The following is a 57,175-nucleotide window of genomic DNA, read 5'->3' on the forward strand; positions in this document are numbered from 1 at the left end:
CGCGGTCGCCGGTCGCGCGCGCGGCCGACGCCTCCTTGGCGGCGTTCGCGCGCAGCTCCTCGGCCTCGCGCTTGGCCTCCTCGAGCGCCTCGGACGCCTGGTCCTGGGCGAGCCGGAGGATCTGCGCGGCGCGGTCGCCGAGCCCGGCGTACGACGGGTTGGCGCTGGCCTCCAGCTGACGCCGGGTCTCCTCGAGCTGCTGCTGCATCGGCGCGACGCTCTGCTGCAGGCTGTCGGCGCGGTTGCGGGCCTCGACCAGCTGCATCTCCAGCGCGCGGACGTAGTCGTCCACGGCCTGCTTGTCGTACCCGCGGCGGCTGACCGGGAAGCCCCCGGCCGCGGTCGCCGTGCGATCGAAGAACGGCAGGCTCGACTCGTCAGGCATTTCCCGAGATTCCCTTCTGGCGGCTTTCAGTGAATCCCCCACCATAAGCCTGTCAGAACCCGGTTCAAACGCCCAATCGCACCGAGGGCATGTCCTCCATTCCCACGCCTACTGCGCGGCACTCGGCACGGCACCTCGCCGCACGGGTGCAAAGGCCACGATGCTCCGCATCGAGACCTTCGCCCCCGCACGCCGATGCACCGCACCGAGCACCTGCTCGCGACGGCGTGGAAATGGAGGACATGCCCTACCTGTTACGGAAGCGATTAATGGCGTCCAGATGCTTGTCGCGCAGTGCGGTGTCGCGGACGCCGAGGCCTTCGGTGGGGGCCAGGGTGAGGACGCCGACCTTGCCCTGGTGCAGGTTGCGGTGCACGTCGTACGCCGCCTGCGCGGTGTCCTCGAGCGGGTAGACCTTGCTGACCGTCGGGTGCACCATGCCCTTGGCGATCAGCCGGTTCGCCTCCCAGGCCTCGCGGTAGTTGGCGAAATGAGAGCCGATGATCCGCTTCAGGTTCATCCACAGGTACCGGTTGTCGTACTCGTGCATGAATCCCGACGTCGACGCACACGTCACGATCGTCCCGCCGCGCCGCGCGACGTACACCGAGGCGCCGAACGTCTCCCGGCCCGGGTGCTCGAACACGATGTCCGGGTCGTCGCCGCCGGTCAGCTCGCGGATCCGCGCGCCGAGCCGCTTCCATTCCTTCGGGTCCTGGGTGGTCTCGTCCTTCCAGAACCGGTATCCCTCGGCCGACCGGTCGATGATCAGCTCGGCGCCCATCGCGCGGCAGATCTCGGCCTTCTCCGGCGACGACACCACGCAGACCGGGATCGCGCCGCCGTTCAGCGCGAACTGCGTCGCGTACGACCCCAGGCCGCCGGACGCGCCCCAGATCAGCACCACGTCGCCCTGCTTCATGTTGGCGCCGTTGGCCGACACCAGCTGGCGGTACGCCGTGCTGTTCACCAGGCCGGGGGACGCCGCCTCCTCCCAGGTCAGGTGCGCGGGCTTCGGCATCAGCTGGTTGGACTTCACCAGCGCCAGCTCCGCGAGGCCGCCGAAGTTCGTCTCGAAGCCCCAGATCCGCTGCTCGGAGTCGAGCATCGTGTCGTTGTGCCCGTCCGGCGACTCCAGTTCGACCGACAGGCAGTGCGCGACCACCTCGTCGCCCGGCTTCCACGCGTTCACGCCCGGGCCGGTCCGCAGGACGACGCCGGCGAGGTCGGAGCCGACCACGTGGTACGGCAGGTCGTGCCGGGCGGTCAGCGGCGACAGCTTCCCGTACCGCTTCAGGAACGAGAACGTCGAGACCGGCTCGAAGATCGACGTCCAGACGGTGTTGTAGTTGATCGCGCTGGCCATCACCGCGACCAGCGCCTCGCCCGGGCCGAGCTCGGGGGTCGGGACGTCGTCGAGGTGCAGGCTCTTGCGCGGGTCCTTCTCCTTCGCGTCCAGGCCCTCGAACATCGTCGCCTCGTCGGCGTGCACGGTGATGCCCCGGTAGTGGTCCGGTACGTCGAGCTCACCGACGGCGGCAGTGTCGCCGGAGAGGATCGCATCGAGGATCTGCTTCACGAAAGTACCTCCTGGAACGGCGGTCTGTGTGAGCGGAACTTACCGTCGAGTATGCACGCGTGGCTGTGCCCTGTAACACAGCGGAGGACGGGTGAGACGACCGTCACTTTTCCAGTCCACCGTTGTCAGTGGTCTTATCGCAGTCGCGTGTGCAGCCGCACCTGCGTGAAGCCGTCGCCCGATCGCAGTTGCGCCAGGTCGCACAGCTGGTTGGCCAGCCAGACGCCCCGGCCGCCGAGCCCGTCCAGCGGCGGCAGCACCCGCCCGATCAGCAGGTTGTCGATCCGCCCACGGTCGAGGACGTCGCAGATCAGCGTGCCGTCGGCGATCCACACCGCCAGCCGGCCGCGCCCACCTCCGAACCGGATGCTGTTCGTGCAGATCTCGTGCAGGGCCAGCGACAGATCCTCGAGCCGGTCGCGCGACACCCCGTGCGACGCCGCCCGCCCGCTCAGCCACTGCCGGATCTCCCCGAGCTCGTCGGGCCCGAACTCCCAGCGCTCGGCGCGGTCCGGGATGTCGTCCAGCGCGGTCCGGAATCCCTTCTCCGCAAGGGCTTCCGCCGCCGAATGCGTCGCCGTCGGATCGATCCCCACGGACGCCTCGTACGCGCAACAGAGCCGGAACGACCGGTCGTGCGCGAAGGCGATGCCGGTCAGCGCCTCGTGCAGCAGCACCTCGTCGTACGCCGCCTGGCTGCGGCCGGGGTACGCCGGCTCGCCGAGCGCGCGGACCGGGCCGGGGTGCTGGTCGAGGATGTCCCGCCAGAACGGGATCAGCCGCGCGGGGTTGCCCCCGGCAACGGTCATGTCGGTGAAGCAGACGTCGTGCCGCAACGGTCCGAGGGCGTCGCGCAGCACGGCGATCCGCTCCGGTGGCAGCACGGCCACGATGGTTTCCCCCGCCGCCAGCCCCTGCCGTACGAACCCGGCCGCGCGCTGCACGAACTCCTCGTCCGACGCGTGGACGAAGGCGTCGTGCTCGAACCCGGCCGGCGCACCATGGGAGGAATCGGTGGCGCTGTCCTTCAGCACCCGCACAGCTTAGGCCCTGTCCGGCAACTCGGGGCGGTGTTTTAGCGAGCCGTCACGCCGGGTGGGAGACCGGTGGCTCCACGAGTTCGACGAGCACGCCGCCGGCCGATTTCGGGTGCACGAAGTTGACCCGCGAGCCGGCCGTACCGCGCTTCGGCTCGTCGTACAGCAGCCGGGCGCCGCGCTCCCGCAACACCTCGGAGACGGCGTCCAGGTCGCGGACCCGGTACGCGAGCTGCTGGATCCCGGGACCGCGCTGGTCGAGGAACCTGGCGATCGGCGAGGCGTCCGACAGCGGCGCCAGCAGCTGGATCGAGGAGCCCGAGTCGCCGACCGACAGCATCGCCTCCCGGACGCCCTGCTCCTCGTTGACCTCCTCGTGCGCCACAGTCATGCCGAACACGTCGGCGTAGTACCGGACGGCCTCGTCGAAGTCGGGCACTGCGATGCCGACGTGGTCGATCGCGTCGAACAACTGATCCATCCCGCCAGCGTGGCCCAGGACGTCTGCGGAGGCCATCGAAAGTGGCCCACCCGACACGATCCGTGTGACCCGTCTGACGTGCTCGACCAGCGGCGTACCAGTGCCTGCGCAGGTATCGTGACGGCATGTCTGACACGCGGAACTCAAGCGTCATCGTCGCCGGTGCACGGACCCCGATCGGGCGGTTGCTGGGTGGCCTCAAGGGCTTCACCGGCGCCGAGCTCGGCGGGTTCGCGATCAAGGGCGCACTGGACAAGGCCGGCGTCGCGCCGGACCAGGTCGAGTACGTCGTCATGGGCCAGGTCCTGCAGGCCGGCGGCGGTCAGATCACCGCCCGTCAGGCCGCGGTCAAGGGCGGCGTCCCGATGGACGTCCCGGCCATCACCATCAACAAGGTCTGCCTGTCCGGGCTGAACGCGATCGCCCTCGCCGACCAGCTGATCCGCGCCGGCGAGTACGAGATCGTCGTGGCCGGCGGCATGGAGTCGATGACCAACGCGCCGCACCTGCTGCCGAAGTCCCGCGAGGGCTTCAAGTACGGCGACACCACGCTGGTCGACTCGATGGCGTACGACGGGCTGTGGGACGCCTTCACCGACCAGGCGATGGGTGCGCTGACGGACCAGCAGAACAACACCGTCGAGAAGCTCAGCCGCGCGGAGCAGGACGAGTTCAGCGCCCGTTCGCACCAGCGCGCCGCCGAGGCCTGGAAGAACGGCCTGTTCGCCGACGAGGTGGTCCCGGTCGAGGTGCCGCAGCGCAAGGGCGACCCGATCGTGGTCGACAGCGACGAAGGCGTCCGCGGCGACACCTCTGTCGAGGCGCTGGCCAAGCTGCGGCCGGCCTTCGGCAAGGACGGCACGATCACCGCCGGTTCGGCCTCGCAGATCTCCGACGGCGGCTGCGCGGTCGTCGTGATGAGCAAGGCGAAGGCCGAGGAGCTCGGGCTCAGCTGGATCGCCGAGATCGGCGCGCACGGCTCGGTCGCCGGACCGGACTCGACGCTGCAGAGTCAGCCGGCCAACGCGATCGTGAAGGCCTGCGCGAAGGAAGGCATCGCGCCGGCCGACCTCGACCTGATCGAGATCAACGAGGCGTTCGCGGCGGTCGGGATCGCGTCCGCGCGGGAGCTGCAGGTCGGCGAGGACAAGGTGAACGTGAACGGCGGCGCGATCGCGCTCGGCCACCCGATCGGGATGTCCGGCGCGCGTCTGGTGCTGCACCTGGCGCTCGAGCTCGGCCGCCGCGGCGGCGGTGTCGGCGCGGCCGCGCTGTGCGGTGGCGGTGGCCAGGGGGACGCACTCATCGTGCGGGTCCCCCAGAGCTGACCCAGAGCTGATGCCACGTCGTACGGCGCCTGTCGGCGAGCTGGTCGAGCGGGCCCGGGAGGGTGACTCCCGGGCCGTGGCCCGGCTGATCTCGCTGGTCGAGGACGAGTCGCCGCTGCTGCGGGACGTGATGGCCGCGCTGGCGCCGTACGCGGGCCATGCGCACATCGTCGGCATCACCGGGTCGCCCGGCGTCGGCAAGTCGACGTCGACCTCGGCCCTGGTGTCGGCGTACCGGGAGACCGGGAAGCGGGTCGGCGTCCTTGCGGTCGACCCGTCGTCACCGTTCTCGGGCGGCGCGCTGCTCGGCGACCGGGTGCGGATGCAGGACCATGCGACCGATCGCGGGGTGTTCATCCGGTCGATGGCGTCGCGCGGGCATCTCGGCGGGCTGTCGTGGTCGACGCCGCAGGCGCTGCGGGTGCTGGACGCGGCCGGGTTCGACGTGGTGCTGGTGGAGACCGTCGGCGTCGGGCAGTCCGAGGTCGAGATCGCCGGGATGGCGGACACCACGCTGGTGCTGCTGGCGCCCGGGATGGGCGACGGCATCCAGGCGGCCAAGGCCGGGATCCTCGAGGTCGGCGACATCTACGTGGTGAACAAGGCCGACCGGGACGGCGTCCAGTCGGTCACCCGGGACCTCCGGGCGATGCTGGCGCTGGCCGAGCGGGCCGACGGGGCCTGGTTGCCGCCGATCCTGAAGACGGTTGCGTCCCGCAACGAGGGTGTCGCGGAGGTGGTGCAGGCGATCGAGGACCGGCTGGAGTGGATGCGCGGGAACGGCGTGCTCACCGACCGCCGGCGCAGCCGCGCCCGGGACGAGATCGAGGCGATCGCGACCACCGCGCTGCGCGCCCGGTTCGCGCACCTGCACGGTGACGCGCGGCTCGACGTCCTCGCGGCGAAGGTCGCCGACGGCGGCACGGACCCGTATTCGGCGGCCGACGAGTTGATCGCCGCGCTGTGACGATTGTCTCGCCGTGCAACAGCCGGCCACGCAGTGTCACATTGTGTCTTTGCTTTTCGTTCACCAGGAGTTGTGCCGAATCCGGGCAAATACCGCGGGATTTACGCTGAGTACGGTGGTCCCCGTCTCAGGGCGGCGCGCCGATGGCTGCCGTGCCCCCCAATCCGTTACAGAATGGACCTTGTAGCTGGTGAGCATTGTGCGGTGGGCTGTGTTCAGTCAGTGACAATTGGTGACGGTCCGTGATACAAACTCAAACACAGTCGACCGAGTGGGTTAGGAACAAGGAGTGGCGACATGCCGAAGAAGCTGTTGATCTGGTCGCTCATCGCCTTTGCCGGCTTCTATCTGTTCACTCAGCCGGCCAACGCCGCCAACGCGGTAGGTGGCGCGTTCTCGGCTGTTGGTGACGCTTTCACCAGCGTCATCGCCTTCCTGACAGCGCTGTTCAGCTGATCTGCCGTTTCGAGTGTCCCGTGACGCGCCGTCGTGCGGGACACTTGGATGTACGGGGTCACACAACAGCGTGACAGGGGAGTGAGCGGATGGCCGGAATAGGCCTGTTCCGGATCTTCGACCCGAAGGTCCGGCGCCATCTGATCTCGGACGAGGGCGAAGTCGTCATCGACGAGGTCCGGCAGCACTGGGTGGTGTACTCGGTGCCGATGCTCGAGGTGGTGCTGGCGGCGGCGCTGCTGGTCACGATGGCCACCACCGCGATCGGCGGGCAGCCGGTGCTGCTGGCGATCGTGCTCGTGCTGTGCGCGCATGCCTTCTGGCAGTTCCTCACCCACCATCGGGACCGGTTCGTGGTCACCAACATGCGGGTGATGCGGATCCGCGGCGTGTTCTCCCAGACCGTCGCGACGACCCCGATCGCGCGGGTCCTCGACATCACCCTGCAGAAGCCGATCATCGGCAGGGTCTTCGGTTACGGCCACTTCGTCTTCGAGTCCGCCGCGCAGGACCAGGGCTTCCGTGAGATCAAGTGGGTCAGCCGGCCCGACGACCGCGACCTGACCATCCAGCGGGTCATCCAGCGCACCGGCCTGCGGGCCTCGGCGAGTGTCGACGTACTCCAGGGGGACGAGGACTCCGACGACGACGGCACCGGTCCGATCGGGATGGACTCGGCGCAGGAGGTCATCGCGAGTACACCGGCGCCGGCCGCCGCGCACCAGTCCCGTCCGGCGTCTCCGCCGTCGTCCGGCTCGAAGTCGATCTTCAACAGCGAGCGCGGCAACTGGACCGACAACGACTGACCCACGCGGGTTCAGTGCTCGAGCGGTTGTCGCTGGGCGAGCCGGCGGAAATGGGCCCGGCGGCGTTCCCGGTGTGAGCGTTCGGGATGGTTGGGCGGGGCGACGGCCAGCGCTTGGTCCAGTTCGTTGACGGCTTCGGCGTACCGCTTGGTGCGGGCGAGCAGCTCGGCCCGGACCGCGTGCCGGCGGGAGCTGGGCGGGATCGCGTCGAGGAGTTCGAGTGCGGTGTCCACCTCGCCGGTTTCGGCGATCGCGACGACGCGGGCGAGGTCGGCGGCCGGGCTGGGGGAGACCTCGACGAGCAGGTCGTACAGCCGGACGATCTCGCGCCAGTCGGTGGCCGGGTAGCTGGGGACGCGCGCGTGCTCGGCCGCGATCGCGGCCTGCAGTTGGTAGGCGTCGGCCTGCCGGGCGGACCGTTCGAGTGAATCGTTGAGCAGCGTCACGCCGCGCGTGATGAGTTCCTGGTTCCACAACGAGCGGTCCTGCAGGTCGAGCGTGACGACGTCGCCGGCGTCGTCGAGGCGGGCCGGTCGACGCGCCTCGGTGAGGAGCAGGAGCGCGAGAACCGCGGTCGGCGTGGGCTGACCGGGAAGCAGCGAGTGCAGCAGCTCGGCCAGCCGGATCGCCTCGCCGCACAGGTCGACGTCGTACGCCGCGTCGCCCTCGGCCGGTGCATGGCCGGCGGTGTAGAGGCTGTGGATGACCGCGCAGACCGCGGGCAGCCGTTCGGGGAGCTCGTCCTCCGTGGGCACCCGGTACGGGATCCGAGCGGCCGCGATCTTCTGCCGCGCCCGCACCAACCGCTTCGTCGTCGCCGCCTCGGTGGTGAGTAGGACGCCGGCGATCTGGGCGGGCGAGAGGCCGCAGAGGGTGCGGAGCGCGAGCGCGACCCGGGTCGGCGGGGACAGCGACGGGTGGCAGCAGGTGAAGATCAGCCGCAGCAGGTCGTCCTGGACGACGTCCTCGGTGTCGACCTCCCGCTTGGACAGCTCGATCAGGTCCGCGCCGTCGCGCTCCTTGGCGCCGCGCGACTGCTCCCGGCGGATGATGTCGATCGCCTTGCGCCGCGCGGTCACCGTGAGCCAGGCGCGCGGTTCCGGCGGTACGCCGGTGACCGGCCACGCGCCGAGCGCCGCCACCGCCGCTTCCTGGACGGCGTCCTCGGCGAGCTGGACGTTGCCGACGGTCCGGATCAGGGTCGCGAGGATCCGCGTTCCCTCGATCCGGATCGTCTCGGCGAGGGCGTCGTGGTTCATCTGGCCAGGATGACCGGCCTGACCTCGACCGCGCCGCCCCAGGCGGCCGGGATCTCGGCGGCGATCCGCACCGCTTCCTCGAGGTCGGCGGCCTCGATCAGGTAGTAGCCGGTCAGCGCTTCCTTGGTCTCGGCGTACGGGCCGTCGGTGGTGACCACCGGTCCGCCGCGGGCGCCCTCGACCCGGACGACGGTCGCCGTCGAGGTCGGGTGCAGCACGGCGCTCGCCTTGACCTGCTCGGCGAACTCGGCCCCGAACCTGCGGTACTCGGCCAGCTCCTCGGCCTGCTCGGGCGCCCACCAGTCGACGTCGGCGGTGTAGGTCAGTGCTAGGTACTGCGCCATGGGAGTCCTCCTTCTCGTCTGTTGTGAAGGGAACGAACGCCAACCCCCACAGAGGACATCATCACTGCGAAGCCTCGGAAATTCTTCCGCGGAAGGCGCGCACCACGGTCGGGTCGCCCACGACCTCGATCGTGTCCTCGCCGGCCCTGCCCCACAACCACAGATAGACCTGCGCCGGATCCCCGGTGACCTCCGCCGCCACATCGCCGTCGGCCCCTTGCCGTACGTCGACCCGCGTCGCGTCGGCGGACACGGTCCAGGAGCGGCCGGCCGCGGTGAGCCGGACCGTCGCGTCGATCGGGTACGCCGTGTCGCCCTCCTCCCACCACGGGCCGCCGAGCGTCGGGTACAGGATCTCGTCGATGCCGTCGAGGGCCAGCTCGGGATCGATCGGGCTGACCGCGTCGTGCGCCTGCTCGACGTCGATCCGGTGCACGACGGTCTCGTGCGCCATCCGCCGGTGCCAGAACGCCGACGTCGGGTCGCGCGGGCTGAACGTCCACGTCGGCGTCCCGGTCCCGGCCGCCGTCAGCGCGTCGACGATCGCCGCCCGAGCGTCGTCGTACCACTCCAGAGAGGTGCGGCCGGAGAAGTCCAGCGGCCACGGGTCGGGGAGGGCGCCGAGCTTGAGCACCTCGACCTTGTGCACGTAGACCGTCGCGACGTGCCGCACCACGTCGTCGACCGTCCACCCCGGGCAGCTGGGCACGGCCGCGTCGAGCCCGGTCCGCGCCACCTCGCCGAGCCGGGCGCTCTCGACCCGCACATGCTCCAGAAAGTCCATGCCCGAACCATCGCAGGGCCCGTGGACAGTTTCAGGCGCGCACCTTCAGACGCTTCGCGCCTTGAGCGCCGCCTCCCAGTCCTCGGTCTCGGTGTGGCTGATCTCGACGACCCGCTCGGCGAGCAGCTTCACCGGGTCGCCGGCCTTGGCGTACCGTCCGGCCTTCTGGGCGTACAGCCAGGCCTCGTTCCGCAACTCCTGCGCGGTCCGGGTGTAGGTCGGGTAGGAGTCCTTGAACCCGAACAAGGTCCGGATCCCCTCGGCCAGCGCGATCACACCGCCCAGCGTCGGAGCGAGCCAGGTGGGCGCCTTGATGGCCACGGAGATCGCGATCACCAGGGCGGCCAGGAGCTGCACGGTGCCGAGCGCGCGGTACCAGATGCGGGCCCGCCGGGACTGCGCGGCGTACCAACGGAACCGGATACTGATCAGCTGCTCGGCGGGCGCGTCGGTCCCCAGCGCGGGGAAGTCCGAATCTCTGAGTCTTCTCGACATGGTGGGACAAGTGTGGGGTTAAGGTTCCGCCCATGGCCAGGAAGAGGGCGTTGCCGTTCGATCCGATCGACGAGGCGTCGCGGCAGTGGGGCCGGCGCTGGGGCGCCGTCGAGCAGATGCGGGCCGTCACGTCGCTGATGCGCGCGCAGCAGATCGTGATCAACGAGCTGGACGAGATCCTCCGCAAGCACGGTCTGACCTTCGCCCGGTTCGAGGCCCTGGTGCTGCTGACGTTCTCGCGCCGCGGGTCGCTGCCGCTCGGCAAGATGGGGGAGCGGCTGCAGGTGCACCCGACCTCGGTGACGTCGATCGTGCGCCGGCTGGAGGCGGCCGGGCTGGTGACCCGGACGCCGCACCCCGACGACGGCCGCGCGGTGCTCTGCGAGATCACCCCCGAGGGCCGCGACCTGGTCGAACGCGCCACCGCCGACCTGGTCGCCGCGGACTTCGCCCTGTCCGGCCTCACCGACGACCAGCTGAAGATGCTCTGGTCCGTCCTCGAACCCCTCCGCCACAACGCCGGCGACTTCGCCTGACGGGCGGACGCCCACCACTCACCAACCGCGCCACGAACCACGCCGGCACGCTCGGGGCCGGGCGACCTGGCGCGCTGCGCTGAGGTTGGTGAGTGCTGGGCGTCCGGCAGTGGAAAATAGTTGGACGTCCTAGTATTTTGGGACCAGTCTCTAGGGAGGTCTGACTGATGGATGCCGAGCAGATCGCGGCCGGCCGGAGCCGGTGGCAGCAGCGGTACGACGCGGCGCGCACGCGGGAGGCGGATTTCACCACGCTGTCCGGCACCGAGGTCCGGCCGGTGTACGGGCCGCCCGAGGGGGTCGACGACCCGCGGATGGAGCGGATCGGCTGGCCGGGCGAGTTCCCGTTCACCCGCGGGCTGTACGCGACCGGCTATCGCGGCCGCACCTGGACGATCCGTCAGTTCGCCGGCTTCGGCAACGCCGAGCAGACCAACGAGCGGTACAAGATGATCCTGAACGGCGGCGGTGGCGGCCTGTCGGTCGCGTTCGACATGCCGACGCTGATGGGCCGCGACTCCGACGAGCCGAAGTCGCTCGGCGAGGTCGGGCACTGTGGTGTCGCGATCGACTCGGCCGCCGACATGGACCGGCTGTTCAAGGACATCCCGCTCCAGGACGTGACCACCTCGATGACGATCTCCGGCCCCGCCGTACCGGCGTTCTGCATGTACCTGGTTGCCGCCGAGCGCCAGGGCGCGGACATCTCGAAGCTGAACGGGACGCTGCAGACCGACATCTTCAAGGAGTACATCGCGCAGAAGGAGTGGCTGTTCCCGCCGGAGCCGCACCTGCGCCTGATCGGCGACCTGATGGAGTACTGCGCGACCACGATCCCGGCGTACAAGCCGCTCAGCGTCTCCGGCTACCACATCCGCGAGGCCGGCTCGACGGCCGCGCAGGAGCTCGCCTACACCCTCGCCGACGGCTTCGGGTACGTCGAGCTCGGGCTGTCCCGCGGCCTGGACGTCGACGTGTTCGCGCCCGGCCTGTCGTTCTTCTTCGACAGCCACCTGGACTTCTTCGAGGAGATCGCCAAGTTCCGGGCTGCCCGCCGGATCTGGGCGCGCTGGCTGCGCGACGTGTACGGGGCGAAGACCGACAAGGCCCAGTGGCTGCGGTTCCACACCCAGACCGCCGGCGTCTCGCTGACGGCCCAGCAGCCGTACAACAACGTCGTACGGACCGCCGTCGAGGCCTTGGCCGCCGTGCTCGGCGGGACGAACTCGTTGCACACCAACGCGCTCGACGAGACCCTCGCGCTGCCGACCGCGGAGTCGGCCGAGATCGCGCTGCGCACCCAGTCGGTGCTGATGGAGGAGGTCGGCGTCACGAACGTGGCCGACCCGCTCGGCGGTTCCTGGTACGTCGAGGCGCTCACCGACGAGATCGAGGCCGAGGCCGAGGAGATCTTCGCGCGGATCAAGGAGATGAGCCCGGACGAGACGATGACCGGCGGAATCCTGCGCGGGATCGAGGACGGCTGGTTCATGGCCGAGATCGCCGACGCCGCGTTCGAGTACCAGCAGAAGCTCGAGAAGGGCGAGAAGAAGATCGTCGGCGTGAACACGCTCACCGACACCGTGTCCGGCGAGCTGGAGATCCTCCGGGTCTCGCACGAGGTCGAGGTCGAGCAGTGCCGGGTGCTGGCGGAGCGCAAGTCCCACCGCGACGAGGACCGGGTACGTCGTACGCTATCGGCTCTGGTGGAGGCGGCCAGCGGCACTGGCAACCTGATCGAGCCCATGCTGGAGGCAGTGCGTGCGGAGGCCACGATGGGGGAAATCTGTCACGTTCTTCGGGAACAGTGGGGAGAGTACCGGGAGCCCGCCCGATTCTGACGAGCCGCCGCCGTCCGGTCAGGACGGCGCCCGCGATCCGGCCGACGGCCGCCGGGTCGTGGTCTGCGGTTCGGACCGGACGATGCTGCGCGTGGTGACCGAGCTGGTCAGTTCCGGCGAGCGGGTGACCGCGATCGTGAACCCGGCGTCCCGGCACTACGACCGGATCGGTGAGCTCGGCGCGACCGTGATGGGCGCGCGGGTGATCAGCGAGGGGCTGCTGCGCCGGGCAGGGGTCGACGCGGACGACGACGGTACGCCGTCGACCGCCCGCGCCCTGGTCCTGCTGGACACCGACGACGTCCACAACGTGCACACCGCCCTGACCGCGCGGGACATGGATCCGGAGCTGCGGATCGTCGTACAGATGGTGAACCCGCGGCTCAGCAAGCAGCTCAACGACCTGCTCGGCGACTGTGTGGTGGTCAACGGGCCGTCGCTGGCCGCGCCCGCGTTCGTGTCGGATGCCCTCGAGGACGACGAGCTGACCTGGATGGAGCTCGGCGGCCAGCGTGTCGTCGTGGGGCCGGCCGACCTGATCCGCGAGCCACACACGACGGTGCTCGCGGACACCACCTCGTCGGCCACACCGCAGCTGCTGCCGGCGTCGAGCGCGGACCCGGACGGCGACATCGTGCTCGGTACCGGCGTACGGCCGATCTGGCGCAGTCGCGACGTCCGCCCCGCAGGCTGGTTCATGGCGGTTCGCGACATCCTGGACAGCCGGGTGCGGAAGATCGCCGCGGTGATGGCGCTCCTGGTCGCGGCCGGTACGGCGATCGTCCACTACTTCGGCGGGATCGAGTGGTGGCGGGCGCTTTATCTCGCGGTCGGCGTGGTGACCTCGGCGGGGATCGACGACGACAAGTTCAACGACGCCCAGCCGTGGGTGAAGGTCAGTGCGGTCATGGTGCAGCTGACCGGGATCGTGCTGATGGCGCTGCTGACCGCGGTCGTGGTCGATTCGCTGATCGGCGCCCGGCTGTCGCGGATCATCGGCGGCGTCCGCGGCCGGCCGCGCAACCACGTCGTGGTGTGCGGCCTCGGGACGGTCGGCGCGCGGGTGCTGGAGATCCTCACCGAGCGGGGCGTCGCGGTCGTCGGCGTCGACCAGGACGAGGACGCGCCCGGTGTCCTGGTCGCGCACCGGCTGCGGATCCCGGTCGTGATCGGGGACAGCAGCAACGAGGAGACGCTGCGGTCGGCCGGCGTCCAGCGCTGTCAGTCGGTGCTCGCGATCACCGACGGCGACATCACCAACCTGGAGTCGGCGATGGTGGCCCGGGACCTGAACCCGGAGGCCCGGATCACGATGCGGATGTTCGACCACGACCTCGCGCAGCGGGTCGAGCGCCGGCTGGGCCTCGGCCACAGCCGGTCGGTGTCGATGCTGGTGGCGCCGGCGGTCGCGGCCGCGGTCGCCAACCGGCGCAAGCAGGTGACGATCCCGGCCGGACGCCGCGTCCTGCTGCTGACCGAGGTGAACGTCGAGTCCGGGTCGGTCGCGGGCGGGCTGCGACTCGGCGAACTGGACGAGGCCGGCGGGCTGCGCGTGCTGGCCCGGCAGGACTTCGACGGCCCGTGGGACTGGGATCCGGAGCCGGACCGGGTGCTGCGGCCGGGGGACCGGCTCGCGGTCGCGGGCACCCGTAGCGGGCTCGCCCGGCTGCTGATGGCGACCCGGGCGCAGCGCGGTTCGGTCGCGTCGTAGAGGATAGACCTGTGAACGGTACGTACGGATTGCGAGGACAGTGGTGAGCCAGTCCAACTTCTCCCGTCCCGGGGCGATCGACCTGTCGGCCCTGCGCAAGCCTGCCGGTGCGCCGGCGCCCGGAGGACCGGCGGGCGGTGCGCCGGTCGGCGGCGGCGGTGCCGCGGGGTCGTACGTGCTGAACGTGAGCGAGCCGACCTTCCAGAGCGACGTCATCGAGCGCTCGCTGCAGGTCCCGGTGGTCGTCGAGTTCTGGTCGCCGCGCTCGCAGGCGTCGGTCGCGCTCGGCCCGGTGCTCGCCGCGCTGTCCACGGAGTACGCCGGGAAGTTCCTGCTCGCGCGGATCGACATCGACGCGAACCCGCAGCTCGCGCAGGCGGTCGGCGTGCAGACGGTTCCGCTGGTGATCGCCGTCCTGCGCGGGCAGGTCGTGCCGCTGTTCCAGGGCGCGCTCGGCGAGCCGGAGGCGCGGCAGTACCTCGACCAACTGCTGACGGTCGCGGTCGCGAACGGGATCTCCGGCCGCGCCGAGCCGGTCGGCCCGGCGGTGGACGGACCGGCCGCGGACGAGGAAGAGCCGCCGAACCCGCGGTACGAGAAGGCCGAGAACGCGATCGGCACGGGCGATCTGGACGGCGCGATCGCGGCGTACGAGGAGCTGCTGAAGGAGACGCCGAACGACGCCGAGGCGAAGTCGGGGCTGGCCCGTGTGCAGCTGGTGAAGCGGACGCAGGACGTGCCGGCCGATGTCCGGACGCGGGCGGCCGACAACCCCGCGGACGTCGAGGCGCAGATGCTGGTCGCCGACGTGGACCTGATGGGCGGGCACGTGGACGACGCGTTCGCGCGGCTGATCGCCACCGTCCAGGCGACCGCGGGCGACGAGCGGAACACCGTGCGGCTGCACCTGCTCGAGCTGTTCGAGGTCATCGGCGCGGACGACGAGCGGGTCGGCAAGGCCCGTCGCCGGCTGATGGCCGCCCTGTTCTGATCGCGTGTGAATCGGCTGGCCGGAACCGGTCGGCGTGAATTCTTGTAAATAGCGTCGGAGTGCTCTGAGAATTCTTCACATGAGCGCTGTCGAGTCGCCGCCGCCGAGCCTGGAGGCACGCATCCACGGCCTGCTGCCGGCGCTCAGCCCGGCGCAGGCGCGGATCGCCGCCGAGGTCCTGCGGGACCCGGCGGCGGTCGCCTCGTCGACGATCGGGCAGCTGGCGGCCCGGTGCGGCACGTCGCTGCCCAGCGTCACGCGGTTCTGTCTCGCACTCGGACTGTCCGGGTACGCCGAGCTGCGCCTGACGCTGGCGGCCGAGAGCGGACGAACCAGTCCGAGCTGGGAGCGGGGCACCGGCTCGGAGGTCGGTCCGGACGATTCGCTCGACGACGTACTGCGGACCCTGCTGCGCGCCGACACCCGCGCGCTCGAGGACACCGTCGCCGCGCTCGACGTGGACGCGCTCGGGCGCGCCGTCGAGGCGATCTCGAACGCCCGCCGGATCGACCTGTACGCCGTCGCCGGGTCGGCCGCCGTCGCCGAGGACCTGCGCCTGCGGCTGCACCGGATCGGGCGCGGCGCGAGCACCTGGAGCGACGTGCACACCGCGCTGGCCAGCTCCGCGCTGCTCGGCAGCGGTGATGTCGCGATCGGGATCTCGCACAGCGGCGAGACGCTCGAGGTTCTGGAGCCGATGACCCGGTCCGGCCGGCAGGGCGCGACGACTGTTGCCATCACCAACTATCCGCGGTCGCCGCTGGCGCAGGCGGCCGACATCGTGCTGGTCACCGCCGCCCGCGACGTCACGTTCCGCACCGGCGGCCTGTCCGGGCGGCACGCCCAGATGATCGTCCTCGACGCGCTCTACCTCGGCGTCGCGCAACGCGACTACCCCCTGGCCGAACAGGCCTTCGACGCCACGGCCGACGCGGTGTCGACGCATCGCCACCGTTCCTGAACTCCCGCACTCCGTTCGACCGCCTTCCGAAGGAGAGTCATGCAGAGTCCACACCAGACCCTTGGCCCGAGCCGCCGCAGCCTGCTGCTCGGCGCGGGCGCCACCGCCCTCACCGCGGCGTCCGCCTCGGTCGCCTCCGCCTCCACCGCCTCCGCTTCGATGGCTTCGGCTGCTGCCGAGGTCGCCGTACCGTCGCCGGACGCACTTCCGCTGACGGGCGGGCCGGACTTCCCGATCGGGTTGTTCTGGCCGCCGCATCCGTTCGCGAGCACCGCGGAGCGGTTCGCGGAGATCAAGAACGCCGGGTTCGACTTCGTCATCTCCGGCAACTACGCCGGCGACGGCAACATCTTCACCTACCAGCTCGGGCTGGCCCGGGACGCCGGCCTGAAGATGCTGATCTCCGACGACATCCAGATCCGCAACATGTCCCGCTGGTTCTCGATCTCCGACACCACGACGGACTTCCTCAGCATCACCCCGGCCGAGGCCAAGGAGTTCTACACCCGGGCCCGGAACGCGTACGGCCCGTACTCGTCGCTGGCCGGCTTCAACTTCTACGACGAACCCGGCGCAGGCTGGTTCGCGACGCTGGCCAAGGCGCTGGCGATCTCCCGCGAGCTGGCGCCGCAACTGCTGCCGTACATCAACCTGTTCCCGTCCGACGACGCGTCGTACTACCGGAACTTCGTCGACGTGGTGAAACCGTCGCTGATCTCGTTCGACCGGTACCCGCTGCTGTCCGAGGGCCGCGAGGACGCGAACTACTTCCACAACTGGGCGATCGTCCGCGACGCCGCGCTGCACGGCGACATCCCGTCCTGGGTGTTCATCCAGACGCTTGCCTACAACAACCATCGCGAGCCGACCGCGGCCGAGTTGCTTTGGCAGGTGAACATCAGCCTCGCGTACGGCGCCAAGGGGATCCAGTACTTCACCTACTGGACGCCGGAAGCCGCCCGCGGGGAAGGGTTCGGGCCGGCGCTGATCACGGTGGACGGCGAACGCACGTCGCGCTACTACGCCGCGCAGCAGATCAACACCACCTGGCTGCACCAGGTCGGACGCGAGCTGAAACCGTTGGTGTCCGAGACCGTCGAACATGTCAACGAAACCCCGCTGCCGAACGGGACCGTCGGTTTCACGCCGACGAGCCTGGTGTCCGGAATCTCCGGAGATCCGGTCGTCGTCGGCACGCTCCGCCCGCGGGACACCACCTCCGGCGACCGCTGGCTCCTGGTCGCCAACCGTTCCCACAGCACCCGCGCCCGCGCGGTGGTCTCGCTCAACAGCCAGACCGTCGGCTCGGCCGGAATCTTCCAGCCGGCTCGTCAGCAGTACGCCCCACAACGCGTCGGTCAGATCCCGGTGACGCTCGCTCCGGGCGCCGCGACCCTCATCAGGCTCACCGCCAAATAGTCACGTCGTCTGGCCGGTGTAGATGCCCATGGCCCGGAAACGGAGGGCTGGGGCCGCGTACTCCTCCAGGGCGTGCGCGGTCCAGCCCACCATCCGGGCCAAGGCGAAGAGGGCGTCTCCGGCGTCGGGGCGGAAGTCGTACGCGTGCATGATCGCGGCGATCGCGAGGTCGCTGTTGGGGAACGTCGGCGTCCGCGCGGCGACCGCCCGGATCGTGCCGACGATCGGGTGGTCGCCGAGGAGCTCGAGCAGTACGTCGGCGCGCGGGTCGCGGTGCTGGTAGATCCGGTGGCCGAAGCCGGGGACCGGTTCGCCGGATCGCAACTGGTCCGAGAGTGCCTGCACCGGATCCCGTTGCGCGCGCTCCAGAAACTCGTAGGCGAGGGTCGGTGCGGCGCCGTGGTACTGCCCGTCGAGCGCGCCGAGGCCTGCCGAGACGACGGCGTACAGGTTCGCGCGGGCGCTGGCCGCGACCCGGGCCGCGATGGTGGAGACCGCGAGCCCGTGGTCGGCGAGCAGGATCAGCGCCGCGTCGAGCACCTCCGGCCGCGGTTCCGCGTCGGAGAGCTTCGGCCAGAGTTTCCCGCCCACCGTCGTACCGACGGCCGTAGGCCCCGGCAGCGCCGCGATCAATGTCCCGATCAACCTCCCGGCCGCCGCCGTCACCGAAGCCGCCGACAAGTCGAACCGCAACGGATCCGCAGCCCCCAGCACCGCCACCGCCACCCGCAACCGATCCGTCACCCGAGCCCCCTCCGGCACCACCCCCATAGCCCGCCGGGCCAGCAAGACCCCCTCCCGATCTGCCGCGAACAAGCCCTCTCCCGCCACCGCACTCGTGTCTCCGGGTGTCCAGAGGAGGGTGGCTACCTGTTCGAGGGTGGCGGTTGTGGCCAGGTCGCGGGCGGACTGGCCTCGGTAGTAGAGCTCGTCCTCCTCGAGGAGAGTCAGTTCGGATTCGATGCGTTCCACCACGCCGGAGTGTTCGACGGAGCGGGCTGCGAGGCGTTCGACGTCGGCGGTGGGGAACAGGCTGCCGCGGCGGCCGCGGGCGCGGACGCTGGTGAGGAGGCCGCGGCTGACGTAGGCGTAGACCGTCGCCGGTTTCACCTGCAGACGGCGCGCCACCTCGGCGGTGGTCAGGTAATTCTCGTCACCTTCGCCCGGCATTCCCCGCTCCTCGCAGCGTTCATGTTGACTGGATCAATATTGACAACTGTTGATTGCCTGTCAACTCTGAAGATATGTCATCAACGATCACTGCACCGCCCGGCCTGCGCAATGTCGTCGTCACCGAGACGACCCTCGGCGACGTCCGCGGCGACGAAGGGTTCTACCACTACCGCCAGTACTCGGCGATCGATCTCGCCAAGTCCAAGACGCTCGAAGACGTCTGGTACCTGATGTTCGAGGGCCACCTCCCGACCGACGCCGAGCGCGCCCGCTTCACCGCCGAGCTCGCCCCGCTGCGCGTCCTTCCCGCCGAGGTCGCCGCGGTCCTCCCGGCGATCGCGACCGCCGGTACGACGTTCAACCCGCTGGCCGGTCTCCGCACCGCGCTGTCGCTGCTCGCCGCAGTGCGCGGTCTGCCGCCGCTGTGGGACGCCGACCCGGCACGTCGCAAGGCCGACGCCATGCTGGTCTGCGCCGTGACGCCGACCATCCTCGCGGCCCTCTACCGGCTCCGCGAAGGACAGCAGCCGCTCGAGCCCCGCGCCGACCTCTCAGCAGCCGAGAACTGGCTGTACCTGGTGACCGGCACCGAGCCGACCGCCGTCCACGCGACCGCGATCGAGCACTATCTGGTCTCGACCGTCGACCACGGCTTCAACGCGTCGACCTTCACCGCCCGGGTGATCGCCTCCACCGGCGCGGACGTGGTCGCGGCCGTCGCGGGCGCGATCGGTGCGTTCTCGGGGCCGCTGCACGGCGGCGCGCCGGACCGCGCCCTCGCCAGCCTCGACGAGATCGGTACGCCGGACCGCATCGACGACTGGGTCCGCGCGAAGGTGTCCGCCGGCGACCGGATCATGGGCTTCGGGCACGCGGTGTACCGCACCGAGGACCCGCGCTCGCTGATGCTGCGCGACATCGCCCGCGGGATCGGCGGCGACCTGGTGGATTTCGCGACCACCGTCGAGCAGCGCATCGTCGACGTCCTTGCGGAGCTGAAGCCGGGCCGCAACCTCTACGCCAACGTCGAGTTCTACGCCGGTGTCGTGATGGAGCTGTGCGGCATCCCGCGCGCCATGTTCACGCCGACGTTCGCCGTCAGCCGCATCATCGGCTGGTCCGCCAACATCCTCGAGCAGTCCACCGACCCGAAGATCATCCGCCCGATCGCCACCTACGTCGGCCCGCAACCGCCGGCACCCGTCAGCTGAAGTGCATGATGCCGTCGTCGAGGCGGTTGTAGCGAAGTGTCAGCAGGTCGCGCGGGTAGTTCTGCCGTAGCCGCCACGGCCCCTGGGTGCCTTGGCGGGGGAGGAGGGCGGCGGCGCGGCGGATGTAGCCGGAGGTGAGGTCGACGACCGGGCGGGGCGGGGCGTCGTACTCGGCGGGGTCGATGTCGGGGACACAGATCCGGGTGCCGGTCGCGGTGAGGTGGTTGAGCAGCCGCGTGACGTACTTCGAGGTGAGGTCGGAGCGCAACGTCCAGGAGTTGTTGGTGTAGCCGATGCACCAGGCGAGGTTGGGTACGCCGCTCAGCATCATGCCCTTGTAGACGAAGGTGTCGTGCGGCGCGACCCGCCGCCCGTCGACCGTCACCTCGATGTTGCCGAGCGCAACCATACGGAGGCCGGTCGCGGTGACCACGAGATCGGCCTCCAGCTCCCGGCCGGACCGCAGCCGCAGTCCGGTCGGGGTGAACCGGTCGATCTCGTCGGTCACCACCGACGCCGAGCCGTTGCGCAGCGCCTTGAACAGGTCGGCGTCCGGGACCAGGCAGAGCCGCTGGTCCCAGGGCTTGTACCGGGGCGTGAAATGCGGATCCACAGGGATCGACGAAGGAAGCTGCTTGGCGACGGTGCTGTTCAGCAGCCACGCCGCGTGCGCCGGCCACTTCCGGAACGCGCCGTACACCGCGGTGCTCAGCGCGACGTTCTTCCCGCGGATGACGCTGTGCGCGAGCTTCTCCGGCAGTACGGCGCGGATGCGGTCGGACAGAGCGTCGCGCGCCGGACGGGAGGCGACGTAGCTGGGCGACCGCTGCAGCATGGTCACGTGCGCCGCCGTACCCGCCATCGCGGGCACCAGCGTCACGGCGGTCGCGCCGCTGCCGATCACCACCACGCGCCGGCCGGCGTAGTCCAGCTCGTCCGGCCAGTGCTGCGGGTGCACGATCTGCCCCTGGAAGTCCTCCTTGCCGTCGAAGTCGACGACATACCCCGAGTCGTAGTCGTAGTACCCGCTGCACACGTAGAGGAACGAGCAGGTGTACGCCGTGTCCGCGGTCCGCACCGTCCACACCGCGTCCGCGGACGACCACGAGGCGCTGACGACGCGCTGGTTGAAGCGGATGTGCTTGTCGATGCCGTACGCCGCTGCGGTCTCGTGCAGGTAGTCGAGGATCGCCGGACCGTCGGCGATCGCCTTCGCCGCCTTCCACGGGTGGAACGGGAACCCGAGCGTGAACATGTCCGAGTCCGACCGCACCCCCGGGTACCGGAACAGGTCCCAGGTGCCGCCGAGCGCGGCACGGCCCTCCAGCACGGCGTACGTGCGGTCGGGGCTGCGGGTCTGGATCCGGTACGCCGCGCCGATGCCGGACAGGCCGGCGCCGACGATCAGGACGTCGAGGTGCTCCATGTACCCCACGGTAATAAAGATTCTTCCCGGGTGTTGTCGATTCCGTGTCGGGGCGTTCGTCAGCAAGATGTCCAAGTAGGAAGCGCACGGAGGAAGCGCGAGACAAGGGGAGTCCGAGATGGCGCAGTACATGTTCCTGCTGTTCGACAGCGAGGAGTGGTACGACAACCTGACCCGCGACGAGTGGCAGCAGGCGATGAAGCTGCACGGGGAGTTCGCGGCGGCGGTGGAGAAGGCCGGGGCGCGGATCCTCGGCGGGGAGGCGCTGGAGCGGTCCAGCACGGCGAGCACGGTCAAGAACCGTGAGGGCGCCGAGCCGCTGGTCACCGACGGGCCGTTCATCGAGACCCGGGAGGCGCTCGGCGGGTTCTACGTCATCGAGGCCCGGGACCTCGACCAGGCGCTGGAGCTGGCGAAGCTCTGCCCGTCCGGCAACATCGAGGTCCGGCCCGTGATGCCGACGTCCGAGGACGCCGCACCACCGGCCTGAGCGTGTCGTCGACCCGGGTACGCCGGCGTACTGCCGCGCCGGCGTACCCGTCGGGCAGGGGGAGAAGGTGACCGAAGCCGTTGAGGTGACCCGAGTGGTGGACAGGGTGCACCGGGAGCGCTGGTCGACGGTGCTGGCGTCCGTGGTGCGCTTGACGCGCGACCTGGACTTGGCGGAGGACTGCACGCAGGACGCGTTCGTCCGGGCGCTCCGCACCTGGCCGGACGGGATCCCGGACAACCCGGCCGGCTGGCTGACCACGGTCGCCCGGCGGCTGGCGCTCGACCGGCTGCGTCGCGAGACCAACCTGCGGCGGAAGCTGCCGCTGCTGGTGGAGGAGCCCGGCGACGCCGAGCAGCCGACGGATCCGTTGCGGCTGGTGTTCACCTGCTGCCACCCGGCGCTCGCGCGGGAGTCGCAGGTGGCGTTGACGCTGCGGCTGATCTGCGGGCTGACCACGCGCGAGGTCGCCGCGGTGCTGCTGATCGCCGAGGCGACGGCGGCGGCGCGGATCACCCGGGCGAAGAAGAAGATCGCGGCGGCCGGGATCCCGTACCGCATCCCGGCCGATCACGAGCTGCCGGCGCGGATGGATGTGGTGCTGACCGTCGTCCACCTGGTCTACACGGCCGGGTACGTCGCTACCGGGGCGGAGCTGACCCGGACCGACCTGACCGGGCGGGCGATCGAGCTGGCGCGGTTGCTGGAGCGGCTGATGCCGGACGAGCCGGAGCCGCAGGCGCTGCTCGGGTTGCTGTTGATGACCGAGGCGCGCGGCGATGCACGGGTCAGCACCGACGGCGAGCTGGTCCTCCTGGCGGACCAGGACCGGTCGCGCTGGAACGGGAAGCTGCTGGCCGAGGGAGTCGCGCGGGCCACGGCGGCGCTGCAGCGCGGGCACGGGCGGTTCGCGCTGCAGGCGGCGGTTGCCGGTCTGCACGTGACCGCGCCGTCGTGGGAGCAGACGGACTGGCGTCAGGTGGTCCGGATGTACGACGCGATGATGGTGAGCTGGCCGACCCCGATCGTCGCGCTCAACCGGGTGGCGGCCCGCAGTCTGGTCCCGGGCGCCGACCTGGAGGCGGTGCTCGCCGAACTGGATGCCCTCGATAAGGAGCCGGCGCTCGCGGCGTACGCGTACTTGCCGGCAACGCGGGCCGACGTCCTCACCCGCCTCGACCGCCGGCCGGAAGCGGCCGAGGCCTACGAGAAGGCGATCGAGCTGACCGCCAACGAAACCGAGCGCCGCTTCCTGACCGCCCGGCTCACGAGTCTGCGCTAGGCGCCCAGAGCCTGTCCGCGTCGCCTGCTTCGAGGCGGCCCCGGTAGACGTCGATCTTGTGATCGATGAGCTCGAGGCTGTCCTGCAGCGCGGCGAGTTGGGTGAGAATCTCCGACCGGTGCGTCTCCAGCAGCTCCAGGCGGTCCTTCTCGTTGCCGCGGCCGGCCGTGACGAGCTCGGCGTACTTGCGGATGGTGCGGATCGGCATCCCGGTGGCACGGAACCGGGTGCAGATCTTGATCCAGTCCAGGTCGATCTGGCGGTACCGGCGGCGCCCGCCTGCGGTCCGGTCGACCGTGGTGACGACCAGCCCCGCGCGCTCGTAGTACCGCAGTGTGTGGACGCTGACGCCGGTGTGTTCGGCGGCTTCGGCGATACTGATCCCACGTTCGTTGACTTCGAGCACGCTCTAAATCCTAGCGTGGCCGGTATGACAACGCTCGAGGAAACCGTCGGCGCCCGCCGGTACGCCGTGCTCGCGATCTGTTGCGCGAGCCTGCTCGTCTCGGTGATGGACATCTCGATCGTGAACATGGCGCTGCCCGCGATCCGCGACGACCTCGGCGCGTCGACGGCCGGCCTGCAGTGGACCGTCGACGCCTACACGTTGGTGCTGGCGAGCTTCCTGCTGCTGGCCGGCTCCACCGCCGACCGCTTCGGCCGCAAGCGCATGTTCCGCCTCGGGCTGATCGTCTTCGGGCTCGGCTCGCTGCTCTGCAGCCTGGCGCCCGGCATCGAGGCGCTGGTCGCCGCCCGCGCCGTGCAGGCGGTCGGGGGCACGATGCTGAACCCGGTCGCGATGGCGATCGTGGTGACGGTCTTCCCGGACCGCGCCGAGCGGGCTCGCGCGATCGGGATCTTCGGCGCGACCGCCGGGCTCTCGCTCGTCCTCGGCCCGATCCTCGGCGGCGCGCTCGTCGACGGCCTCGGCTGGCGCTCGGTCTTCTGGGTCAATCTGCCGATCGTCGCGCTCGCGGTGCTGTTCACCAGCCTGTATGTGCCGGAGTCCCGCGCCGCCCGCGGCCGGCGCTTCGACCCGGTCGGCCAGCTCCTGGTCGTGCTGCTGCTCGGCAGCGTGGTGTCCGCGATCATCGAGAAGAACGCGTGGCGGCCGCCGTTGATCGTCACGGCGGTCGTCGCCGCGGTCCTGCTGATCGCGTACGAGCGCCGCCGGGCGGAGCCGCTGCTCGAGCTGCGCCTGTTCCGCAGCATCCCGTTCAGCTCCGCGGTGGTGATCGCGATGTTCGCGTACACCGGGTTCGGCGCGTTCCTGTTCGTCACGACGCTGTACCTGCAGAGCATCCGCGACCTGTCCGCCCTGGACGCGGGTCTGTGCCTGCTCCCCGTCGGCCTGCTGATCACCGTGCTCTCACCGCTCACGGGCCGGGTGGTGGGCGCGCGAGGCCCGCGGCTGCCGCTCGTCGTGGCCGGTACGGCGCTGACGCTCGGCGCGTTCGCCTCGCTCGGGATCGGGCCGGCGACCCCGCTGCCGGTCGTGCTCGGGATCTTCCTGCTGTTCGGCGTCTTCCTCGGCACGATCAACCCGCCGATCGCGAACGCGGCAGTGTCCGGCATGCCCGGGTCGATGGCCGGTCTGGCCGGCTCGCTCGCGTCGGTCGGCCGGCAGACCGGTACGTCGCTCGGTGTCGCGGTCGCGGGGTCGATCATCGGCAGCGCGACGACCGATCCGCAGCAGTTCGTCCGCGCCGAGCATGTCGTCTGGTGGCCGACGGTCGCGGTCGGCCTCGTCGTACTGGCGCTGGCCCTGTTCAGTACGAGCCACCATGCCCATCGGACTGTGCAGGTAGCCCGAAGCGAGTGACGAGATCCGGGTCGCTGAAGACGTGGATGTGCGTCAGACCGGTGCGAGTCGGCGTCAGTACGGCGACGCCGTACGGCTCGCCCTTGAAGTACGCGCCGACCGCGGGCTGGCCGTTCGCGACGATCGGGAGCATCCGCCAGTCACCGGGGGAGCCGACAGCGGCGGCCAGCACCCGCAGGCACATCACGCGGCCGTCGAACCAGGCCGTCGTACCGACCATTTCGATCGCGGCGTCCGCACGCAGGGCACGTTCGAGCGCCGCGGTGTCGGCGTTCTCGAAGCCGGTGACGTAGTCGTCGAGCAAGGCGCGAGCTACGGGGTCGGTGGGCTCCAGGACCTCGTCCTGCGACGGCGCCGTCTCGTCCAGGCGGGCCCGCGCGCGTTGCAGCGTGCTCTTCACGGCGGCGACCGAGGTGTCGAGCATCGCCGCCACCTCCGCCGCCGGGAACCCGAGCACCTCGCGCAGGATCAGTACGGCGCGTTGCTTGGGCGGCAGGTACTGCAGGGCAGCGATCAGCGCCAGCCGCAGGCTCTCCCTCAGCGTGACGATCGACGCGGGATCGGCGGCGACGAGCGACTCGGCGATCGGCTCGATCCAGGCGGTCCCGTCCGGCTCGGCCGGGGGCGGGGCGGCGAGATCCGTACTCGGCGCGGCGATCCCCGACGGCAGCGCGCGGCGGCGACGCTGCTCGAGCGCGGTCAGGCACACGTTGGTCGCGATGCGGTACAGCCAGACCCGCACCGACGACCTGCCCTCGAAGTCGCCCCACGACCGCCAGGCCCGCAGGTACGTCTCCTGCACCGCGTCCTCGGCCTCGTGCACCGACGCGAGCATCCGGTAGCAGTGCGCCAGCAACTCCCTGCGGAACGGCTCGGTCACTCCGAACTCACCCATCACCACTCCCTGGCTCGTCACCGCCGCCATCGCCCGTTCCTTTCGTTGCAGCTCTGTCACCGGTACAGACCGAGAACCCCGCAAAAAGGAATCGGTGCATCGGCGACTACAGAATCTGTCCATGGCGGCACGTACGGTTGCTGTCGTGTTAGCCCGCTACCGCTATCGCGTGTATCCAACTACCGGTCAGGCTAGAGCCCTGGCTAGGGCGTTCGGGTGCGCGCGGGTGGTGTTCAACGACGCGCTGGCTGCGCGGGAAGCGGCCTTTCTGGCCGGGGCCACGATCACCGACACCGAGGTGCAGCGCCGGGTGATCACATCGGCCAAGGCCACTCCGGATCGGAGTTGGCTTGCGGAGGTTGCCTCGGTTGCACTGGTCCAGGCCTGCAAGACGCGCGGCGCGCCTACCGGAACTGGTTCGATTCGCTGAGCGGCCGTCGCAAGGGACGGAAGGTCGGCCGTCCCCGGTACCGCCGCAAGCATGGGCGCCAGTCCATTCGCCTGACCCGCAATGGATTCTCGCTGCGCGGCGACAAACTGTACATCGCAAAGGTCGGACAGATCTCAGTCCGCTGGTCCCGTGACTTGCCGTCGGTGCCATCCTCGGTAACCCTGATCCGGGAGCCGGACGGCAGGTACTACGCGTCGTTCGTCGTGAGCATCGAGACCTCTCCGCTGCCTCCGGTGGCGCGAGCGGCGGGGATTGATCTCGGTTTGACCACGCTGGCCACCATCGCATCCACGGATGGAACCGTCAGGTCGATCGCGAACCCGCGGTTCCTTCGCCGACGGGAGCAAAAACTCGCGCAGGCGCAGCGTGCGTTGTCGCGCAAGGTCAAAGGTTCGGCCAACTGGCTCAAAGCGCGCCGACGAATAGCCGTCATCCATCGAAAGGTCAGAGAGACTCGACGTGACCATGCCCACCAGACAGCACTTCAACTGATCCGCGAGAACCAAGCGGTCCACGTCGAAGACCTGTCGATCGTCGGCATGGCCAGGACACGTCTCGGTAAGAGTGTGCACGACGCTGCCTGGGGCCAGTTCGTTCGGCTTCTGGAAGAAAAGGCGATTCGTTACGGCCGTACCGTCAGTCGGGTCGACAGATGGTTCCCGTCCACTCGACTGTGCTCGGCCTGTGGACTGGTGACGGGGCCGGCAGCACTTCAGGTCCGGGAGTGGGCCTGCGTCTGCGGCGCCGTCCATGACAGAGACGAGAACGCCGCTCGTAATATCCTCGCCGCCGGGCTGGCGGAGAGATCAAACGCCTGTGGAGGCGGCGTAGGACCGGGCTCCGTTCCGGCGGCTGCCGTAGAATCAGGAACCCCACCGAGGTGCCGCGCCGGCGGCACGGCAGGAGTCCGCGCCGATAGCGGCGGGGAGGAAGTCAATTGAGTATGAGTACGCCGAACGCCGGGCCGCCGCTGTCGGCCTCGGAAGAGCGGACGTGGGCGATGGTCGCGCACATCGGGGTGCTGGTCGCGGCCTGGTTCGCGATGGGGTTCCTGTGCCCGTTGATCATCTGGCTGGTGTTCCGGTACCGCTCGGACTTCGTCCGCCGGCACGCGGTGGAGTCGCTGAACTTCCAGATCTCGCTGCTGATCTACTCCGCGGTCGCGGCCGTGCTGATCTTCGTCACGTTCGGGCTCGGGGTGCTGATCGTCGTACCGCTGGTGGCCATCGGTGCGGTCGTGGCGCTGGTGGTGATCATCCTCGCGACGGTCGCCGCCTCCGGCGGGAACGACTACAGGTACCCGTTGACGATTCGCTTCGTCCGTTAGGGTCGGCCCGGTGGAGCTCATCGGGCAAGGCATGGAAGGCGCCGTCTACGACCTCGGCGACGGGACGGTCCGCAAGATCTGGTTCGATCGGCGGCCGGAGGACGTCCGGCCGTTGCAGGCGTTCCTCGACGAGCTGCCGGAGCTGCCGTTCCGGACGCCGCGGATCCGGGAGGTCACCGCGGGGGAGGACGGGCTGGCGATCAGCGTCGAGGACAAGCTGACCGGTGTCCCGCTGCACGAGGCCGGGTTGCCGGAAAAGGTCGCCGTGGACGCTTTCGTCTCAGTCGTCGAGGCGTTGGGTGCCACGACACCAGGCCCGGCCGGCACGTCGCTTCCCGTCCTCAACCAGCCGTTCTGGGAGGGGTCCTGGGGCGAGAGCCTCGCCGCATTGGTACGCCGCCGCGCCGACGCCGCGGGGGTTCACCTGGCGCGCGACGTACCCGATTTCCCCGACCTGCTGGACAAGGTGCTGGCCGAACTTGCCGAGCTCGAGGGTGGGCTCAGTGTCGTGCACGGCGACATCTGCCCGCCGAACGTCCTGATGGACGGCGCGCAGGTGGCGGCGGTGCTCGATTGGGGTTTCTTGTCCACAGCAGGTGACAACACCTTCGAGGCTTCCTTGGCGGCCGGCTTCTTCGACATGTACTCATCCGAAGCCCGCCGCCTGGACGACCTCCTGACCAACCGATTCGCAGAACTGGGCCACGACCGGCACCGAATGCGCGTCTACCGCAAGGCCTACGCAATCATCACCGCAACCATCTACGACGAAAACGCCGCCGACGGCCACTACACCTGGTGCGTCAGCCAGCTCACCAGATAGCTCGCGCCCCTGCAAGAAAGAACAAAGAAAGAGATAGAGGGGACTTGGGTGCCTGGCAGGTGATCGGCAGTCCGCTGGCGGTCCGCGTGTCCTGACATGCCGCCCAGCGCCGGCGGGCGCCCCGAGCCCTGCCGCAGATCATCGAGGACCCGAAGCGAGAACGGAAAGTGCAGGAGTACGTGTCTGGGGCTGGCCGGCATCAAGTGGTTCATGGACCAGCTCAGGATCCGGTGGGCCTGAGGGGGTGCCGGGTTCGTCCTGCTACTCAGGCCTGCCGGGCCGGTGGCAGCAGCTGGGAAGTCCCTGACGTCCGCGCGACCGTCGACCAGACCTGAGCGCAGGTGGTGATGTGTGGATGGTGGCGCGGACGGAGCGGGTGCTGTCGTACGCGGCCGTGGACGCCGAGCCCAGTGTCGGCCGGGGTGTTTGCTGGGGTGTTTGCTGGGTGTGGGCCCACGAACAGCCCACAAAATAAGGGGATTCCGGCTCGGAAACTGTCGGTGGGACCGTCTAGGGTCGATGGCATGGAACTCCTGGGCGAACGGCCGGTGTGGTCGATGGGCGGCGGCGAACTGCTGTCCACTCTCGACATGCTGGAGGCCGAGCTCGCTCGCCTGGAGGCGTACCGGTTGAGCGTGGTCGCGGCGATCGAGTCCACCGGGTACGCCGAGGAGCTCGGCGCCCGCGACACCGCCGAGCTGCTGCGTTTCCGGTACCGCCTGGACGCGCCGGTCGCCCGCCGCACCCTCCGGCTCGCCCAGACCGCCACGCAGTATCCCGCCGTGTCCGACGCCCTCGAACGGACCGCCTCCTCCGCAACCACCGACGACAACGGTGGATCCGACGCCACTGCCGACGCCACCGCTGACGGCACCGGCGCGGCTGAAGCTGGCGTGGGTGGTGGGTGGTTGCTGCGACCGGCGCAGGCGGCCGCGATCGTGTTCGGGCTGGACCGGGTCCGGTCGCGGGTGCCGGTGGAGCATCTGGACGCGGCTGCGGAGCAGCTGGTCGGGCTGGCCGGTCACCTGTCGCCCGGCGAACTGCGCACCGCCGCCAAGGAGATCGCCGACCTGCTCGACTCCGACGGCCCCGAACCCGAGGAACTGAAGGCGTACGAACGCGAGTCCCTGACGCTGTCGGCTGCGGACAACGGCGTGAAGTTCAAGGGGTTCCTGGCCAACGAGAACGCCGAACTCCTGCGCGCGGTCGTGCACGCCGGGGCCCGCCCGCACAAGACCGTCGACGGCGAACACGACCCCCGGCCCCGTGACAAGCGCCAGGCCGACGCGCTGTCGGATGCCTTGAGCATCGCCGCCGCCGTGTGGGACACCACCGGCCCCACACCCGGCCGCGCAGCCGGGCCCGCCACGGGCACCGAGGGCGCCGCGAGCACCGCGGGTACAGGGGACCCAGCCGCCGCCGCGGGTGCCGCGGCGCCGGCCGCTGAGGGCGCCGCGGGCGCCGAGGACACCGCCGGCGTCGCGGGCACGGGTGGTCGGGTGGCCGAGTATGGCGCGAAGACGAACATCACGGTCACGATCGACCTGGACGACCTGAAGGCCGCGACCGCGGACGCGGTCGGGCGCACCGTCTACAGCGGCGGGCTGTCCGCGGCCACGATCCGGCGGCTGGCCTGTGACGCGAACATCATCCCGCTGGTGCTCGGCTCGAACTCCGAACCGCTGGATGTGGGGCGCCGCGTGCGGCTGGTCACCAAGGCGATGCGTCGCGCCCTGGATACCCGTGACCGGGGCTGTGTGGTGTGTGGGGCGCCGCCGGTCATGTGCGACGCCCATCACCTGATCTCCTGGATCGACGGCGGCGACACCAAGGTCTCGAACCTGGCTCTGCTGTGCCGTCGCCATCACACCGACCTGCACAGGGGCCGCTGGCACATCACCATCCTCGACGGCGTCGTCCACGTCGCCCGCCCCAGCTGGGCCGAGCCCTCACCTACCCTCACCGCCGCCAGGCGCACGGCACCGCCGCACGCCCACCCACCCGGCCGCGATGTGGGCTTGAGCGAGTCCGAATCCACCGCGGCCAGTCCGTGGGCGCCCGAGGACATCGCAGTGGAGAGCGTCGCTGACCGCTCTCGATGGCGGGCGGACGAAGCTGCCCTCCAGCAAGCGGCCGCCTTCGCAGCGACCGGTTGAAGCCGGACAACACAACAACCTCCTACCCGGCGGGCATGCGGGTGGGCCCGTTGTGCTGCGGCGGACAGCAAAGTGGGGCGGTCGTCGACGACAACGGCGCAGCCAAGTTCCACGCCGCCTCCTACCCGCGGCGCGCACACCCGCAGCGCTGCTGTTCGTGTCAGGTGACCGGAATCCTTCAAGGCACCTCCGGCAAGGTATCGCTCGTCCTGGCGCCCAGACCGAGCCAGTGAAGCAACCGCCCGCTCGGCAGACGACCTGCCTGGCCCGTCGCCCTTTGCCGGCCACACGCACCCCCGCGTGTTACGGCTGCCGGTTTGTCGTCTGCCGCTCGTGGCGAGCGCGGGACCCGCCCGCTACAAAGGCGAGACCGGGGGTGCCGCGAAGGCGGAACCGGAGTGCCCGCGCGGTCGGGTGGTGGAGCGGCGTGGACGCAGCGGTCCCACGTTGGCCGGTGCTGGCTACCTGGCGGTTTCGGATTTTGGGAGTTGACGGAGGGTGTTGGGGGCCGGGAGGTGCAACGGGCGCGCCGGTCAGCAGGAGGAGGCTGCTGATCAGGGACGCGCTCAATCGCGCAGGCAGGCCTACGGCTGACCGTCAAGCCAGCCACCACTCCAAATCTCTTTCCTTAGATCTCTTCCCTGAAAGGCCTGCTCGCGACCTTGCTCACGGTGTGATCGGGGAGCCGTTGCTGAGGTTATGGAGTTCGTTGGGCGCGGCCAGGATCATCGGCAGGCGGCGGGCGTTGAGTGGCGAGACCAGGCCTGCGAGCTGGTCCGGCGCGTGCCAGGAGATCGAGCGGATCTCGAAGCCGTCAGGCCGCAGCTGGTCGATCAGCGACGGGTCGTGGACGCCGCCGTCGTACAGGATCTCGACCGCGTCGCCCCAGCCCTCCCACCGCGGCAGCCAGTCGATCGCGAGGATGCCGAGCAGCGGTAGCGCCGTACCGAGCTCCTCCTCCATCTCCCGGGACGCACCGGTCGCCGGGTCCTCGTCCGGCTCGACGACTCCGCCGGGCAGCTCCAGGTCCTTCTTGTAGCTGACCTGGCACAGCAGCACCCGTCCACCGGTGTCGCGGACGACGACGTGCGCGATCACCCGCTTCTTCGGCAGCGCCGAATCCATCAACGCGGTCCAGCCCGTCACCGTGTCCGGACGCGGATCGTCGACACGCATGCCGTACACGGCCACGTCGCGGCGCTCTCCCTCCACCAGCGCGGCCCCGCGCAGCACGCCCTCGCGCCGGAATCCGGACCGGATCGCGACCCGGGCGGAGGAATGCAGCTCCACGTCGACCTCGACCTGCAGCCGCTCCAGACCGAGCTCACCGAACGCGTACTCGCTCAGCAACCGGAGCGCCCGCTGCGCCAGCTCCGTGCCGCCGTCGAGCGCCCAGACCACCAGGCCGGCACCCGGCGTGCTCCGCCGGACCTCGACGGTGCCGACCGGCTGCCCGTTCTCGACGTCGAACCTGACGACCACCTCGTCGTCGAGCGCGAGTCGCAGCGTCAGTTCATCATCGGTCAGCGGAGCGGTCACGCTGTGAACGCTACCCGGTGAACCGCAGGTACACCGTCGCCAGGGGTGGCACGGACAGCTCAGCGCTGCTCTCCAGCCCGTGCCACGGCGTGCCGTTGGCCTCCACCGCGCCGAAGTTGCCCACACCGGACCCGCCGTACGACGTGGCGTCGGTGTTGACGACCTCCTCCCAGCGGCCGGCGTACGGCAGGCCGAGACGGTACCCGTGGTGCGGGATCGCCGAGAAGTTCGCGATGCACGCGACGGCCGACTGACCCCCGGAGTCGTCAGGGCCGTACCGGACGAAGGAGAACACGTTGTTGCCGGCGTCGTTCGCGTCGATCCAGCTGAACTTGTCCGCGTCGTGGTCGGTCGCCCAGAACGCCGGGTTGTCCTTGTAGACGCGGTTCAGGTCGCGGACCAGGTCCTGCAGGCCCTGGTGGTCGCTGTGGTCCAGCAGCCACCAGTCCAGCTCACCCTTCTCCGACCACTCCGACTCCTGACCGAACTCGCACCCCATGAACAGCAGCTGCTTGCCCGGGTGCGCCCACATCATCGCCAGGTAGGCGCGCAGGTTCGCGAGCTGCTGCCAGCGGTCGCCCGGCATCTTGCGCAGCAGCGAGCCCTTGCCGTGCACGACCTCGTCGTGGGACAGCGGGAGGACGAAGTTCTCGGAGTAGGCGTACATCATCGAGAACGTCATCTCGTGGTGGTGGAACTGCCGGTGCACCGGCTCGTGCTCCAGGTAGCGGAGCGAGTCGTTCATCCAGCCCATGTTCCACTTGAAGCCGAACCCGAGCCCGCCGAGGTGGGTGGCCCGAGTGACGCCCGGCCAGGACGTCGACTCCTCGGCCACCGTGATGACGCCTGGTACCCGCTTGTAGAGCGTCGCGTTCATCTCCTGCAGGAACGAGACGGCCTCCAGGTTCTCCCGGCCGCCGTACTGGTTCGGCACCCACTGCCCCTCGGAGCGTGAGTAGTCCAGATAGAGCATCGAGGCGACCGCGTCCACCCGCAGGCCGTCGATGTGGAACTCCTCGGCCCAGTAGATCGCGTTCGCCACCAGGAAGTTCCGCACCTGCGGACGGCCGAAGTCGAAGACCAGCGTGCCCCAGTCGGGCTGCTCGCCGCGGCGCGGGTCCGGGTGCTCGTACAGCGGCGTGCCGTCGAACCGGGCCAGCGCCCAGGCGTCCTTCGGGAAGTGCGCCGGCACCCAGTCCACGATCACGCCGATCCCGGCCTGGTGCAGCCGGTCGACCAGGAACCGGAACTCGTCGGGGTCGCCGAAGCGCGACGTCGGCGCGAAGTACGACGTCACCTGGTAGCCCCACGAGCCGCCGAACGGGTGCTCCATCACCGGCATGAACTCGACATGGGTGAAGCCCATCTCGTTGACATAGGCAACGAGCTCGTCGGCCAGTTCGCGGTACGACTTCCCCTTGCGCCACGAGCCGAGATGCACCTCGTACACGCTCATCGGCTCGGCGTACGCCTGCGCCGCGGCGCGCCGCTCGATCCACGCGGCGTCGTCCCACTCGTACGTCGACTCGTGCACGACGGACGCGTTCGCCGGGGGAGTCTCGGCCAGGTTCGCCATCGGGTCGGCCTTCTGCCGCCAGACGCCGTCGCGGCCGCAGATGTCGAACTTGTACCGCGTCCCCGGGCCGATGCCGGGCACGAACAGCTCCCACACGCCGGAGGAGCCGAGCGACCGCAGCGGATGCGCCCGGCCGTCCCAGAAGTTGAAGTCGGCGGTCAGCCGGATGCCCTGCGCGTTCGGCGCCCAGACCGCGAACGACGTACCGGTGACGGCACCGCCCGGGCCCTCGTAGCGGCGGACGTGGGCGCCGAGCACGGTCCACAGCTGCTCGTGACGGCCTTCGCCGATCAGGTGCAGGTCGACCTCGCCGAGCGACGGGAGGTACCGGTACGGGTCGTCGACCTCGGTCGCGGGACCGTCGGTGTAGGTGACCTCGAGCCGGTAGTCCGGGACCTTGTCGAGGTCCAGGACGCCGACCCAGACGCCGTCGTGCTCGTGGCGCAGGTCGAGGCGCTGCCCGTCGTACAGCACCGTCACGCTGTTCGCGTACGGACGGAGCGCGCGGACGGTGACGCCGTGCTCGCCGAGATGCGGGCCGAGCACCTGATGGGGATCGTGGAACGTGCCGGCGACCAGCCGCTCGAGGTCGGTCCGGCTGACCGGAACCGCTGTCACCACAGGCTTGTCGGCCGACACCACCGGCTCCTCAAAAGCTTCACGCTCTCCCATAAGCCCCATCCTGCCCGATCACGTCGTCGTTCACGGCACCCCGTACCCGTCGACTCCCGAAGTACACAAACCCAGTCGGTCAGCGCGCAGATTCGGGGTCTAGCGTTCGGCCAACTGCGCGGCGGCCGACAGCGGGATCTGCAGCCAAGTAGGCCGGTTGCGGGCCTCGTAGAGGACCTCGTAGATCACCTTGTCGGCGAGGAACGCGTTCAGCAGCACGTGCTGGCCGCGCGGGTCGGTACCCGCCACCTCGGCGTACCCGTCGCAGAAGGCCTGCTGGTTGCGCGTCGCCCACTCGGCCGCGCGGTACGCGATCTGCTGGTCGCCCTGGTGGTCTTCCAGCAGCGACCGGGCCGCGTAGTCGAACGAGCGCAGCATCCCGGCGATGTCCTTCACCGGGGTGTCCAGCGCCCGGCGCTCGACCAGCGACTTGGCCGGCTCGCCCTCGAAGTCGATCAGCTTCCAGCCCTCGATCGTGCGCAGCACCTGACCCAGGTGGTAGTCGCCGTGGATCCGCTGCACGGTCACCGGCTGGTCGTAGGCCGCGAGCGCGTCGAACCACCGGCCGAGACCGTCGCGGTAGGGCTGCAGATCCGGGATCACCGACGCCGCGTGATCCAGTCGCCGGTGCATCGCGTTCGCGTGCTCGACCAGCTTGGCCGGCTCCCAGACGTCGGTGCCGAGCGCCTTCGCCAGCTCCGAATGCACCTGCGCCGTGCTCGCGCCGAGCCGGTGCGACTCCGGCGCGAAGTCACCGCCGACCTCCTCGGCGTGCAGGTCGGCCTCGGCGTACAGGTCCCGCACCGACGAGGTCGCGAACGACCAGCCGTCGGTCGAGTTGCTCTGGAACGCCGTCATCATCGCCAGCTCGCCGCTGTCGGTGCCGCCGCCCGCGCGCGGCCACCTGCCGCGCGCCGACCCCAGCACCTCCGGGACCAGCTCGGACCCGGCCTCGGTGAGCGCCGACTCGATCTCGACCCCGGGGTTGCTCCCGGGCTCGAGCCGGCGGAACACCTTCAGCAACGCCACGTCGCCGAACACCAGCGACGTGTTGCTCTGCTCCACGGTGAGGACCAGGGACTGTGCGTCGGGCGGCACCTCGACGTGGTGGTCCGGCGCCTGGACGGGATGGAACTCCAGCCCGTCCAGCTGCCGTCCGTGCGTCAGCCCGTCCAGCCAGTACGGCGTCGCTTCCTTGTCGTGCAGCGCGTCGTACACCCAGACCTCGGTGTCGCCGAGGTCCGGCTCGACCCACTCGCCGACCAGCGCGTGGCCGAGGTTCTCGACCGGTGCGTGGTGGTAGCTGAGCGGCAGCTGGTACACCCGGATCGGGATCTCGATCCCGGGCGGACCCGCACAGTAGACGAACCCGATCCGGACCGCGGGCCAGGCGTCCGTGTCCGACAGCCAGGCCGAGGTGGCCATCGCTTCGACATGAACGTCGTGTCCCTTCTCGCCGAACCACCTCTGGCCCGCGCAGAAGGACTGGACCTGGTCCAGATGGGAAGTCACTTAAATGCTCTCCTCGTGGTTATCCGGCTTCGCCACCGGCAGCCGGAACCAGTAGAAACCGTGGGCACCGAGGGTCAAGAGGTAGGGCAGTTCCCCGATCGTGGGGAAGTGCACACCACCGAGAAGTTCGACCGGCTCGACGCCCTGCCACTGCCGCAGGTCCAGCTCGATCGGCTGCGGGAACCTGGACAGGTTGTTCACGCACAGCACCACGTCGTCGCCGAACTCCCGGACGTACGACAGCACGCTCGGGTTGGAGCCGCCCAGGTCGGTGAAGGTGCCCATGCCGAACGACGGGTGCTGCTTGCGGGTCTGGATCATCCGCCGGGTCCAGTGCAGCAGCGACGAGGCGTTCTCCATCTCGGCCTCGACGTTCACCGCCTGGAAGCCGTAGACGGGGTCCATGATCACCGGCAGGCTGAGCTTGCCCGGCGTCGCGGTGGAGAACGAGGCGTTGCGGTCCGGCGACCACTGCATCGGGGTCCGGACGCCGTCGCGGTCGCCCAGCCAGATGTTGTCGCCCATGCCGATCTCGTCGCCGTAGTACAGGATCGGGGAGCCGGGCAGGCTGAGCAGCAGCGCGGTGAACAACTCCATCTTGTTGACGTCGTTGTCCAGCAGCGGTGCGAGCCGGCGGCGGATGCCGATGTTGGCCTTCATCCGCGGGTCCTGCGCGTACTCGCCCCACATGTAGTCGCGATCCTCGTCGCTGACCATCTCGAGCGTCAGCTCGTCGTGGTTGCGCAGGAAGATGCCCCACTGGCAGGTGTCCGGGATCTCCGGTGTCTGGGCCAGGATCTCCGAGATCGGGAACCGCGACTCCCGGCGCACGCCCATGAAGATGCGCGGCATCACCGGGAAGTGGAACGCCATCTGGCACTCGTCGCCGCCGGAGTCGCGGTCGCCGAAGTACTCGACCACGTCGGCCGGCCACTGGTTCGCCTCGCAGAGCAGGACGCGGTCCTCGTAGTTCGCGTCCACCTCCTTGCGGACCCGCTTCAGGAACTCGTGGGTACGCGGCAGGTTCTCGCAGTTGGTGCCGTCGGTCTCGAACAGGTACGGCACCGCGTCCAGCCGGAAGCCGTCCACGCCGCGGTCCAGCCAGAACTTCAGCGCCTCGATCATCGCATCGCCGACGGCCGGGTTCTCGAAGTTCAGGTCCGGCTGGTTCGAGTAGAACCGGTGCCAGAAGTACTGCCCGCGGACCGGGTCCCAGGTCCAGTTCGAGGACTCGGTGTCGACGAAGATGATGCGCGCGTCGGAGTACAGCTCGTCGGTGTCGGACCAGACGTAGAAGTCGCCGTACGGACCGTCCGGATCCTCCCGCGACGCCTGGAACCAGGGGTGCTGGTCCGAGGTGTGGTTCATGACGAAGTCGACGATCACCCGGATGCCGCGGGCGTGCGCCTGGTTGAGGAACTCCTCGAACTCGGGCACGGTGCCGATCTCCGGCATCACGTTGGTGTAGTCGGAGATGTCGTACCCGCCGTCGCGCAGCGGCGACGGATAGAACGGGGGTAACCAGAGACAGTCGACGCCGAGCCACTCGAGATAGTCGAGTTTCTCGGTCAGGCCCTGCAGGTCGCCGATGCCGTCGGCGTTCGAGTCCTTGAAGGACCGCACGAGGACCTCGTAGAAGACGGCCCGCTTGAACCACAGCGGGTCACTCTTCGTCAGTCCGTGGTGCTGCTCCGGCAGCATGTCGGTCACGCTCACCTCCATCGGGTGTCTCCAAACCTAGCGGTACTGCGGCTGGCACTGCTGCGCGCCGCCACGACGTGACGACGCTGTGTGGACTCGGACGGACATGCACTTGTCCTCGTACCCCGTTGCGGCAGGGTTAAAAGAAGGAACTGCGCGTGGGTCCGGACGACTCCGGTGATGTGGTGACGCCGTGGGTCGGACGGTCCCGCAAGGCGTTGCGCACAGTCTGACGGCCCTTCGGCAGTACAAGCAAATAGGGCTCGCGATCCGGTCCTGCTGCGATTCGATGACGACCCGCGGCCGTCAGCGACGACGCCCTTCGTTCTGCCGCTCGGCCCCCTGATCCCGCCGGATCCGCCCACCCCCACGCCACAACCGAGGCCGCCGCTGCACCGCCCCCTTGGCGTCCGCAACCCCCCGCCGAGGATCCTTCTCCGCCAGCACTTCCGCAGCCGTCATCACCTTGTCCGGCTCCAACGCCTCCGGCTTGCCGGGCTCCGCCGCACCCTCTTCCACCGAACCGGTCACGGTTCGATCGTAGGACTGTGCTGGGGTCAGTTTTCCGGGATGTCCACGTCGACGACGAGTTGGTCGGGGGCGCCGGATTCGGCTACTGCGCGGGTGATCTGGGTGCGGAGGTCCTCGAGGGAGGCCTCGCGGGTTTCGCCTTCGCCGGAGACGAAGATGTCCGGGGTGAGGGCGGCCTCGGCGATCCAGGTGCCGTCCTCGTCCTGGGCGGCGATGTAGGGCAGGTGGAGCTGGTGTCGCACGGTGTCTCCCGGGGTCATTCGCGCGGGTCCGCGGCCTTGCGCGGACGGCGGGCGTACTTGGTGAAGCCGGCCCGCTCGGCATCGGCCTCGGTGCGGAACCAGACCTCGGGCTTGGTCCGGCCGTAGTACGGCGAATCGGGCGTGTGGAACAGCATCGACTGTGCGTTTCCCTTGATCGTGAACCCGTCCGGCGGCCCCTGATGCGGCACCGCGTCGGCCGAGCCCTCGCCGTACCTTCCCGCCGGTACGCCGGCCGCGTCGCCCGCGCCCGTTTCCGCGCCCGGCTGGATGTGGTCGAACAGCGTCGGCTCCCCATCCATCAACTGCGAGAACTCCGCCCGCTTCTCCGGTGCCCGAACGGCGGCCGGTGCGTCGGCACGCGGCTCCTCCGCGGCAGACAGTTCCGCCGCCGCGCGCGACTCGCCACCGGCAGACGGCTCGTGGGCTGCCGGAGGGTTGCCATCGGCGGACGGCCCCTCGGCACCGGGCGGCGTACTGCTGGCGGACGGCTCGTGGGCAGCGGACGGCTCCTGCGCTGCAGGCGGCCTGTCACCCGCAGACGGCGCCTGGGCCGTGGACGGCTTGCCATCGGCAAGCGGCTCCTGGGCGCCCGGCGGTTCGTGGGCTGCGGGTGTGGGGATCGGCTCGGGTGCGGCCGCGCCCGGCTGGGGTGGTGCCGGCGCAGGTGCGGGGGCGTCGGCTGTGGGGACCGGGGGAGTGGCGGTGGCGGGGCGGCGGTCCAGGAGGTACCAGGTGATGCCGGCGCCGAGGAGGAAGGCGAGCAGGGAGCCGATCCAGTTGTCGCGGAGGAGCCAGCTCATCGGCGGGCTCCTCTCGCCGGCGTGCGGACCAGGCGGTGCAGCAGCCAGGCGGCCGTGCTGCCCAGGACGAACGCGACCAGCAGCAGAATCCAGGTCTCGGCGATCAGCCAGCTCATTCAGTTCCCCTGCACTACTCGGATCTCGGCGCGGCGGTTCGCGACCCGCCCGGCGCCGGTGGCGTTGGAAGCGATCGGGAACGCCTCGCCGTACCCGTGCGCGAGGATCCGGTCCGCGCGCACCCCGAGCCGCACGAGCTCGGCCTTCACCGCGGCGGCCCGGCGCTCGGACAGCGGCAGGCTGGTCGCGGCGGAGCCGAGGTCGTCGGTGTGACCGGCCACCTCGACGCGCACCGTCTGGCACGACTTCAGGACGGCGGCGGCCTTCACCACGGACGGCTTGGACGCGTCGTTCACGATCGACGTACCGGACAGGAAGTTGATCCGGTACTCCCGGCTGAACGCGGCCAGCCGGCTCTGGAAGGTACGGCACGGCTCGCTGAGCGCGGTCTTCGGCGGCGCCGGCAGCTCCAGTTCGTCCGCGATCACCGCGCCGGGAACGGCCGTCGCGGCGGCCCGGGCGATGGTGGCCTTCGTCGCCTGGTCCGGCACCTGACCGGACAGCGTCACGGTCTCCCCGTCGTACCGCACCGAGGCATCGCCGCTGCCGATCGCGAGCGCGCGCAGCAACGCGGTCAGCGCCGACGCGCCGGCGAGCCCGTTCGCGGCGTCGATGGTGGTGCGGTCGTCGTACTCACGGTCCGGACCGAGCACCTGCTCGACCTCGGCACGGATCCCGTCCTTGACAGCCTGGCTCTGCACCGGCGCCTGCACCCGGATCGACCGGTCCGTCCGCCCGACCTCGAACGCCGGTACGTCGGAAGGCCGCGGCGCACTGCTGCTCGCCGGGGCGCTAGGGGTCGGCGTGCTGCCTGAGTTGTTCTCGACCGCGACCGATCGGACGCCGTCAACCCCGGCCACGATCTCCCGGACCACGGCCGGATCAACCCCGGACGGCACGATGATCCGTGCGCTCCGGCCGTCGAAGTCGACGGAGCCGGCCTCGATGCCGCGGGCCTTGAGCGCGGCCTCGGTGCGCTCGCGGAGATCGTCCTCGGTGGTGCCGGCGCGCGCCGGAATCAGCACAGCGGTCAGCAGCACAGGTACTGCGAGAGCCGCGAGCAACCAGATGACGAGCGGCCGCCGAACCAGACCGGGCACTGTTCCTCCGTGGATGCGGTCAGAGTGGCCGTGCCCGAGGAGACTACTCCGCCACCCTTGCCGAGCGCACACCCATCGGGGGAGCGTCGCAGGTTTTCCTGTCCTGTCTCGGACAGGACGCATATGTGCCAGCCTGCCGCGCAGTGAATCCCTTGACTTAGTTCGGGCCGTGAACCGTACTTATGGCGGGTCGTTTCGACTGGGAGGGGCTTCCTGTGTTGGCGATGGCTGGTAAGTCAGCGGACAGACCGTCCGACTCTTCGTTGATCATCGGCGTGGCCGCGACCACCGCCGAGCGCGTCCAGCTGGCCCGTCTGCTGGGTGAGGCCGACGCGCTGCTGTTGGTGTCGAACGCCGACCAGGCGCGCGCGTTCCTGGACCTGACCGGTGTCGCGGTGGCTCCCAGCGCCGCGGTCGCCGTACCGGCCGTCGCGGCGCCGGCGACTGCGGAGCGGCGGATCCAGGCGGTCCGGGCCCCCGAGCCGGTCGCCGGGCTGCGCCTCGACGTCGACCGCCGGGTGGTCCGCTGGAAGGATCGTGAGATGCCGCTGACCCGGCTGGAGCACGACTTTCTGCACTGCCTGGTGGCGGAACCCGGCCGGGTGTGGACGTACCAGCGTCTGCACCACGCGGTCTGGGGCAACGAGCACCTCGGCCGCGGCTCGCACATCCACTCGGTCGTCAAACGCCTCCGCCAGAAACTCGCCAACCTCGGCGCCACGGTCACCATCCACGCCGTCCGCGGCGTCGGCTTCCACCTCCTCCCCGCCGCCTGACCGCCCCGCGCATCCGGACAACGGATGCAACCAATTCCGGCCTGTACCGCATTGAGTCTCCAGAGGAGATCGCCGCCGATCTGGTGGGGGCTGACCGGCGCTGCCGCCGTGCTGCTCCTTCCGACAGTCGTCCTGAATGGTGCGATGTGGGGGCAGGCCGACTCGACGTACGCCGCCCTGTGCGTGGCCGGGCTGTACCACCTCCTGTGCAGGCGCCCGGTCCGCGCCGGCGTCTACTTCGGCCTCGCCCTCGCGTTCAAGCTGCAGACCGTCTTCGTGTTCCCCGCGCTGCTTCTGTTCGCGCTGCGCCGGGAACTGCCGCTGCGCGCGCTCGCGATGATCCCGCTGCCGTACCTGCTCCTCGACGTACCGGCGATCCTGCTCGGCGCGGACTGGCAGCGGCTACTGCTGGTCTACCTCCGGCAGACCGGGGCCGACACCCGGCTGACGGTCAACGCCCCGTCGATCTACGCGCTGCTCGACCTCGACCCGGCGTTGCGTCGCCTGTGCGTGCTCGGGGCGGGCGTCGTGCTGCTCGCGCTGGTGGCGGTCGCCGTGCGCGCCAGGCTCACCGACGAGCGGATGGTGCTGTACGTCGCGACGTCGGCACTGCTGACGCCGTACCTGCTGCCGTCGATGCACGAGCGGTACTTCTACCTCGCTGAGGTGCTCACTGTGGTGGCGGCGTTCTGGCGGCCGGTGCTGCTCCCGGTACCGGTGCTGCTCCAGGTGGCGGCGGTGTCGACGTACCTCAACTACTTCCCGAGACCGCGGCAGATCGGCGACCTCCGGATACTTGCGGTCCTGGTTGCCGTCGCGATCGGAGTGCTGCTGGCTTGGCTGCTGACAAGCCGACCGGCCCCGGACGAGGTCCGGGGCCGGTCGGGTCAGCAGAAGCTGACTGCTACTTGATGAACCGCTACTTGATGGACTTCAGGGCGAAGTCCTCGGTGACCGGTTCACCGGCCAGGAGCTTCGTGGTACGGGTCTGGGGCTTGTAGCCGTCCTTCGCGGCGATCAGGGTGAGTGGGTTGTTGCGACGGTCGAGCCAGTAGGCGTACTTACCGTCCTTGTCGGTGATGAAGGTGTAGGACTGGGCCCACGAGTCCACCTGCACGATCGCGCCCGGGAGGGCGGCCGAGGCGCCGGACGAGCTGACGCCCGTGACGGTGCCCTGCAGCTTGCTCCAGGTGGTGGGCGGGGTGACGTTCATCGTCACGCCGACCGGAGCGACCGTGTAGGGGGTGTTCTCGCCGATCGTCACGGCACCGCTGTAGGTACCGGGCTGGTCGACGCTCGCGGTGAGCGTGACCTTGACGGTCGTCGACTGTCCCGGGGCCAGCGTGGCCTCGGTCTTGTCGATCGACAGCCAGCTCACGTCCGCCGACGACTCGGCGCAGTCCTCGAGACCCGGCAGGGCCTCGCTGTCCGCGGTGGCGGTGAAGCCACCGGACGAGCCACCGACCTTGTAGAAGCCGCAGGCCGCACCACCGCGGTACCGCGGCAGGTTGGCGTTCGGCAGCGCGGTCCAGGCGTCCGCCGACGGGTCGTACGAGAACCCGGCGTTGGTCACCGCACCGGCCTGGACACCGCCGACGATCAGCAGCTTCCCGCCGGCGACGGCGTACGACGCCGCCCAGTGGTCGGCCGGAGCGTCCGCGATCGCCGTCCACGAGTCCGCACTCGGGTCGTAGACGTACGCCGACTTCAGCGAGTTCGTGCCGTCGTTACCACCGGCGCAGTACAGCTGGCCGTCGATGGCGCCGCAGGACGCGAACGCGACCGACTTCGGGTAGTTCGCCAGCGTCTCCCAGGCGTTCGCCGCCGGGTCGTACCGGACGACCGTGTTGCTCATCGGCAGACAGTTGGAGGTGGTGCACCCGCCGACGGCGTAGAGCTTGCCGTCGAGCACGGCTTGACCGGCCGCGGCCCGCGGGGCCGGGTTGGCGGCCAGTGCGGTCCAGGCGTTGGCGGCCGGGTCGTACGACCAGGTCTCCGGCGCCGGGCCGGACGATCCCCAGCCGGAGCTGGCGATGATCTTGCCGCCGATGACACCGACGCTGATCGCGTTGCGAGCACCCGGCAGCGGGGCGATCGCGGTCCAGGCGAGCGCCGCCGGGTCGTACACGTAGCTGTTCCCGGTGGACGCACTACCGTTGCCGCCGGCAATCGAGTAGACCTTGCCGTCGACGTTGACCACCCGGTTGTCCATCACGGTCGCCGGGTAGTCGGCGATGTCGGCCCACGGAGCCGCCATCGGCTGCGCGGCGGCCGGCGAGGCGCCGGTCTTGCCCGACAGCATCCGGGCGAACGAGGTGTCCACGGCGAGCCGCTGCAGCGGGGCGCCGGGCCCGTTCTCCACCTGGGCCTTGGTGGTCGTGGTGCCGTTCGCGTTCTGCAGGACGAAGCCGCTGTCCTTCTCGCCGAACTTGACGTCCACCGGCGCGCCGCCGGTGTTGGTGACGGTGAACGACTTGGTGACCTTGCCGGTCGGCAGCTTCAGGTTGCCGGTGACACTGCCCGGCGTGACGGCCAGCTGGCCTGCCTTCAGCGTGAAGTCGGCCGTGGTGGTCCAGTCGGCCTCCACCGCGACGGTCGCGGTCGAGCTGACGTAGTTGCCTGCCTTGGCGGTGAAGCCCTGGTTGCCGTCCGCGGACGAGTACAGCCAGTAGAAGCCGTCGTTGAGACCGGTGTCCTCGGGCGTCGCCACGGTGGTCGCGGACTCGGTGCTGCCGTCACGGGTGACGACCGCGCCGTTCACGAAGCCGTTCGTGTTGGCGTCCTTGACGTTGCCGACGACGATGCCGCCGCCGGTCGGCACACAGGTGACCTGGCTGCCGACGAGAACGTTGTCGACCTCCCACCACCATTCGTACGAGGCGTTGTAGTAGTGGAACCGCACCTGCACCGCGGACTGGCCGGCCGCCTGCGGGATCGCGATCTCCTTGACGCCGCGGACGTCGGCGGCCTGGGTGAGCACGTTGCTCCAGGTGGCGCCGCCGTCGATCGACAGGTCGACGTCGGCCTTCTCGCCGCTGAGGTAGTTCAGGTCCTGGTTGAACTTGATCACCGGAGCGGTGACCGAGGTCAGGTCCACGACCGGGCTGACCAGAGACGTGTCCTGGGACCCGCCGCTGCCGTACTTGTCACTGTCGATGACCGCGAACTTGCCGCTGCCACCAGCCAGGTTGCCGCGGTTGCCCGGGTCGTCGAACTTCCAGACCTGCCCGTTGCCCTTGTTGTCGACGACGGTCCAGCCGCTCGGCGCGGCACCGGAGTCGAAGGTCTCGTAGACGCCGTCCGAGCCCCACTTGTAACCGGGCGCGGTGGTGCACGAGTTGGCGTCGGCCGGGACCGCGATGTTCTGGGTCAGGTTGCCGCTGCCGACCGTGATCGGCTGGCTGACGGTCTGGTAACCCGGGTACTTCGTCTCGACCTTGAGGCTGTACGCCGCACCGGACGGGACCTTGAGGCTGTACCGGCCGTTGCTCGGGGTCGTGTAGTCGAGCACACCGCCCGGGCCCTCGACCGTCACCTTCGCGTACAGCGGCCAGCCGTGGCCGGAGCCGTCCGTGACGGTGCCGCCGACGCTCACCTGCGGAGTGCTGACCAGGGCGAAGTTCTTCGTGGTGGTCTGACCGGTGGTGATCGTGACGGTGGCGGTCTGGGTGGCGTACCCGAAGGACGCGACCGTCAGGGTGTAGTCGCCGGCCTGCAGCACGGACGTGAACGCGCCGGTGCTGCTGGTGGTCAGCGTCTTGTCGGCCTGACCGTCCTGGTGCACGGTCACGCTCGCACCCGCGAGCGCGGCACCACCGGTGGCGGCGGTGACGGTGCCGGACAGCGTGCCGGTGTCGCCGATCGGCGCCGCGTCCAGGAGCGCCAGCGCGTCCAGACGGCCCTGACCGAAGACGTTGTTGTTCGCGTCGGTGCCGCCGCACTGGCTGTTCGGCGTGTCGATCGCGGTCGAGTTGAGCAGCGCCCGGGTCGCCGCGACGTCACCCTTCAGCGACGGCGAGGCCGACCAGAGCAGGGCCACGGCGGCGGTCAGGTGCGGTGTCGCCATCGACGTACCGTTGAACGCGCCGTAGGTGTTGCCCGGCAGGCTGGACCGGACGTTGACACCCGGAGCCGAGATGTTCGGCTTGATGGTGCCGTTCTGGCCCACGCCGCGGCCGGAGAAGGACGCGATGTTGTTGTTGATGTCGTAGGCGCCGGCCGAGTAGTTGCTCGTCAGGCTGCCCGGCGAGCCACTGCTCTGACAGGCCGAGCCGCTGTTGCCGTTGGCGAACGCACCGAAGATCCCGGACGCGGTCCAGGCCAGGGTGATGTCCTCCATGAACGGGTCGTTCGACGGCAGCGTGGAGCCCCACGAGTTGTTGATGACGTTCGGCCGCTTGCTCGCGTCCGGGTTCTGCCCGGCGAGGTCGGTCGGCTCGAGCATCCACTGGCCGGACTCGATCAGCGCGGCGTCGCTCGGGCAGCAGCCGTTCGCTGCGATCCACTTCACGCCCGGGGCGACACCGATCTGGTTGCCCGCGCCGTCGTCGCCGGCCATGGTGCCCATCGTGTGGGTGCCGTGGCCGTTGCCGTCGGACGGTGCGTTCGGCGAGGTGCCGGCCGCGTCGAACCAGTTGTAGTTGTGGTTGAAGGTGCCGTCACCGTTGTTGCCGCGGTACTGGTTCACCAGCGCCGGGTGGTCGTACTGCACGCCGGTGTCGATGCTGGCGACGACGATGCCCTCACCCTTGTCGCCGTACTGCGACCAGACCTGGTTCGCCTTGATGTTCGCGACGCCCCACTCGACGGCCTGGATCGCCTTCTCCTGCTGGCCCGGCGTGACCTTCGGTACCTCGATCTGGAGCGGCGCGTACAGACCCTCGACCTCGGTGTGGCCGGCCAGGGTCTGGGCCAGGTCCAGCGAGCCGCTCTCGATGCGGATCGCGTTGGTGCCCCAGAACGACTGGTACTTCACGTGCTGCGCGTCCAGCTCGGCGCGGATCTTCGCCTGGCTGTCCGCGGCGGCCTTCTTCAGCGCGGCGGCGACCGCCGTACCGCGCTCGTTCCAGTTGGTGATCTTGCTGGCGGCGGTCAGGTCGGCCTTCGCCGCGAACCGGACCCAGTAGTCCGTCGCGGCCTTGGCGTCCTTGCCGTCCAGCTTCTCCATCAGGTCCGGCTTGATCTTGGAGGCCGGTGTGGCCTGCGGCTTGGTGGGCGGTGACGCTTGGGCTTGGCCGGCGGCGGCCATCCCGGTCGCCAGCACGGCCACCGTCGCCAGGGCACCCACCAGAGATCTGGCGAGTCCCTTCCGTTGATGTGACATCTCTGCAGCCCCTCACTTGAAAGACCCCGAGTCGACTCCCCCGAGTCATCTGCTGCAGGAGGGCTATAGTGCGAACACTGCGTGCCCCCCGGGTCGCGGTATGTGACACCGCGCGCCTGACGAGGAATCTATGTGTCAGAACAACGTGGTAACAAGCACACTTGGTGAGCAAGATGTGACTAGCTGTCGCACGGATCGAAGCAAGATAGGCAAACCTTGGCAGTCCGTTGACGATCCCGGGCAGATGTTGACATCGTGACCAGATGGTCACCGCCCGTGAACCCGCCCCTCCGGACGCCGATCTGACAGAGAACTTCCCGCTGCTGATCGCGGTTTCGGCCTCGGCCGAGCAACGAGTCCGCTTGGCCGAGCTCGTCGACGACGTCGCGCCGTTGCTGCTGGTCTCCAGCCTCGACGAACTGCGCCGCCTGCTGGTTCCCGCGCAGCAACCGCCGCCCGGCGCGCCCGAGCAGCCCGAGCCGCCGGAGCCGGACGCGGTCGACGCCACGGCGGTCGGCGCCGGCGGCGAGGATCCCGACGCGGACGTGCTCACCATCGACCGGGCCCGCTCGGTCGCCCGCTGGCGCGACGGCGAGATCCAGCTGACCGACCTCGAGCAGGAGCTGCTCAGCCGGCTGATGTCGACGCCGCTGCGGGTCTGGTCGTACGACGCCCTGCACCACACCGTCTGGCGGGACGGCAGCGTCCGCGGCACCGCCGACGTCCACTCGGTGGTCAAACGCCTGCGCCGCAAACTCGACGACCTCGGCACGACGGTCACCATCGACGCCGTCCGCGGGATCGGGTTCCGGCTGACCGACCACCAGCGCCCGATGATCAGCGATCTGCGCGCGGGGTAGTTCGCGCGGGGTAGTTTCTCGATGTGACCTTCTCCGCGCTGAGTCATCTCGAATGCCCGCGTTGCGGGGCGACCCATGACGCCGACCAGATCATCGGCCTGTGCCCGTGCGGATCGCCGCTGCTCGCGCGGTACGGCGTACCCGCTGTCGACAAGGCGGATCTGGCGTCACGTGCGCCGGATCTCTGGCGGTATCACGAGCTGCTGCCGGTGCGGTCGCCGTCGAACGTGGTGACGCTGGGAGAGGGGATGACACCACTGCTGCCGATGACGCGGTACGGCGCCTCGATCGGCGTCGAGCGGCTGCTGATGAAGGACGAGGGGCTGATCCCGACCGGTACGTTCAAGGCGCGGGGCGCCGCGGTCGGGGTGTCGCGTGCCTACGAGGTCGGCGTACGGAAGATCGCGATGCCGACGAACGGGAACGCCGGGTCGGCCTGGGCCGCGTACGCCGCCCGCGCCGGGATGGAGGCGCTGATCGCGATGCCGATCGCCGCACCCGAGATCTGCCGGCGCGAGGTGGCCGCGGTCGGCGCCCGGCTGCAGCTCATCGACGGGCTGATCGGCGACGCCGCGGCGTACGTCCGGTCGCAGTCCGGGTACTTCGACGCGTCGACGCTCAAGGAGCCGTACCGGATCGAGGGCAAGAAGACGATGGGCCTGGAGATCGCCGAGCAGCTCGGGTGGTCGTTGCCGGACGTGATCGTCTACCCGACCGGCGGCGGTGTCGGCATCATCGGCATCTGGAAGGCCCTGACCGAGCTGCGCGACCTCGGCTGGATCTCCGGTCCGCTGCCGCGGCTGGTCGCGGTACAGTCGACCGGTTGCGCGCCGATCGTCCGCGCCTGGGAGAAAGGCTTGCCCGAGAGCGAACCCTGGCTCGACGCCCGAACCGTTGCCTTCGGCATCACCGTCCCCAAGGCCCTCGGCGACTTCCTCGTCCTGCAGGCGATCGCCGAGACCGGCGGCTGTGCAATCGCGGTCGACGACGAGGACATCCTCGCCGAACAACACCTGGTAGCCCGCCTGGAAGGCACCTTCATCTGCCCGGAGGGCGCCGCCAACTTCGCCGCCATCCGCGCTCTCCGCGACTCCGGCTGGATCACTGCGGACGACCAGGTGGTGGCTTTGAACACCGGCGCTGGGCTGAAGTACCCAGAGACCGTCGAGATCTAGCGGGAAGAACCAGCCCACGCGTGCTACGCAGCCGCTCCGTTCGTCGCTCCGCTCCTCACCGCGGCAGCTCCGCGCGCTCCCACCCACCCCCCGCTTAGCGCGGTGCATTTGCTTCCGGCTGGCGCCGTGGGCCCCCGGCTGGCGCCGTGGATTGCCGGCTACCGCCGGCGAGTTGCGAGCTGCCGCTCGCGGGCGACCACACCGCGCAGCCGGTCCTCCTGTCATGACGAGCAGGAATTCACGCGCCTGCTGGCGAGAAGTTCTGGCGTACCGCAAATCGAGGCTCGACGGGTCGCGCTGGTCCGTGTGGCGCTCTTTGCGGGTATTCGGTCCTGGCGCGCAGCCCTAGGCGCGTCAAGGTTGGGCGGCATCGAAGCCTCGCTCTTCTGTGGCCCGGTATGCGGCGTACGCGATCGACAACCACCGCACGACAGGCCAAAGCGCAGCTCGGCCAGGGGGATCTGGAGGAAGCGGTTGCCACCGCGATGTCGATCCAGCTCGAGCCGACCGGTCTGCACCCGCGGATCAACTCGATGCTTCAGGACTTCGGCAGCACACTGCGGATCGCCGCACCATCCAGCCACCCGGCCACCGCCTGGGACCATTACGAACACGACTCACTGAGGAAGCTTCTGTGACCCCTGACGGTATTGCGCTGCGCCACTCGACCGTGATTGACGACGTGTGGAGCACGTTGATCGAGGTGTATGCCGACGTACGTGCGGATCAGCTTCACCTGCCGAACTACTCGGTTGAGCGGTTCGGTGAACAGCTTGCCCGGCATGGATCCGATCCCGGTTGGGAGGTTGTCATCGGCTACGACGCGGAAGAGCCCGTCGGGTTTGCGTACGCGAACACGCTCACGCCCGACGACCGCTGGTGGCGCCGGATGACCACCGCGCTGCCCGACGGCTGCACCGCCATGCCGACCGTGGCAGTCAAAGAGATCATGCTGCGCAAGCCGTGGCGGGGTCAGGGGATTGCCCGGCTGATCCACGACGAGCTGCTCCGCGATCGGCCTGAGGAGCAGGTCTCGTTGCTGGTCAACGCGCTGAACGGCGACGGAAAGGTCAAGGCGCTCTACGAGTCCTGGGGCTACGAGCCGATCAGTACGCAGCAGCCGTCAGTCGACGGACCGATCCTCACCGCCATGCTTCGGCGAACTCGTCTTGCATGACGGTTGCCGGTTGAGTCGACATGTGCCGATGACCGGCGATGGGATTGGCCAGGTGCTGGGTTCTCGGTGATGTGCGAGCCCGGGACAAGTCAGTCCGGTCCGCCTCGGTTGTCCAGTGCGGCGGCGCCGGCGTCGCTGTCGCTCGCGAGCGCAGCGAGCAACTCGCCGGCGCCAGCCGGCAGCTAGGAATCCGGGCGCCAGCCCGGGGGTGGGTGGGAGCGGCGCGTAGCTCGGCGACGAAGGAGCCGTGCGTAGCACCGCGTTGGGCTGACCTACCCCGTCAGGCTTGGCCGCGGCGTACGGCGAGGATGTGGGCGGGCTCGCCGTTGGGGTCGAGGCGGATGTAATTGCTCTGGCCCCAGCGCCAGGTGGCGCCGCTGATTTCGTCGTAGACGGTGAAGGTGTCTTCGGGGCGCATGCCGAGGGCGGCCATGTCGAGGTGGACCATGGACTCGCGGACCGAATGCGGGTCGGTGTTCACCACGACGATGACGGTGTCGCTGTGTCCGTCGGCCGCGGTCGAGCGCTTCGAGTAGCACATGATCGCTTCGTCGTCGACGCTGTGCAGCGCCAGGTTGCGCAGCTGCTGCAGGGACGGGTGCCGGCGGCGGATGTTGTTGAGCAGCGTCAGGTACGGCGCCAGCGAGCGCCCCTCCGCCTCGGCTGCTTCCCAGTCCCGCGGGCGGAGCTGGAACTTCTCGGTGTCCAGGTACTCCTCCGAGCCGGGCCGCAGCGCGACATGCTCGAACAGCTCGTACCCCGCGTACACGCCCCAGGCCGGCGACGACGTCGACGCGATCGCGGCGCGGATCTTGAACGCGCCCGGTCCGCCGTACTGCAGGTACGCCGTGAGGATGTCCGGCGTGTTCACGAAGAAGTTCGGCCGCAGGTAATGCGCGCTCTCGCGAGTGAGCTCGGTCAGGTACTCCTCGAGCTCCCACTTCTCGTTGCGCCAGGTGAAGTACGTGTACGACTGGTGGAACCCGACCTTCGCCAGCTCGCGCATCATCGGCCGCCGGGTGAACGCCTCGGACAGGAACACCACGTCCGGGTCGGTCTTGCGGATCTCGCCGAGCAGGTACTCCCAGAAGTTGACCGGCTTGGTGTGCGGGTTGTCGACGCGGAACACCGTGACGCCCTTGGAGATCCACAGCTTCACGATCCGCAGCACCTCGGCGTAGATGCCTTCGGGGTCGTTGTCGAAGTTGATCGGGTAGATGTCCTGGTACTTCTTCGGCGGGTTCTCGGCGTACGCGATCGACCCGTCGGCGCGGACCGAGAACCACTTCGGGTGCTCCTTCACCCACGGGTGGTCCGGCGAGGCCTGCAGCGCCAGGTCGATCGCGACCTCGAGGCCGACCTCGCGGGCGCGGCCGACGAAGTACTCGAAGTCCTCGAAGGTGCCGAGCTCGGGGTGGATCGCGTCGTGGCCGCCGTCCTCGGAGCCGATCGCCCACGGCGAGCCCGGGTCGCCGGGCTTCGGGTCGAGGGTGTTGTTCGGGCCCTTGCGGAACGAGTGGCCGACCGGGTGGATCGGCGGCACGTAGAGGATGTCGAAGCCCATCTTCGCGACCGCTTCGAGCCGCTGCGCCGCGGTCCGGAACGTCCCGGACTTCCACTCACCGGCTTCTTCGTCGTACGTCGCACCCTCGGAGCGCGGGAAGAACTCGTACCAGCTGCCGTACAGCGCGCGGGTGCGGTCGACCCACACCGGGTACCTCTCGGAGGACGTGATCAGTTCGCGCACCGGGTACCGGCCGAGGGCCGCGCGGACCTGCGGCGAGATGCCCGCGGCCAGCCGGGCCTCCGGCGGCAGTGCGCCGTTGGCCAGCGCGTGCGCCGCGTCGCTCAGCGTGCCGCGATCCGCCCGGACAGCGGGCGGTACGCCGGCGGCCGCGCGGTCGAAGAACGCGGCGCCCTCGGCGAACATCAGGTCGACGTCCAGCCCGGCCGGGATCTTGATCTCGGCGTTGTGCCGCCAGGTGCCGTACGGGTCGCTCCAGCCCTCGACCGCGAACGTCCACGCGCCCTGCTCCTGCAGCGTCACGTCGACGGTCCAGCGATCGGTGCCCTGACCGACCGGGGTCATCAGCATGCGTCTGGTCTGCCCCGACGGCGAGGTCAGCACGACGTTCGCGTTCACGGCGTCATGGCCTTCCCGGAAGACCGTTGCCGCGATGGTGAACGTCTCGCCGACCGCTGCCTTCGCCGGATACGCTCCGGCGTCGACGGTCGGGGTGACGTCGGTGATCGGGATGCGCCCAGTCATGGCGTAGACGAACCTTCGCTTTCCGTAACGTGTGGGGCTTCGGATTCGGCGGGTTGGGTAACTACGTCGCGTACGACACTGCTGACGTTATCGGTTCCCAGTACCCCGCTGTGACACACCGGGCTGCAAAATCTTGCTCGCGTTGCAAGATCGATGCATCCCGAGGGTGTCTTGCGCACCGTTGCCCGGTACGGTGTCCCGGTGCGAGCGATACGACGATTCTCCGTCCGCCCTGTCCTGCCCGAGCCGCTGACCGGCCTGGGCACCCTGGTGAACAACCTCCGCTGGGCCTGGCACCCGGAGACGCAGGACGTCTTCGAGGCCGTCGACCCGCAGCTGTGGCGGAGCACCGGCGGTGACCCGGTCAAGCTGCTCGGCGAGGTCCCGGCGGCCCGGCTCGACGAGCTGGCCCACGACCACGCTTTCCTGCGCCGGCTCGAACTGGCCGTAGCCGACCTGGACAGCTACGTGACCGACGACCGGTGGTTCCAGACCGCGGGCGGTTCGCCGCTCGACGCGGTCGCCTACTTCTCCCCGGAGTTCGGCATCACACACGTGCTGCCGCAGTACTCCGGCGGTCTGGGCATCCTCGCCGGCGACCACCTGAAGGCCGCCAGCGACCTCGGCGTACCGCTGATCGGCGTCGGCCTGCTTTACCGGCACGGGTACTTCGCGCAGTCGCTGAACCGTGAAGGCTGGCAGCAGGAGCGCTACCCGCTGGTCGACCCGGACGGGCTGCCGATCAGCCTGCTCCGCGACGGTGACGCACCGGCGACCGTCACGCTGACCCTGCCCGGCAACCGCGAGCTGCACGCGCAGATCTGGGTCGCCCAGGTCGGCCGTGTGCCGCTGCTGATGCTCGACTCCGACATCGAGGAGAACGAGCCGTCCGAGCGCGAGGTGACCGACCGGCTGTACGGCGGTTCGACCGAGCACCGGCTGCTCCAGGAGCTGCTGCTCGGCGTCGGCGGCGTCCGCGCGGTCCGTACGTACTGCCGGATCACCGGCCACGCGGCGCCCGAGGTGTTCCACACCAACGAGGGGCACGCGGGCTTCCTCGGCATCGAGCGGATCCGTGAGCTTGCCGCCGGCAAGGACCTCGACTTCGACACCGCGCTCGAGGTCAACCGCGGCGGCACCGTGTTCACCACGCACACCCCGGTGCCGGCCGGTATCGACCGGTTCCCGGTCGAGCTGATCCAGCAGCACTTCTCGCCGGACGTGTTCGGCCCCGACGTCCCGATCGACCGGATCCTCGAGCTCGGCGCCGAGGACTTCGAGGGCGGCGACCCGGCGCTGTTCAACATGGCGATCATGGGCCTGCGACTCGCCCAGCGCGCGAACGGCGTGTCCAAGCTGCACGGCGTCGTCAGCCGCGGCATGTTCGCCGGGCTGTGGCCGAGCTTCGACCCGATCGACGTACCGATCACCTCGATCACCAACGGCGTGCACGCGCCGACGTGGGTGGCGCGCGAGGTCCACGACCTCACCTACGCCAACTACACGACCGAGGGCGACGAGGTGTTCGAGGGTCTGGACAAGACCACCGACGCCCAGATCTGGGAGACCAAGCGGCTGCTCCGGCAGCGGTTCATCGACGACACCCGCGCGCGGGTCCGGCAGTCCTGGCTGAACCGCGGCGCCAGCGAGGCCGAGCTCGGCTGGGTCGACCAGATCCTCGACCCGGACGTGCTGACGATGGGCTTCGCGCGCCGCGTCCCGTCGTACAAGCGGCTGACGCTGATGCTGCGCGACCCCGAGCGGCTGAAGGCGCTGCTGCTGCACCCGCAGCGGCCGGTGCAGATCGTCATCGCCGGCAAGGCGCACCCGCACGACGAGGGCGGCAAGAAGCTCATCCAGGAGATGGTCCGCTTCGCCGACGACCCGGAGGTGCGGCACCGGATCGTGTTCGTGCCGGACTACGACATCAAGCTCGCCCAGCCGATGTACCCGGGCTGCGACGTCTGGCTGAACAACCCGCTGCGTCCTTATGAGGCCTGCGGTACGTCGGGCATGAAGGCGGCGCTGAACGGCGCTTTGAACTTGTCCATCCGCGACGGCTGGTGGGACGAGTGGTACGACGACGAGTTCGGCTGGGCGATCCCGTCCGCCGAAGGGATCGAGGACACCGAGCGCCGCGACGACCTCGAGGCGCACGCGCTGTACGACCTGATCGAGAAGCAGGTCGCGCCGCGGTTCTACGACGGTGACGTGCCCGGCCGCTGGATCGAGATGCTGCGGCACACGATCAAGGAACTCGGCCCGAAGGTGCTCGCCACCCGGATGGTGCGCGACTACGTCGAGCAGCTGTACGTGCCGGCCGCCAAGTCGTCGCGGGCGCTCAACTCGACGTACGACGGTGCTCGCGAACTGGCCGCGTGGAAGCAGAAGGTCCGCGCGGCGTGGGCGCAGATCCGCGTCGACCACGTGGAGCTGCAGGGCCTCGGCGACGTACCGCAGCTCGGCACGACCGTCGGGATCCGCGCGTTCGCGGCGCTCGGCGACCTGGACCCGGCCGACATCTGCGTCGAGGTCCTGCACGGCCGCGTCGACACCAACGACGAGATCACCGACCCGGTCCGGACGTCGCTGTCGCTCGCCGAGACCTACGAAGGCAACCGGCACCGGTACGAGGGCGAGCTCAAGCTCGACCGCACCGGCCCGTTCGGCTACACGGTCCGCGTCGTCCCCAACCACGCCGGCCTCGCCAGCCCCGCCGAACTAGGCCTCGCCGCCGGCCCGTCCGACCCCGAGGACCCATCCACCCCCGACCTCCCCGCCGGCTCGGAATTCTGAGCCGTTCCACACAAAAGACACACCCCCGCCTGCCTCACCAGGCGGGGGTGTTTTGTCGCTGACCTGTGAACAACCCGCGGGGTCTGGAGACAAGCAATACCTTGTCTCCAGACCCCGGCGGGTGTGCTCGGCCGCGGGGAGGAGCTACGCGAGGTCCTTCCAGACATACTGGCCGCCGCTGGCCGGGGACGTCACGAAGGCTCGGCCGGTGAAGGTCAGGGCTGGATCCGTGCGGTAGAGGTCGTTGACCTCCTTGGTGGCCGCGTCGTCTCCGTTGTCGGAGGCAAGCATCAGGTCGGTGATTCGGTCGGTGAGGTCGAGGTCGGCGCCGTCGAGGGTGTCGGACATTCCGCCCCAGTTGTCCCAGAGCAGGAGCTCGTCGCCGTTCAGGTGGGCGAGCTGGTAGTGCACGTAGGTGCGGATGAACCAGCCGCCGTGCAGCTTCAGCGGTGCGTCCGGGTTCGGGTCGGCGCCGAACAGGTCGCCGTCGAGTACGCCGTCGCGGTAGCCGCGCCAGACCTCGGCCGCGGACCGGAACGGGCCGGCCGGCATGTCCGCGACGTCGAAGGTGAAGCGCGGGTCGGCCGGGTCCATCTCGGCGTCGATCATCACCCAGCGGTCGCCGTTCCAGTACTCCGCGACCACGTGGTCGTGGTCGAAACCCTCGGCGAAGTAGTTGCCGAATCCGACCCGGCTGCGGGCCGGGATGCCCTTGTGCCGCAGCATCGACACGAAAAGCAGCGTGTAGTCCCGGCAGCATCCGACAACCCGGTCGAACGGTTCGCGCGGCACCGCGAGCGCCGTACCGTTGCGCTTCTGGTCGGTGGCGACAATCGCCGATACCCAGCGATTGTCGATCTCGGCGAGCCGGTCACCGGTGAACTCGATCCCGCCGGCGCGGTAGTGGATCAGCAGGTTCCGAACCACCGCGGCGATTCCGGGGATGTCGTCCGGCAGCGCGTCGAACAGTCCGGCGTGTACGCCGGGATCGCTGAAGCGAGTCTGCATCGCGTAGTCCATCAAAGGTTCCTCTCCAGAATGGGCAGTGCGATGTCGACGGCCGGTTCGTCACGGGGGAGCAGGTGGCAGTCCGGGCGGTAGATCTCGCGCGGCGGACCCGCATCGGGGGTGCCGGACGCGCGTGCCCAGTCGTAGACGAGGTCGTACGCGAGCATGATCCGCGGGTACGCGCACTCGTCCATCGTGATCGTGCAGTACGCCTCCCGGTGCGCCGGCTCGACACGGATGCCGATCCGGCCGGACGGGTCCACAAGGCCGTCGAACGGCAGGCAGATCTCGACCGTCGCCTCGGCCTCCGGTGTCACGGCGCCGTGGAAGATCACCCACGAACCGACGTCCGCGGCCGCGCCGCAGGAACGCAGGTACGACATGATCTCGTCGGTGCACGTCACGAGGTTCCCGACCAGCATCTGCTGATCGGTGTCGACCCGGATGGACGCGATCTTGGTCGCCGGCACTTCTCTGGTCAGCACCGGTCGCGGCGCGAGCCCCGACGTCCCCGACCGGGTCAGCCGGTCCCGCAGGTACCCCAGCGTCGCCCGGCGTGCCGCGGTGGTCGCCTCCTCGGCGGCCCACCACCGGTCGAGCCGGATCAACGCCTCCTCGTCGGTCCCCGCGAGGACTTCGGCGATCGTCGTCAGCGGCATGTCCAACTGCCGCAGCACACTGATCCGCCGCGCCCGCTCGAGCTGACTCTCGTCGTACCGGCGGTACCCGTTCGCCGGATCCACCTGCGCCGGCGCCAGCAGCCCTGACACGTCGTACAGCCGCAGGGCTTTGTGTGAAAGCCCTGCCCGCCGCCCGAACTCGCTGATCGTCAACACGCGACCATCACACCCCCTGCCCCTGGGGCAGAGTAAAGGGGAACGCCTTCACATCCGGCTCGACCCACCCGGTCCGCGCGGCAGGCGACGCCAGACCCCGCGAACTGTAGAACCGCGTCAGCAGCCGCTTGTCGAGCAGACCGGGGTTGCGCCGTACCAGCTCGTCGAAATCACCCGGCGCCTCAGCCATGTGGTACGCCGTCAGCTCGACCCAGGCCCGGCTCACGGTCGCGTTGTACTTCTGCGGCACCCCGGCGTACCGCGCCGTGCGACGGATCCCGTCACTGATCAGCTCGACCGCCCCAGCAGTCCCACAGCGCCGTACGGCAAGCCACGTCAACCGCACATGCTCTCGATGCCCGAAGCGTGCGGCGGTCGACATCACCTCTTCCATCAGCTCGTCGAAGACGCTCATGACGCCGCCAACGCGCTCAGCACCCGCCGGGCCTGCTTGACCGCGGACTCCGGTACGCCGTCCAACGCCCGCGACTCCACCGCCGCGAACGCCTCAGAGATCCGCGCCTGACTCCGCGCCCCGCGCGGGGTCAGCCAGATCTCCACCGCCCGCCGGTCACCTGCGTGCGCGGCCCGGGCCAGCAGGCCCTTGTCCGAGAGCCGATCGAGTACGCCGGTCAGCGTCGTCGGCCGGACGCCCGCAGCCACCCCGATCTCGGAGACCGTCCGCGGCTTGTCGTCAGCGAGATTCGC

General features: G+C 69.7%; 52 protein-coding genes and 1 pseudogene (2 of these 53 only partly in view). 27 read left to right on the forward strand and 26 right to left on the reverse strand.

All coding sequences use genetic code 11. The features are described 5' to 3' along the window. The 4 genes from AB0I12_RS17365 to mce all read right to left on the reverse strand — a co-directional run. Nucleotides 1–385 carry the 5' portion of a transposase gene (locus tag AB0I12_RS17365; RefSeq protein WP_359930218.1) on the reverse strand. Its footprint begins 1,532 nt before the window's first position, so 385 of the gene's 1,917 nt are visible here — the first part of the coding sequence; its start codon is at nt 383–385; its stop codon lies off the left edge, out of view. A gap of 247 nt (nt 386–632) precedes the next feature. Further along, nucleotides 633–1,964 carry a crotonyl-CoA carboxylase/reductase gene (ccrA, locus tag AB0I12_RS17370; RefSeq protein WP_359930220.1) on the reverse strand — a complete coding sequence of 444 codons (1,332 nt, stop codon included), beginning with the start codon at nt 1,962–1,964 and terminating at the stop codon, nt 633–635. Nucleotides 1,965–2,098: 134 nt separating this feature from the next. Then, entirely contained in the window at nt 2,099–2,998 is a 900-nt protein-coding gene (locus tag AB0I12_RS17375) for a sensor histidine kinase (RefSeq protein ID WP_359930222.1), read from the reverse strand. A 52-nt stretch (nt 2,999–3,050) separates the two neighbouring features. Then, nucleotides 3,051–3,482 (reverse strand): methylmalonyl-CoA epimerase, encoded by a 432-nt coding sequence (gene mce / locus AB0I12_RS17380; protein WP_359930224.1) that lies wholly within the window; start codon nt 3,480–3,482, stop codon nt 3,051–3,053. A gap of 125 nt (nt 3,483–3,607) precedes the next feature. Here mce and AB0I12_RS17385 point away from each other — a divergent pair, with 125 nt between their 5' ends. The 4 genes from AB0I12_RS17385 to AB0I12_RS17400 all read left to right on the forward strand — a co-directional run bounded on the left by AB0I12_RS17385 (nt 3,608) and on the right by AB0I12_RS17400 (nt 7,039). After that, nucleotides 3,608–4,810 (forward strand): acetyl-CoA C-acetyltransferase, encoded by a 1,203-nt coding sequence (locus AB0I12_RS17385; RefSeq protein WP_359930226.1) that lies wholly within the window; start codon nt 3,608–3,610, stop codon nt 4,808–4,810. Between the two features lie 10 nt (nt 4,811–4,820). After that, nucleotides 4,821–5,777 carry a methylmalonyl Co-A mutase-associated GTPase MeaB gene (gene meaB / locus AB0I12_RS17390; protein ID WP_359930228.1) on the forward strand — a complete coding sequence of 319 codons (957 nt, stop codon included), beginning with the start codon at nt 4,821–4,823 and terminating at the stop codon, nt 5,775–5,777. Nucleotides 5,778–6,074: 297 nt separating this feature from the next. After that, entirely contained in the window at nt 6,075–6,233 is a 159-nt protein-coding gene (locus AB0I12_RS17395) for a hypothetical protein (RefSeq protein WP_355483178.1), read from the forward strand. An 89-nt stretch (nt 6,234–6,322) separates the two neighbouring features. Beyond that, the gene (locus AB0I12_RS17400) at nt 6,323–7,039 is read left to right on the forward strand and encodes a PH domain-containing protein (RefSeq protein WP_359930230.1); all 717 of its coding nucleotides are present in this window, start codon (nt 6,323–6,325) and stop codon (nt 7,037–7,039) included. A gap of 11 nt (nt 7,040–7,050) precedes the next feature. Here the strand turns inward: AB0I12_RS17400 and AB0I12_RS17405 are convergent, their stop codons facing one another. From AB0I12_RS17405 to AB0I12_RS17420, 4 genes are all read right to left on the reverse strand, one after another. Further along, nucleotides 7,051–8,298, reverse strand: a complete 1,248-nt coding sequence (locus AB0I12_RS17405; protein WP_359930232.1) for a DUF6596 domain-containing protein — start codon at nt 8,296–8,298, stop codon at nt 7,051–7,053. Then, a complete protein-coding gene (locus AB0I12_RS17410; RefSeq protein ID WP_355699944.1) occupies nt 8,295–8,642 on the reverse strand; it encodes a YciI family protein in 348 nt (115 codons plus the stop codon). The genes AB0I12_RS17405 and AB0I12_RS17410 overlap by 4 nt, the downstream gene beginning before the upstream one ends. A 61-nt stretch (nt 8,643–8,703) precedes the next feature. Then, complete coding sequence (locus tag AB0I12_RS17415) at nt 8,704–9,426, reverse strand: maleylpyruvate isomerase family mycothiol-dependent enzyme (RefSeq protein WP_359930234.1); 723 nt, start codon at nt 9,424–9,426, stop codon at nt 8,704–8,706. A gap of 45 nt (nt 9,427–9,471) precedes the next feature. Then, the gene (locus AB0I12_RS17420; protein WP_355699942.1) at nt 9,472–9,921 is read right to left on the reverse strand and encodes a DUF4231 domain-containing protein; all 450 of its coding nucleotides are present in this window, start codon (nt 9,919–9,921) and stop codon (nt 9,472–9,474) included. A 32-nt stretch (nt 9,922–9,953) separates the two neighbouring features. Between AB0I12_RS17420 and AB0I12_RS17425 the strand changes: the two genes are divergently transcribed. The 6 genes from AB0I12_RS17425 to AB0I12_RS17450 all read left to right on the forward strand — a co-directional run bounded on the left by AB0I12_RS17425 (nt 9,954) and on the right by AB0I12_RS17450 (nt 17,380). Next, on the forward strand, nt 9,954–10,457 hold the full coding sequence (locus AB0I12_RS17425) for a MarR family transcriptional regulator (RefSeq protein ID WP_359930236.1): 504 nt from the start codon (nt 9,954–9,956) through the stop codon (nt 10,455–10,457). Nucleotides 10,458–10,624: 167 nt separating this feature from the next. Continuing rightward, nucleotides 10,625–12,298 (forward strand): methylmalonyl-CoA mutase family protein, encoded by a 1,674-nt coding sequence (locus AB0I12_RS17430; RefSeq protein ID WP_359930238.1) that lies wholly within the window; start codon nt 10,625–10,627, stop codon nt 12,296–12,298. Continuing rightward, nucleotides 12,219–14,009, forward strand: coding sequence for an NAD-binding protein (locus AB0I12_RS17435; protein WP_359930240.1), 1,791 nt, complete (start codon nt 12,219–12,221; stop codon nt 14,007–14,009). The genes AB0I12_RS17430 and AB0I12_RS17435 overlap by 80 nt, the downstream gene beginning before the upstream one ends. A 43-nt stretch (nt 14,010–14,052) precedes the next feature. Beyond that, nucleotides 14,053–15,000: a tetratricopeptide repeat protein gene (locus tag AB0I12_RS17440; RefSeq protein WP_359930242.1), complete on the forward strand. Its 948-nt coding sequence runs from the start codon at nt 14,053–14,055 to the stop codon at nt 14,998–15,000. Nucleotides 15,001–15,079: 79 nt separating this feature from the next. After that, nucleotides 15,080–15,961: a MurR/RpiR family transcriptional regulator gene (locus tag AB0I12_RS17445; protein WP_355699937.1), complete on the forward strand. Its 882-nt coding sequence runs from the start codon at nt 15,080–15,082 to the stop codon at nt 15,959–15,961. A gap of 39 nt (nt 15,962–16,000) precedes the next feature. Further along, on the forward strand, nt 16,001–17,380 hold the full coding sequence (locus AB0I12_RS17450; RefSeq protein WP_359930244.1) for a hypothetical protein: 1,380 nt from the start codon (nt 16,001–16,003) through the stop codon (nt 17,378–17,380). Here AB0I12_RS17450 and AB0I12_RS17455 read toward each other — a convergent pair whose 3' ends face one another. Further along, the gene (locus tag AB0I12_RS17455) at nt 17,381–18,550 is read right to left on the reverse strand and encodes a citrate/2-methylcitrate synthase (RefSeq protein ID WP_359930246.1); all 1,170 of its coding nucleotides are present in this window, start codon (nt 18,548–18,550) and stop codon (nt 17,381–17,383) included. A gap of 74 nt (nt 18,551–18,624) precedes the next feature. Between AB0I12_RS17455 and AB0I12_RS17460 the strand changes: the two genes are divergently transcribed. Continuing rightward, complete coding sequence (locus tag AB0I12_RS17460) at nt 18,625–19,764, forward strand: citrate/2-methylcitrate synthase (protein WP_359930248.1); 1,140 nt, start codon at nt 18,625–18,627, stop codon at nt 19,762–19,764. Here AB0I12_RS17460 and AB0I12_RS17465 read toward each other — a convergent pair. Continuing rightward, entirely contained in the window at nt 19,757–21,190 is a 1,434-nt protein-coding gene (locus AB0I12_RS17465) for an NAD(P)/FAD-dependent oxidoreductase (protein WP_359930249.1), read from the reverse strand. The two genes, AB0I12_RS17460 and AB0I12_RS17465, sit on opposite strands and share 8 nt — an antisense overlap. 118 nt (nt 21,191–21,308) lie before the next feature. Between AB0I12_RS17465 and AB0I12_RS17470 the strand changes: the two genes are divergently transcribed. Continuing rightward, complete coding sequence (locus AB0I12_RS17470; RefSeq protein ID WP_134010936.1) at nt 21,309–21,680, forward strand: YciI family protein; 372 nt, start codon at nt 21,309–21,311, stop codon at nt 21,678–21,680. A 67-nt stretch (nt 21,681–21,747) separates the two neighbouring features. Beyond that, nucleotides 21,748–22,962, forward strand: coding sequence for a sigma-70 family RNA polymerase sigma factor (locus tag AB0I12_RS17475; protein ID WP_359930252.1), 1,215 nt, complete (start codon nt 21,748–21,750; stop codon nt 22,960–22,962). On the opposite strand, the gene AB0I12_RS17480 is transcribed toward AB0I12_RS17475, so the two are convergent. Further along, on the reverse strand, nt 22,946–23,368 hold the full coding sequence (locus tag AB0I12_RS17480) for a MerR family transcriptional regulator (RefSeq protein WP_355699930.1): 423 nt from the start codon (nt 23,366–23,368) through the stop codon (nt 22,946–22,948). The two genes, AB0I12_RS17475 and AB0I12_RS17480, sit on opposite strands and share 17 nt — an antisense overlap. Before the next feature lie 24 nt (nt 23,369–23,392). Here AB0I12_RS17480 and AB0I12_RS17485 point away from each other — a divergent pair, with 24 nt between their 5' ends. After that, the gene (locus AB0I12_RS17485; protein ID WP_359930254.1) at nt 23,393–24,784 is read left to right on the forward strand and encodes an MFS transporter; all 1,392 of its coding nucleotides are present in this window, start codon (nt 23,393–23,395) and stop codon (nt 24,782–24,784) included. Here the strand turns inward: AB0I12_RS17485 and AB0I12_RS17490 are convergent. Next, nucleotides 24,732–25,679, reverse strand: coding sequence for an RNA polymerase subunit sigma-70 (locus AB0I12_RS17490; RefSeq protein WP_359930256.1), 948 nt, complete (start codon nt 25,677–25,679; stop codon nt 24,732–24,734). The two genes, AB0I12_RS17485 and AB0I12_RS17490, sit on opposite strands and share 53 nt — an antisense overlap. Before the next feature lie 121 nt (nt 25,680–25,800). On the opposite strand from AB0I12_RS17490, the pseudogene AB0I12_RS17495 reads away from it, so the two are divergent. The 6 genes and pseudogenes from AB0I12_RS17495 to AB0I12_RS17520 form a co-directional block, all read left to right on the forward strand. After that, nucleotides 25,801–25,890 (forward strand): annotated as a pseudogene (locus AB0I12_RS17495) (helix-turn-helix domain-containing protein); the annotation flags it as partial. A 15-nt stretch (nt 25,891–25,905) separates the two neighbouring features. Then, nucleotides 25,906–26,109, forward strand: a complete 204-nt coding sequence (locus AB0I12_RS17500) for a hypothetical protein (protein WP_359930912.1) — start codon at nt 25,906–25,908, stop codon at nt 26,107–26,109. Continuing rightward, entirely contained in the window at nt 26,025–27,071 is a 1,047-nt protein-coding gene (locus AB0I12_RS17505; protein ID WP_359930258.1) for a transposase, read from the forward strand. Before AB0I12_RS17500 ends, AB0I12_RS17505 begins: the two co-directional genes overlap by 85 nt. Nucleotides 27,072–27,073: 2 nt before the next feature. Then, a complete protein-coding gene (locus AB0I12_RS17510; RefSeq protein ID WP_359930260.1) occupies nt 27,074–27,457 on the forward strand; it encodes a DUF4870 domain-containing protein in 384 nt (127 codons plus the stop codon). A 10-nt stretch (nt 27,458–27,467) separates the two neighbouring features. Beyond that, a complete protein-coding gene (locus AB0I12_RS17515; protein WP_359930262.1) occupies nt 27,468–28,280 on the forward strand; it encodes a phosphotransferase in 813 nt (270 codons plus the stop codon). Between the two features lie 524 nt (nt 28,281–28,804). Further along, nucleotides 28,805–30,436 carry a DUF222 domain-containing protein gene (locus AB0I12_RS17520; protein WP_359930264.1) on the forward strand — a complete coding sequence of 544 codons (1,632 nt, stop codon included), beginning with the start codon at nt 28,805–28,807 and terminating at the stop codon, nt 30,434–30,436. A gap of 666 nt (nt 30,437–31,102) precedes the next feature. On the opposite strand, the gene AB0I12_RS17525 is transcribed toward AB0I12_RS17520, so the two are convergent. The 8 genes from AB0I12_RS17525 to AB0I12_RS17560 form a co-directional block, all read right to left on the reverse strand. Then, nucleotides 31,103–31,975, reverse strand: coding sequence for a GNAT family N-acetyltransferase (locus tag AB0I12_RS17525; RefSeq protein WP_359930266.1), 873 nt, complete (start codon nt 31,973–31,975; stop codon nt 31,103–31,105). 10 nt (nt 31,976–31,985) lie between these two features. Further along, nucleotides 31,986–34,223 carry a 1,4-alpha-glucan branching protein GlgB gene (gene glgB, locus AB0I12_RS17530; RefSeq protein WP_359930268.1) on the reverse strand — a complete coding sequence of 746 codons (2,238 nt, stop codon included), beginning with the start codon at nt 34,221–34,223 and terminating at the stop codon, nt 31,986–31,988. Between the two features lie 99 nt (nt 34,224–34,322). Beyond that, complete coding sequence (locus tag AB0I12_RS17535; protein ID WP_359930269.1) at nt 34,323–35,735, reverse strand: aminoglycoside phosphotransferase; 1,413 nt, start codon at nt 35,733–35,735, stop codon at nt 34,323–34,325. Further along, on the reverse strand, nt 35,736–37,436 hold the full coding sequence (gene treS, locus AB0I12_RS17540) for a maltose alpha-D-glucosyltransferase (RefSeq protein ID WP_359930897.1): 1,701 nt from the start codon (nt 37,434–37,436) through the stop codon (nt 35,736–35,738). Nucleotides 37,437–37,742: 306 nt separating this feature from the next. Continuing rightward, nucleotides 37,743–37,967, reverse strand: coding sequence for a hypothetical protein (locus AB0I12_RS17545; protein WP_359930271.1), 225 nt, complete (start codon nt 37,965–37,967; stop codon nt 37,743–37,745). Nucleotides 37,968–37,993: 26 nt separating this feature from the next. Continuing rightward, nucleotides 37,994–38,209: a hypothetical protein gene (locus tag AB0I12_RS17550; RefSeq protein ID WP_359930273.1), complete on the reverse strand. Its 216-nt coding sequence runs from the start codon at nt 38,207–38,209 to the stop codon at nt 37,994–37,996. Nucleotides 38,210–38,223: 14 nt separating this feature from the next. Next, on the reverse strand, nt 38,224–39,030 hold the full coding sequence (locus tag AB0I12_RS17555) for a hypothetical protein (RefSeq protein ID WP_359930274.1): 807 nt from the start codon (nt 39,028–39,030) through the stop codon (nt 38,224–38,226). A gap of 116 nt (nt 39,031–39,146) precedes the next feature. Then, the gene (locus tag AB0I12_RS17560) at nt 39,147–40,247 is read right to left on the reverse strand and encodes an OmpA family protein (RefSeq protein WP_359930275.1); all 1,101 of its coding nucleotides are present in this window, start codon (nt 40,245–40,247) and stop codon (nt 39,147–39,149) included. A 275-nt stretch (nt 40,248–40,522) separates the two neighbouring features. On the opposite strand from AB0I12_RS17560, the gene AB0I12_RS17565 reads away from it, so the two are divergent. Further along, complete coding sequence (locus AB0I12_RS17565; protein WP_359930277.1) at nt 40,523–41,023, forward strand: winged helix-turn-helix domain-containing protein; 501 nt, start codon at nt 40,523–40,525, stop codon at nt 41,021–41,023. 24 nt (nt 41,024–41,047) lie between these two features. Beyond that, nucleotides 41,048–41,935, forward strand: a complete 888-nt coding sequence (locus AB0I12_RS17570; protein WP_359930279.1) for a glycosyltransferase 87 family protein — start codon at nt 41,048–41,050, stop codon at nt 41,933–41,935. A 7-nt stretch (nt 41,936–41,942) separates the two neighbouring features. Here the strand turns inward: AB0I12_RS17570 and AB0I12_RS17575 are convergent, their stop codons facing one another. Next, nucleotides 41,943–46,346, reverse strand: coding sequence for a S8 family serine peptidase (locus tag AB0I12_RS17575; protein ID WP_359930280.1), 4,404 nt, complete (start codon nt 46,344–46,346; stop codon nt 41,943–41,945). Between the two features lie 263 nt (nt 46,347–46,609). On the opposite strand from AB0I12_RS17575, the gene AB0I12_RS17580 reads away from it, so the two are divergent. From AB0I12_RS17580 to AB0I12_RS17595, 4 genes are all read left to right on the forward strand, one after another. Then, nucleotides 46,610–47,206, forward strand: coding sequence for a winged helix-turn-helix domain-containing protein (locus AB0I12_RS17580; RefSeq protein ID WP_359930282.1), 597 nt, complete (start codon nt 46,610–46,612; stop codon nt 47,204–47,206). Between the two features lie 23 nt (nt 47,207–47,229). Next, complete coding sequence (locus AB0I12_RS17585) at nt 47,230–48,381, forward strand: threonine synthase (protein WP_359930284.1); 1,152 nt, start codon at nt 47,230–47,232, stop codon at nt 48,379–48,381. Nucleotides 48,382–48,779: 398 nt separating this feature from the next. Beyond that, complete coding sequence (locus AB0I12_RS17590) at nt 48,780–49,019, forward strand: hypothetical protein (RefSeq protein ID WP_359930286.1); 240 nt, start codon at nt 48,780–48,782, stop codon at nt 49,017–49,019. After that, nucleotides 49,016–49,558: a GNAT family N-acetyltransferase gene (locus AB0I12_RS17595; RefSeq protein ID WP_359930288.1), complete on the forward strand. Its 543-nt coding sequence runs from the start codon at nt 49,016–49,018 to the stop codon at nt 49,556–49,558. The genes AB0I12_RS17590 and AB0I12_RS17595 overlap by 4 nt, the downstream gene beginning before the upstream one ends. A gap of 280 nt (nt 49,559–49,838) precedes the next feature. On the opposite strand, the gene AB0I12_RS17600 is transcribed toward AB0I12_RS17595, so the two are convergent. Beyond that, nucleotides 49,839–51,827 (reverse strand): alpha-1,4-glucan--maltose-1-phosphate maltosyltransferase, encoded by a 1,989-nt coding sequence (locus tag AB0I12_RS17600; RefSeq protein WP_359930290.1) that lies wholly within the window; start codon nt 51,825–51,827, stop codon nt 49,839–49,841. Nucleotides 51,828–52,028: 201 nt separating this feature from the next. Here AB0I12_RS17600 and glgP point away from each other — a divergent pair, with 201 nt between their 5' ends. Continuing rightward, a complete protein-coding gene (gene glgP, locus AB0I12_RS17605; protein ID WP_359930293.1) occupies nt 52,029–54,623 on the forward strand; it encodes an alpha-glucan family phosphorylase in 2,595 nt (864 codons plus the stop codon). 144 nt (nt 54,624–54,767) lie between these two features. Here glgP and AB0I12_RS17610 read toward each other — a convergent pair whose 3' ends face one another. The 4 genes in view from AB0I12_RS17610 to AB0I12_RS17625 are tightly spaced (at most 10 nt apart) and all read right to left on the reverse strand, a layout consistent with a single transcriptional unit that may run on beyond the window. After that, a complete protein-coding gene (locus AB0I12_RS17610) occupies nt 54,768–55,643 on the reverse strand; it encodes a transglutaminase-like domain-containing protein (RefSeq protein ID WP_359930296.1) in 876 nt (291 codons plus the stop codon). Beyond that, nucleotides 55,643–56,464 carry a MerR family transcriptional regulator gene (locus AB0I12_RS17615; protein WP_359930299.1) on the reverse strand — a complete coding sequence of 274 codons (822 nt, stop codon included), beginning with the start codon at nt 56,462–56,464 and terminating at the stop codon, nt 55,643–55,645. Before AB0I12_RS17615 ends, AB0I12_RS17610 begins: the two co-directional genes overlap by 1 nt. Before the next feature lie 10 nt (nt 56,465–56,474). Continuing rightward, complete coding sequence (locus AB0I12_RS17620) at nt 56,475–56,882, reverse strand: hypothetical protein (protein ID WP_359930302.1); 408 nt, start codon at nt 56,880–56,882, stop codon at nt 56,475–56,477. Continuing rightward, nucleotides 56,879–57,175, reverse strand: partial view of a MarR family transcriptional regulator gene (locus AB0I12_RS17625; protein WP_359930305.1) — the 3' portion only. 117 nt of this gene lie beyond the right edge of the window; 297 of the gene's 414 nt are visible here — the last part of the coding sequence; the start codon falls outside the window, past its right edge; its stop codon occupies nt 56,879–56,881. The genes AB0I12_RS17620 and AB0I12_RS17625 overlap by 4 nt, the downstream gene beginning before the upstream one ends.

Source organism: Kribbella sp. NPDC050459 (genome assembly GCF_040655315.1).
Lineage (GTDB): Bacteria > Actinomycetota > Actinomycetes > Propionibacteriales > Kribbellaceae > Kribbella.

Bases quoted from the DNA above. Each gene is read 5' to 3' on its own strand.
- AB0I12_RS17590 (WP_359930286.1), top strand. From the start codon at position 48,780: ATGCGGCGTACGCGATCGACAACCACCGCACGACAGGCCAAAGCGCAG.
- AB0I12_RS17600 (WP_359930290.1), bottom strand. From the start codon at position 51,827: ATGACTGGGCGCATCCCGATCACCGACGTCACCCCGACCGTCGACGCC.
- AB0I12_RS17570 (WP_359930279.1), top strand. From the start codon at position 41,048: ATGCAACCAATTCCGGCCTGTACCGCATTGAGTCTCCAGAGGAGATCG.
- meaB (WP_359930228.1), top strand. From the start codon at position 4,821: ATGCCACGTCGTACGGCGCCTGTCGGCGAGCTGGTCGAGCGGGCCCGG.
- AB0I12_RS17450 (WP_359930244.1), top strand. From the start codon at position 16,001: ATGCAGAGTCCACACCAGACCCTTGGCCCGAGCCGCCGCAGCCTGCTG.
- AB0I12_RS17510 (WP_359930260.1), top strand. From the start codon at position 27,074: ATGAGTACGCCGAACGCCGGGCCGCCGCTGTCGGCCTCGGAAGAGCGG.
- AB0I12_RS17430 (WP_359930238.1), top strand. From the start codon at position 10,625: ATGGATGCCGAGCAGATCGCGGCCGGCCGGAGCCGGTGGCAGCAGCGG.
- AB0I12_RS17465 (WP_359930249.1), bottom strand. From the start codon at position 21,190: ATGGAGCACCTCGACGTCCTGATCGTCGGCGCCGGCCTGTCCGGCATC.
- glgB (WP_359930268.1), bottom strand. From the start codon at position 34,223: ATGGGAGAGCGTGAAGCTTTTGAGGAGCCGGTGGTGTCGGCCGACAAG.
- AB0I12_RS17445 (WP_355699937.1), top strand. From the start codon at position 15,080: ATGAGCGCTGTCGAGTCGCCGCCGCCGAGCCTGGAGGCACGCATCCAC.
- AB0I12_RS17415 (WP_359930234.1), bottom strand. From the start codon at position 9,426: ATGGACTTTCTGGAGCATGTGCGGGTCGAGAGCGCCCGGCTCGGCGAG.
- AB0I12_RS17405 (WP_359930232.1), bottom strand. From the start codon at position 8,298: ATGAACCACGACGCCCTCGCCGAGACGATCCGGATCGAGGGAACGCGG.
- AB0I12_RS17455 (WP_359930246.1), bottom strand. From the start codon at position 18,550: ATGCCGGGCGAAGGTGACGAGAATTACCTGACCACCGCCGAGGTGGCG.
- AB0I12_RS17555 (WP_359930274.1), bottom strand. From the start codon at position 39,030: ATGAGCTGGCTCCTCCGCGACAACTGGATCGGCTCCCTGCTCGCCTTC.
- AB0I12_RS17470 (WP_134010936.1), top strand. From the start codon at position 21,309: ATGGCGCAGTACATGTTCCTGCTGTTCGACAGCGAGGAGTGGTACGAC.
- AB0I12_RS17385 (WP_359930226.1), top strand. From the start codon at position 3,608: ATGTCTGACACGCGGAACTCAAGCGTCATCGTCGCCGGTGCACGGACC.
- AB0I12_RS17610 (WP_359930296.1), bottom strand. From the start codon at position 55,643: ATGGACTACGCGATGCAGACTCGCTTCAGCGATCCCGGCGTACACGCC.
- AB0I12_RS17425 (WP_359930236.1), top strand. From the start codon at position 9,954: ATGGCCAGGAAGAGGGCGTTGCCGTTCGATCCGATCGACGAGGCGTCG.
- AB0I12_RS17490 (WP_359930256.1), bottom strand. From the start codon at position 25,679: ATGGGTGAGTTCGGAGTGACCGAGCCGTTCCGCAGGGAGTTGCTGGCG.
- AB0I12_RS17460 (WP_359930248.1), top strand. From the start codon at position 18,625: ATGTCATCAACGATCACTGCACCGCCCGGCCTGCGCAATGTCGTCGTC.
- treS (WP_359930897.1), bottom strand. From the start codon at position 37,436: ATGCTGCCGGAGCAGCACCACGGACTGACGAAGAGTGACCCGCTGTGG.
- AB0I12_RS17410 (WP_355699944.1), bottom strand. From the start codon at position 8,642: ATGGCGCAGTACCTAGCACTGACCTACACCGCCGACGTCGACTGGTGG.
- AB0I12_RS17575 (WP_359930280.1), bottom strand. From the start codon at position 46,346: ATGTCACATCAACGGAAGGGACTCGCCAGATCTCTGGTGGGTGCCCTG.
- AB0I12_RS17520 (WP_359930264.1), top strand. From the start codon at position 28,805: ATGGAACTCCTGGGCGAACGGCCGGTGTGGTCGATGGGCGGCGGCGAA.
- AB0I12_RS17580 (WP_359930282.1), top strand. From the start codon at position 46,610: ATGGTCACCGCCCGTGAACCCGCCCCTCCGGACGCCGATCTGACAGAG.
- AB0I12_RS17620 (WP_359930302.1), bottom strand. From the start codon at position 56,882: ATGAGCGTCTTCGACGAGCTGATGGAAGAGGTGATGTCGACCGCCGCA.
- AB0I12_RS17485 (WP_359930254.1), top strand. From the start codon at position 23,393: ATGACAACGCTCGAGGAAACCGTCGGCGCCCGCCGGTACGCCGTGCTC.
- AB0I12_RS17400 (WP_359930230.1), top strand. From the start codon at position 6,323: ATGGCCGGAATAGGCCTGTTCCGGATCTTCGACCCGAAGGTCCGGCGC.
- AB0I12_RS17395 (WP_355483178.1), top strand. From the start codon at position 6,075: ATGCCGAAGAAGCTGTTGATCTGGTCGCTCATCGCCTTTGCCGGCTTC.
- AB0I12_RS17420 (WP_355699942.1), bottom strand. From the start codon at position 9,921: ATGTCGAGAAGACTCAGAGATTCGGACTTCCCCGCGCTGGGGACCGAC.
- mce (WP_359930224.1), bottom strand. From the start codon at position 3,482: ATGGATCAGTTGTTCGACGCGATCGACCACGTCGGCATCGCAGTGCCC.